Origin of the sequence: Comamonas sp. GCA5 (assembly GCF_036541385.1) — a bacterium.
GTDB lineage: Bacteria > Pseudomonadota > Gammaproteobacteria > Burkholderiales > Burkholderiaceae_C > Comamonas > Comamonas aquatica.
The window spans coordinates 1-57,671 of record NZ_JAZHFR010000013.1 but is presented as its reverse complement, the minus strand read 5'-3'; the positions used below and the strand labels follow the sequence as shown (position 1 = coordinate 57,671).

47 protein-coding genes and 2 pseudogenes (1 of these 49 running past the window's edge) are annotated in these 57,671 nt (G+C 64.6%); 27 read left to right on the top strand and 22 right to left on the bottom strand.

Features of this window, described 5'->3' with window-relative positions; translation table 11 throughout:
- Together SJH88_RS05335 and SJH88_RS05330 are read right to left on the bottom strand one after the other, a co-directional pair.
- Positions 1-2,349: the 5' portion of a PAS domain S-box protein gene (locus tag SJH88_RS05335; protein WP_274753809.1), read on the bottom strand. The gene continues 357 nt to the left of window position 1, outside the view; only the first 2,349 of its 2,706 coding nucleotides appear in the window; its start codon is at positions 2,347-2,349; its stop codon lies beyond the left edge, outside the window.
- Positions 2,346-3,542, bottom strand: coding sequence for an EAL domain-containing response regulator (locus SJH88_RS05330; protein WP_210930996.1), 1,197 nt, complete (start codon positions 3,540-3,542; stop codon positions 2,346-2,348). The genes SJH88_RS05335 and SJH88_RS05330 overlap by 4 nt, the downstream gene beginning before the upstream one ends.
- A 179-nt stretch (positions 3,543-3,721) precedes the next feature.
- On the opposite strand from SJH88_RS05330, the gene gloA reads away from it, so the two are divergent.
- Positions 3,722-4,174, top strand: coding sequence for a lactoylglutathione lyase (gene gloA / locus SJH88_RS05325; RefSeq protein ID WP_045266784.1), 453 nt, complete (start codon positions 3,722-3,724; stop codon positions 4,172-4,174).
- 162 nt (positions 4,175-4,336) lie between these two features.
- Here the strand turns inward: gloA and SJH88_RS05320 are convergent, their stop codons facing one another.
- Positions 4,337-5,935, bottom strand: a complete 1,599-nt coding sequence (locus tag SJH88_RS05320) for a sulfatase-like hydrolase/transferase (RefSeq protein WP_274753808.1) — start codon at positions 5,933-5,935, stop codon at positions 4,337-4,339.
- A 418-nt stretch (positions 5,936-6,353) separates the two neighbouring features.
- Positions 6,354-6,869 carry an OmpA family protein gene (locus SJH88_RS05315; RefSeq protein WP_274753807.1) on the bottom strand — a complete coding sequence of 172 codons (516 nt, stop codon included), beginning with the start codon at positions 6,867-6,869 and terminating at the stop codon, positions 6,354-6,356.
- Between the two features lie 151 nt (positions 6,870-7,020).
- On the opposite strand from SJH88_RS05315, the gene pdxH reads away from it, so the two are divergent.
- Positions 7,021-7,668: a pyridoxamine 5'-phosphate oxidase gene (gene pdxH, locus SJH88_RS05310; protein ID WP_274753806.1), complete on the top strand. Its 648-nt coding sequence runs from the start codon at positions 7,021-7,023 to the stop codon at positions 7,666-7,668.
- 216 nt (positions 7,669-7,884) lie between these two features.
- On the opposite strand, the gene SJH88_RS05305 is transcribed toward pdxH, so the two are convergent.
- The 6 genes from SJH88_RS05305 to msrA all read right to left on the bottom strand — a co-directional run bounded on the left by SJH88_RS05305 (position 7,885) and on the right by msrA (position 13,183).
- Entirely contained in the window at positions 7,885-8,829 is a 945-nt protein-coding gene (locus tag SJH88_RS05305; protein WP_274753805.1) for an AEC family transporter, read from the bottom strand.
- Between the two features lie 161 nt (positions 8,830-8,990).
- Complete coding sequence (locus tag SJH88_RS05300) at positions 8,991-11,069, bottom strand: TonB-dependent receptor (RefSeq protein ID WP_274753804.1); 2,079 nt, start codon at positions 11,067-11,069, stop codon at positions 8,991-8,993.
- A gap of 301 nt (positions 11,070-11,370) precedes the next feature.
- Positions 11,371-11,736, bottom strand: coding sequence for a hypothetical protein (locus SJH88_RS05295; protein WP_052662704.1), 366 nt, complete (start codon positions 11,734-11,736; stop codon positions 11,371-11,373).
- A 36-nt stretch (positions 11,737-11,772) separates the two neighbouring features.
- A complete protein-coding gene (locus SJH88_RS05290; protein WP_210930988.1) occupies positions 11,773-12,078 on the bottom strand; it encodes a hypothetical protein in 306 nt (101 codons plus the stop codon).
- A complete protein-coding gene (locus SJH88_RS05285; RefSeq protein ID WP_244983015.1) occupies positions 12,075-12,575 on the bottom strand; it encodes a transcriptional repressor in 501 nt (166 codons plus the stop codon). Before SJH88_RS05285 ends, SJH88_RS05290 begins: the two co-directional genes overlap by 4 nt.
- Positions 12,576-12,649: 74 nt before the next feature.
- Positions 12,650-13,183, bottom strand: a complete 534-nt coding sequence (gene msrA, locus SJH88_RS05280) for a peptide-methionine (S)-S-oxide reductase MsrA (protein WP_042419740.1) — start codon at positions 13,181-13,183, stop codon at positions 12,650-12,652.
- 154 nt (positions 13,184-13,337) lie between these two features.
- Between msrA and SJH88_RS05275 the strand changes: the two genes are divergently transcribed.
- The 6 genes and pseudogenes from SJH88_RS05275 (at position 13,338) to SJH88_RS05250 (ending at position 21,108) form a co-directional block, all read left to right on the top strand.
- On the top strand, positions 13,338-14,066 hold the full coding sequence (locus tag SJH88_RS05275; RefSeq protein ID WP_274753803.1) for a TetR/AcrR family transcriptional regulator: 729 nt from the start codon (positions 13,338-13,340) through the stop codon (positions 14,064-14,066).
- On the top strand, positions 14,059-15,273 hold the full coding sequence (locus SJH88_RS05270; RefSeq protein WP_274753802.1) for an efflux RND transporter periplasmic adaptor subunit: 1,215 nt from the start codon (positions 14,059-14,061) through the stop codon (positions 15,271-15,273). Before SJH88_RS05275 ends, SJH88_RS05270 begins: the two co-directional genes overlap by 8 nt.
- Positions 15,274-15,297: 24 nt before the next feature.
- Positions 15,298-18,497 (top strand): annotated as a pseudogene (locus SJH88_RS05265) (efflux RND transporter permease subunit).
- A 48-nt stretch (positions 18,498-18,545) separates the two neighbouring features.
- Positions 18,546-19,253 (top strand): protein-L-isoaspartate O-methyltransferase family protein, encoded by a 708-nt coding sequence (locus SJH88_RS05260; RefSeq protein WP_274753801.1) that lies wholly within the window; start codon positions 18,546-18,548, stop codon positions 19,251-19,253.
- Positions 19,254-19,287: 34 nt separating this feature from the next.
- Positions 19,288-19,635: a rhodanese-like domain-containing protein gene (locus tag SJH88_RS05255; RefSeq protein WP_042419755.1), complete on the top strand. Its 348-nt coding sequence runs from the start codon at positions 19,288-19,290 to the stop codon at positions 19,633-19,635.
- A 69-nt stretch (positions 19,636-19,704) separates the two neighbouring features.
- Positions 19,705-21,108, top strand: a complete 1,404-nt coding sequence (locus tag SJH88_RS05250; RefSeq protein ID WP_274753800.1) for a TolC family outer membrane protein — start codon at positions 19,705-19,707, stop codon at positions 21,106-21,108.
- Positions 21,109-21,441: 333 nt separating this feature from the next.
- Here the strand turns inward: SJH88_RS05250 and SJH88_RS05245 are convergent, their stop codons facing one another.
- On the bottom strand, positions 21,442-22,050 hold the full coding sequence (locus SJH88_RS05245) for an isochorismatase family protein (protein WP_045266775.1): 609 nt from the start codon (positions 22,048-22,050) through the stop codon (positions 21,442-21,444).
- A 196-nt stretch (positions 22,051-22,246) separates the two neighbouring features.
- On the opposite strand from SJH88_RS05245, the gene SJH88_RS05240 reads away from it, so the two are divergent.
- The 5 genes from SJH88_RS05240 to SJH88_RS05220 all read left to right on the top strand — a co-directional run bounded on the left by SJH88_RS05240 (position 22,247) and on the right by SJH88_RS05220 (position 26,979).
- Positions 22,247-22,822, top strand: a complete 576-nt coding sequence (locus SJH88_RS05240) for a C40 family peptidase (RefSeq protein WP_081889008.1) — start codon at positions 22,247-22,249, stop codon at positions 22,820-22,822.
- Between the two features lie 72 nt (positions 22,823-22,894).
- The gene (locus SJH88_RS05235) at positions 22,895-23,164 is read left to right on the top strand and encodes a hypothetical protein (RefSeq protein WP_154162835.1); all 270 of its coding nucleotides are present in this window, start codon (positions 22,895-22,897) and stop codon (positions 23,162-23,164) included.
- A 104-nt stretch (positions 23,165-23,268) separates the two neighbouring features.
- On the top strand, positions 23,269-24,282 hold the full coding sequence (dusA, locus tag SJH88_RS05230) for a tRNA dihydrouridine(20/20a) synthase DusA (RefSeq protein WP_274753799.1): 1,014 nt from the start codon (positions 23,269-23,271) through the stop codon (positions 24,280-24,282).
- A 628-nt stretch (positions 24,283-24,910) separates the two neighbouring features.
- The gene (locus tag SJH88_RS05225; RefSeq protein WP_274753798.1) at positions 24,911-26,326 is read left to right on the top strand and encodes a polyhydroxyalkanoate depolymerase; all 1,416 of its coding nucleotides are present in this window, start codon (positions 24,911-24,913) and stop codon (positions 26,324-26,326) included.
- Between the two features lie 5 nt (positions 26,327-26,331).
- Complete coding sequence (locus SJH88_RS05220) at positions 26,332-26,979, top strand: RnfABCDGE type electron transport complex subunit B (RefSeq protein ID WP_274753797.1); 648 nt, start codon at positions 26,332-26,334, stop codon at positions 26,977-26,979.
- A 229-nt stretch (positions 26,980-27,208) separates the two neighbouring features.
- Here the strand turns inward: SJH88_RS05220 and SJH88_RS05215 are convergent, their stop codons facing one another.
- On the bottom strand, positions 27,209-28,705 hold the full coding sequence (locus tag SJH88_RS05215; RefSeq protein WP_274753796.1) for a methyl-accepting chemotaxis protein: 1,497 nt from the start codon (positions 28,703-28,705) through the stop codon (positions 27,209-27,211).
- Positions 28,706-28,907: 202 nt separating this feature from the next.
- On the opposite strand from SJH88_RS05215, the gene dapC reads away from it, so the two are divergent.
- From dapC to SJH88_RS05185, 6 genes are all read left to right on the top strand, one after another.
- Positions 28,908-30,113 (top strand): succinyldiaminopimelate transaminase, encoded by a 1,206-nt coding sequence (gene dapC, locus SJH88_RS05210; RefSeq protein WP_274753795.1) that lies wholly within the window; start codon positions 28,908-28,910, stop codon positions 30,111-30,113.
- Between the two features lie 9 nt (positions 30,114-30,122).
- Positions 30,123-30,956, top strand: a complete 834-nt coding sequence (gene dapD / locus SJH88_RS05205; RefSeq protein ID WP_045266770.1) for a 2,3,4,5-tetrahydropyridine-2,6-dicarboxylate N-succinyltransferase — start codon at positions 30,123-30,125, stop codon at positions 30,954-30,956.
- Between the two features lie 104 nt (positions 30,957-31,060).
- Positions 31,061-32,236 (top strand): PilT/PilU family type 4a pilus ATPase, encoded by a 1,176-nt coding sequence (locus SJH88_RS05200; RefSeq protein ID WP_042418175.1) that lies wholly within the window; start codon positions 31,061-31,063, stop codon positions 32,234-32,236.
- 61 nt (positions 32,237-32,297) lie between these two features.
- Positions 32,298-33,485 (top strand): succinyl-diaminopimelate desuccinylase, encoded by a 1,188-nt coding sequence (dapE, locus tag SJH88_RS05195; protein ID WP_274753794.1) that lies wholly within the window; start codon positions 32,298-32,300, stop codon positions 33,483-33,485.
- Entirely contained in the window at positions 33,482-34,411 is a 930-nt protein-coding gene (gene prmB / locus SJH88_RS05190; RefSeq protein ID WP_274753793.1) for a 50S ribosomal protein L3 N(5)-glutamine methyltransferase, read from the top strand. The genes dapE and prmB overlap by 4 nt, the downstream gene beginning before the upstream one ends.
- Before the next feature lie 135 nt (positions 34,412-34,546).
- Complete coding sequence (locus SJH88_RS05185; protein WP_274753792.1) at positions 34,547-36,535, top strand: ABC-F family ATP-binding cassette domain-containing protein; 1,989 nt, start codon at positions 34,547-34,549, stop codon at positions 36,533-36,535.
- Positions 36,536-36,743: 208 nt separating this feature from the next.
- On the opposite strand, the gene SJH88_RS05180 is transcribed toward SJH88_RS05185, so the two are convergent.
- From SJH88_RS05180 to SJH88_RS05165, 4 genes are all read right to left on the bottom strand, one after another.
- A complete protein-coding gene (locus tag SJH88_RS05180) occupies positions 36,744-37,400 on the bottom strand; it encodes a LysE family translocator (protein ID WP_045266766.1) in 657 nt (218 codons plus the stop codon).
- Between the two features lie 805 nt (positions 37,401-38,205).
- On the bottom strand, positions 38,206-38,943 hold the full coding sequence (gene phbB / locus SJH88_RS05175) for an acetoacetyl-CoA reductase (RefSeq protein WP_042418188.1): 738 nt from the start codon (positions 38,941-38,943) through the stop codon (positions 38,206-38,208).
- Positions 38,944-39,083: 140 nt separating this feature from the next.
- Positions 39,084-40,262 carry an acetyl-CoA C-acetyltransferase gene (locus tag SJH88_RS05170; RefSeq protein ID WP_274753791.1) on the bottom strand — a complete coding sequence of 393 codons (1,179 nt, stop codon included), beginning with the start codon at positions 40,260-40,262 and terminating at the stop codon, positions 39,084-39,086.
- 111 nt (positions 40,263-40,373) lie between these two features.
- Positions 40,374-42,068: a PHA/PHB synthase family protein gene (locus tag SJH88_RS05165; protein WP_274753790.1), complete on the bottom strand. Its 1,695-nt coding sequence runs from the start codon at positions 42,066-42,068 to the stop codon at positions 40,374-40,376.
- A gap of 178 nt (positions 42,069-42,246) precedes the next feature.
- Between SJH88_RS05165 and SJH88_RS05160 the strand changes: the two genes are divergently transcribed.
- Complete coding sequence (locus tag SJH88_RS05160; protein ID WP_043377783.1) at positions 42,247-42,564, top strand: hypothetical protein; 318 nt, start codon at positions 42,247-42,249, stop codon at positions 42,562-42,564.
- On the opposite strand, the gene pgeF is transcribed toward SJH88_RS05160, so the two are convergent.
- Positions 42,481-43,320: a peptidoglycan editing factor PgeF gene (gene pgeF, locus SJH88_RS05155; protein ID WP_043377785.1), complete on the bottom strand. Its 840-nt coding sequence runs from the start codon at positions 43,318-43,320 to the stop codon at positions 42,481-42,483. The genes SJH88_RS05160 and pgeF overlap by 84 nt on opposite strands.
- 77 nt (positions 43,321-43,397) lie before the next feature.
- Here pgeF and SJH88_RS05150 point away from each other — a divergent pair, with 77 nt between their 5' ends.
- The 3 genes from SJH88_RS05150 to SJH88_RS05140 all read left to right on the top strand — a co-directional run bounded on the left by SJH88_RS05150 (position 43,398) and on the right by SJH88_RS05140 (position 47,536).
- The gene (locus SJH88_RS05150) at positions 43,398-44,096 is read left to right on the top strand and encodes a fumarylacetoacetate hydrolase family protein (RefSeq protein ID WP_043377787.1); all 699 of its coding nucleotides are present in this window, start codon (positions 43,398-43,400) and stop codon (positions 44,094-44,096) included.
- Positions 44,097-44,104: 8 nt separating this feature from the next.
- Entirely contained in the window at positions 44,105-44,656 is a 552-nt protein-coding gene (locus tag SJH88_RS05145; protein WP_043377789.1) for an NUDIX hydrolase, read from the top strand.
- Between the two features lie 306 nt (positions 44,657-44,962).
- The gene (locus tag SJH88_RS05140; RefSeq protein ID WP_274753789.1) at positions 44,963-47,536 is read left to right on the top strand and encodes a chemotaxis protein CheW; all 2,574 of its coding nucleotides are present in this window, start codon (positions 44,963-44,965) and stop codon (positions 47,534-47,536) included.
- 6 nt (positions 47,537-47,542) lie between these two features.
- On the opposite strand, the gene SJH88_RS05135 is transcribed toward SJH88_RS05140, so the two are convergent.
- A complete protein-coding gene (locus tag SJH88_RS05135) occupies positions 47,543-48,973 on the bottom strand; it encodes an MFS transporter (RefSeq protein ID WP_274753788.1) in 1,431 nt (476 codons plus the stop codon).
- Positions 48,974-49,075: 102 nt separating this feature from the next.
- The gene (gene icd / locus SJH88_RS05130; RefSeq protein ID WP_043377795.1) at positions 49,076-50,335 is read right to left on the bottom strand and encodes an NADP-dependent isocitrate dehydrogenase; all 1,260 of its coding nucleotides are present in this window, start codon (positions 50,333-50,335) and stop codon (positions 49,076-49,078) included.
- A gap of 111 nt (positions 50,336-50,446) precedes the next feature.
- Between icd and SJH88_RS05125 the strand changes: the two genes are divergently transcribed.
- Positions 50,447-50,938 (top strand): DUF192 domain-containing protein, encoded by a 492-nt coding sequence (locus tag SJH88_RS05125; protein WP_081889011.1) that lies wholly within the window; start codon positions 50,447-50,449, stop codon positions 50,936-50,938.
- Between the two features lie 107 nt (positions 50,939-51,045).
- Here the strand turns inward: SJH88_RS05125 and SJH88_RS05120 are convergent, their stop codons facing one another.
- The 3 genes from SJH88_RS05120 to xseA form a co-directional block, all read right to left on the bottom strand.
- Complete coding sequence (locus tag SJH88_RS05120) at positions 51,046-53,280, bottom strand: NADP-dependent isocitrate dehydrogenase (protein WP_274753787.1); 2,235 nt, start codon at positions 53,278-53,280, stop codon at positions 51,046-51,048.
- A gap of 343 nt (positions 53,281-53,623) precedes the next feature.
- Positions 53,624-54,208: a superoxide dismutase gene (locus tag SJH88_RS05115; protein ID WP_270152406.1), complete on the bottom strand. Its 585-nt coding sequence runs from the start codon at positions 54,206-54,208 to the stop codon at positions 53,624-53,626.
- A gap of 261 nt (positions 54,209-54,469) precedes the next feature.
- On the bottom strand, positions 54,470-55,795 hold the full coding sequence (gene xseA / locus SJH88_RS05110; RefSeq protein WP_274753786.1) for an exodeoxyribonuclease VII large subunit: 1,326 nt from the start codon (positions 55,793-55,795) through the stop codon (positions 54,470-54,472).
- Between the two features lie 171 nt (positions 55,796-55,966).
- On the opposite strand from xseA, the gene SJH88_RS05105 reads away from it, so the two are divergent.
- From SJH88_RS05105 to lpxK, 3 genes and pseudogenes are all read left to right on the top strand, one after another.
- A complete protein-coding gene (locus SJH88_RS05105) occupies positions 55,967-56,599 on the top strand; it encodes a MotA/TolQ/ExbB proton channel family protein (RefSeq protein ID WP_043377801.1) in 633 nt (210 codons plus the stop codon).
- 19 nt (positions 56,600-56,618) lie between these two features.
- Positions 56,619-57,041: an ExbD/TolR family protein gene (locus tag SJH88_RS05100; protein WP_042418270.1), complete on the top strand. Its 423-nt coding sequence runs from the start codon at positions 56,619-56,621 to the stop codon at positions 57,039-57,041.
- 14 nt (positions 57,042-57,055) lie between these two features.
- A pseudogene (gene lpxK, locus SJH88_RS05095) lies at positions 57,056-57,671 on the top strand (tetraacyldisaccharide 4'-kinase); the annotation flags it as partial.

Below are 57,671 nucleotides of genomic sequence, written 5' to 3'. Positions count from 1 at the left end.
TCGCACCTGTGCGTCATCTTCAACCAAGAGCACCAGGCGCCCCTGTCCATCGTGGTGCACTTCATGCATGGCCGAAGCTGGCGTATAGCGGTCATTTTCCAGGCAACGCGGCAGATAAATTTTCACCGTGGTCCCTTGGTTGATTTCGCTGTAAATCGCGACATGACCGCGTGACTGCTTGACAAAGCCATACACCGTCGGAAGCCCCAGACCTGTGCCTTTACCCTGCTCCTTGGTTGTGAAAAAAGGCTCAAACACACGCGCCAGGTTTTCTTTTGAAATACCCTGCCCGGTATCGGAGACCGCCAGCATCACATACGGTCCGGCCTGCAGATCCATGTGCTGTGCAGCATAGTCTTCATCCAAGACAGTGTTGCTGGTCTCAATCAGCAAACGCCCTCCATTCGGCATGGCATCCCGGGCATTGATGGCCAGATTCAGCAAAGCCATTTCCAGCTGCCCTGGATCCACCAACGTGGGCCACAGCCCGTCACAGTAAATGGTTTCGACCCAGATTTGCTGACCCAGCGAACGACGCAGCAAAGGGCTCATGTCCTTGACCAGGGTATTGAGCTCCAGCACCTGGGGCTCCAGGGATTGTTTGCTCGCGAACGTCAGCAAGCGCTGGGTCATCTCAGCCCCGCGCTGTGCGGCAGCGGAAATCATCTGGGTCAGCGCCTGCTCTTGTGTCGAGGGCGCGAATTGCTCTGCCAAGATTTCCGCGTTGCCCAATATCACGGTCAAAAGATTGTTGAAATCGTGTGCAACGCCGCCGGTCAACTTCCCGAGCGCGTCGATGCGCTGGGCTTGCTGCAATTGTTCGGCCAAACGTTTTTGCGTTGTCACATCCCGAAAATAGACAATCACCCCCCCTTGATGCGGATATGCACTGACTTCGAAATGCTTTTTCAGTAGCGCATATTCCGCATCAAAGCGAACAGTGGCATGCTCTTTCACGCATCGCTCATATTCCAGTTGAAATTTGGAATCCCTGGCTTGCGGAAACTCATCCCAGATGCAACGCGACAGCAATTCTTCACGCTTACGTTCCAGAACCGTCTCGCATTGGCGGTTCATGTAAGTGAAAATCCAGTCGTGGTCCAGCACAAAGATGGCATCTGCCACGCTTTCCATGGTTTCGACCAAACGGCTGGCAAGTTGTGAACCCGTTTCCTGGGCCTCCTTGAAGTCCTGGATGTCCATGGCGGTTCCATACCACTGTGCGCCTTGGGATGCATCCACCCGCACGGCACGCGCCAAATGCCAGCGCCATGTGCCATCGTGGCGCAGCACCCGGAATTCGGCGAGAAACGGTTGCACCGTCATCAGCGCATTTTTCCAGATTGCTTTGGCGTTGGGCTTGTCGTCAGGATGCACGTATTGCCACCAGCCTTCTTGGATCAATTGCCTGGCATTGCTTCCCATGTATCCGGCAGCAAACTGGTTCACGTAACTCATGCGTCCCAGAGAGTTCGTCGTCCAGACGATCATGGGCACCGACTCTGCAAGCAACTGCCACTCTTCGCGACTGCTTTCTATTTCTCTTTGTACAGCCTTGTGTTTGTCAATATCTTGTACAGCACCTTGCGCAGCTTCAATCTCCCCTTGATCGTTCCAAACAGCCTCTCCGACTAAACGCACCCAATGGGGCGTACCATCTGGATGAATCACCTGTATCTCAGTATCGAACGGGTGGCCATCGAAAACACATTTTTTAAATTTATCGCGAACATCGGCCTGATATTTTTCAGCGTACCACCCGATGATGGTGTCTATATCGGGAACCGTACCATGCGGGCGGCCCAATATTTTGAAAACCTCTGCGGACCAATACGATTCCATCTCTGGAAGCTTCACACGCCAGCCACCCAATCCACCAACAGTGCTCGCCACCTGTAACAAAGAGGCAGTATCTTCCAAGGCCACTTGGGAGACACGACGTTGACGTCGCAACCGCAAAAGAATCATGGCTGCCACAGCCGATGCAATAATAGTACCCCAACCTAATAATCGGTTGAGAAGAATATATTCATAGCCGACGTTGGGCAAAGTTCCGTTGCTATAAAAAATTCCCAATCCTGTCCCTAGCATCCCCAACGAACCGATCAACCAAATCGAAATCACTCTGTTCGCGAATAAGCCAAAAAAGGTTGCGGGCGCGTATAAAATTCCATGCGCAAACCCGAGGGGGGTCAGCATATCCCCACAAAAAACCAGCAACTGTGTCAGAGCACCGACCGCAGTCCAAAAAATAAAAATATGTTTATTGTCTAATTTTTTTTGATTATTGCTGCTCGGAAAAAATTTCGTATTAATCGATGCACCAAAATTTTCAAATGTTTTTATCATGATTCAGCATTTATTTTGAATGCCGCACGATACTCTTTCAGCCAAATATCAAATTGAGCCGCTGGCAGTGGACGTGAAATAAAATAGCCTTGCGCCAACGAGCAGCCCAGCGACTTCAAGGTATTCAGCACTTCTTCATTTTCAACGCCCTCTGCAACGCTGGTCAGACCCATGCCTTTGGCCATGCGGATGGTGGCATCGACAATCTTCAATGCATCCGCAGATGATTGCAGTTTCATGACAAAAGACTTGTCAATCTTGATTTCAGAAAGAGGCATACGCGCCAGCTGTGCCAAAGAAGAGTAGCCAGTTCCAAAATCATCCACACTGAGCCTGAAGCCTTTCAAGCGCAGTCTTGTCAGCGTGTCAAAACAATCGGCCGTTCGATCCATGGCGGTGGATTCTGTGACTTCCAATATCAGTTTTTGTGGCGCCACATCGAGGTTGAGACAGGCCGCCTCGATGCGGTCGGCCAAGTGGACATCCACCAGACAGCTGGTCGACAGGTTGATGGCAAAACTGCCATATGCAAAAAGCGGGCTGCTAACGAACCACTGCAGGGCTTGATCCAGTACGCAGGCGGTCAATGCCTGCATCAGACTATGCGACTCGGCCAGCGGGATAAATGTATCCGGGGGGATAATGCCCAACTCAGGATCATTCCAGCGCGACAACACTTCGGCGCAGACGATCCGCTGGCTGTGAATGTCCATTTTCGGTTGCAGCACGATCGATAGCTTCTTTTGTTCTATCGCAGTGGCCAGCAAGGCAACGGTTGGAGCTGTGGAAAAATGAACGGCGGGACGTTGCTTGGTTTGGTGCTGTGTGAGCAGTTCGCGCAGCGCCTGGGGCCTGAACGGTTTGGGCAGGACACCCACAATATTCAGTCCACGCTCAAACGCAGTAGCTTGGGCGGACTCCAGCACCTTCTGCCCCATGCCGCTGGTAAGAATCAAGCTGGCATTGCAGCCTGTCTGCGCCAATCGTCTCAGCACCTCAATCCCATCCATGCGGGGCATGATGAGATCCAGAGCAACGTGCGAAGGTTGCAGCATCAACAAAGCCTCGAAAAAAGGCTCTGGATCTTCAAAATGATGTACCGAAAAATCAAGACCTTTGGCAATAAAGCCAATCGTCTGAGCAACAGCCGCATCATCATCTAGGATTAATAGAGTGTTTTCAGCTTGGCTCATGGGGTGCACCAGTCTAGGCGCAAGTCAACTAGGGTGACACGGATGTACATAGTTTAAAAAGCTGCAGCCTACCGCAGGCGGTACCGCAGCCTATTGCTTACCCTTAGACAGACATGGCCCTTTGGGGTTTTCTAAGGCATGCGCCGGATCGCTACGGTGCTTTATGCACAATAGGCAACATGAGAATCCTTCACACCATGCTGCGCGTAGGCAACCTCCAGCGCTCGATCGACTTCTACACCAAGGTGCTGGGCATGCAATTGCTGCGCACGTCCGAGAACCCTGAGTACAAATACTCGCTGGCCTTCCTGGGCTATGAGGGTGGCAACCCGGGCCAGGCCGAGATCGAACTGACCTACAACTGGGGCACGGACAGCTACGACATGGGCACGGCCTATGGCCATATTGCGCTCGGGGTGGCCGACGCCTACGCGGCCTGCGACAAGATCCGCGCTGCGGGCGGCAACATCACGCGCGAAGCCGGTCCCGTCAAAGGTGGCTCGACCGTGATTGCCTTCGTGACCGATCCAGACGGCTACAAGATCGAATTGATCCAAATGAACTCCCGGGCGCACGCGAAGGAGCACCAGCAAGACGCCGGCGCCACCTTCGACCCGCTGCGCAACGCCTGAGCAGTTGCGCGGCCCTAAGACGCCGTCAATGCATAGCAGCCCCCTCTGGCCTCAGGCCGGAGGGGGCTTTTATTTACAGCTGCCGTGCATCCGGCATCGGACTTTGAATGCCTGGCGTGCCGCAGCCGAAGCTCCATGCCAACAGGGCATGCAATGCAGGCGTCAACGTTCAAAGGAGTCGACCACGATGGGCAACTGGGGCTTGCTCCATACGTATGCCTCACTCAGCACATCGTTGGACATGGTTTGACCGGGCCATGTCAAGCGCATCACGTTCGCCAAAGTCCAGGCGGCCCAGTCCGCGCGAAAAGGCCGGGTGGCTATGCCCTGGTCCTTTTGCCACGAAGGCTGGTTGCTCCATAGCAGCATGGGGATGCGATAGCCTGAAGCGCTGAGTGGACTGTGGCCTGCATGATTGCGGCCGTGGCCCACCTCCTGCCCGTGGTCTGACATATAGACCCAGGCGGCATAGCCGTCCGCAGAGCGGATATTCCGTGTCAGCGCCAACGTCTCTGACACGACGAAGTCGTGATACAGCAATGCCGCGTCGTAATCATGGCGGAACCGTCGCACCCAGCTCGGCCGCCCCTGGGTCTGCAGTTGCTGATCCACGGCATCGCTTTCATCGTCAAACGGGTTCTGCCCCGCAGGAAAGCGCAAGCGGTAGTGCGGATGAGCCCCCAAAAGATGGACCACGATCAACTTTTGGGGCGTCGCATCGGCCAGTGCGCGTTGCAGGTTATCCAGCAGCTCGCCGTCCAAGGAGCTGCTGGTACGCCCCGGCTGTCGATTCGCGAAATCCTGAATATCGGCAACACGTGCATGCTGCTGCTCTATGCCCAGGTCATCGTGGTTGCTAATCCACCAGACCTTGTAGCCTGCCGCGCGGGCCACCGCCAGCAAGTGCTGCGCATCCTGCGCATCGGGCTGCCCAAAACCAAAGATATTGCCCAACGCCGGCAGCGTGCTGGCATCCACCGACCACGCATTGCGCAGCATGAGCATTTCTCCGTCCAGCCCACGCAGTTGACTGGCCAGATGCGGGGTGGTCGCGCGCTTGTAGCCATAAATGGACATGTTGTCGCGGTTGATGCTGTCCGCAATCACCAGCACGACGGTGGAATGGCCGGCCACTTGCACTGTGGGCGCCAGTGCATGGGCACGTGCCAGCGCAGCCTCTCGCCTCGCTTGCTGATTGGCCAGGCCCTGTTGCAGCTGCTGGATGGAAAACATCCACTGCGTCCAGAAAGCGATAGGGTGGTGGCGTCGCCATGGCTTGCTGGCATAGCCAAGGCTGACCAGCAACAGCGCCACGCACAAAGCCATCACCACCGATTTTGGCCATCGTGCGCTGCTGGCCAGTCCTGCCCACCGGACCAGCCACCATGCAGCAGCACCACTGCCGATAAGGGCCAACACCCAGACCAGCACACTGCGCCAGACGGCATGCAGGTATTCGCCCGACTCGCGCGGGTTGCTGTTGGCAATGGCGCCCAGCACCAGTGAACTGTCGGGCGCGGCACCGTACAGATCCGCCAACAGCCCTCGCACGGCCCCATCCACCAGGAAGATGAGGGTCCAAACCCAGGCCAGCGCTTGGCGCAGTCGACGCCATAGCGTGCTCCGTACAGGCCATAGCAAGCCCAGAACAGCCGGCGCAAACAGCAGCAGCACCTGCCCTATGCGTCGTCCCTCATAGCCGTGCACGGTAAAGACAGCCACCAGCGCGACAAGGCCGGCAGCACCCAAGATTTGGTGCATACGCTCATCCGTCCAACCTGAGCATGTATGCCCATCAATTTTTTGGATTCTATGTGTGCAAAAGTAAGCCCTTCTGCGCGCAAGGGTGAGGTCTCAGGATGGGGCCATAAGGCGCCGTACAGGCCGCACGCCGAGCCCCGCATCGCCGCGGGCACATCCAACTCTGCGCACCGCGGCGCCCAGGCCCGCCATAGCTGGCGGCGCCCAAGCACGCCCGGTGGCGGCAGCTTGGGCCACGTCAAAAGGATGTTCTGGCGCTGGGCTGGTCAAGTCAGTAGGGATGCTGTGCACGATGCGGCTCAGCGCACAGCACGATATTTGCGCCCCCCTTCTGGTCAACGCCCTGGCTGTCCACCATGCAAAAAGCCTCGGACACATGGCCTGGAGCTTTGGGCATGGTGGCAGCGCTCAGGCGGCCTCATTCGATCAAAGTCACTTCCACCCGGCGTGCCTCGGCATAGCTGCCGAGGATGACGGTGACAGCAGGCTTTTGCAGCAGGATGCTGGCAGCGGGCACACCCAGTTCGAGCAGCTTCTTTTGCACCGCCAGGGCGCGCTGCTTGGCCAGCTCCGCATTCGAGGGCGCATCCCCCGTGGCATCGTGAAAACCTGAAATCTGCACGCGCCGGCCGGTCTGCACTGCGGCCACGATGTCTTGCAGGGCCTGGTCGGCCCCTTGCACCAGCTGGGACTTGCCAGATGCGAAGAAGAACTTCACCACGCCCTGGTCCACCCGGTAGGCCGCCACCTTGTTGAGCACCACCGCTGAAGCGGCCAGCGTGGGGGGCTCGTACGGCGCCTTGCCCGCGCCCTGCTCCACGCTGGCGGCGTCGGAAGAGCTGGCTTCGACGGCGTAGGACACGGTCAATGCCATCACGGCCGCCGAGAACACCAGGGTCAGCAGGGGGGGATGGGTGTGCGGCACGGGTGGCATGGAGGCTCCTCAACGTTGTTGTTCTCAGCGGTCAAGCGGCTGTTTTTAACATTTTCTAACGTTGGCAGCATCTATTTACGCTGCGCGAAATCAAAAAAACGGGCATCGCGCAGCATCGGCGGTGACAAACGGTGGGTGCACAATCGGGCCCATGAGCCAAATTTCCGCCCACATTGCCGATTTGCGCAAAAGTTACGAGCGCGCCGAACTCAACGAGGACGCGTCGCACGCGGCCCCGCTGCAGCAGTTTGACCAATGGCTGCAAGAAGCCGTGAATGCCCAGATGAACGAGCCCAACGCCATGACGGTGGCCACGGTGGGCAGCGACCTGCGCCCCAGCACGCGCGTGGTGCTGATCAAGGGGTATGACGAGCGTGGCATCGTCTGGTACACCAACTACGGCAGCCGCAAGGGCCAGGAGCTGGGGGGCAACCCGTTTGCGGCGCTGCAGTTCCACTGGGTGGAATTAGAGCGCGTGGTGCGCATCGAGGGCCGTGTCGAACGCGTCAGCGCCGAGGAAAGCGATGCCTACTTCCACAGCCGTCCACTCGACTCGCGCATCGGCGCCTGGGCCAGTCCGCAAAGCCAGGTCATCAGCGGCCGCAGCGTGCTGTTGGCGAACGCCGCCAAATACGGCGCGCAATTCCTGCTGAACCCGCCCCGCCCACCGCACTGGGGCGGCTTCCGCCTGGTGCCGGACCGCTGGGAATTCTGGCAGGGCCGCAAGAGCCGCTTGCATGATCGCCTGCGCTATGCACTGCACGATGGCCAGTGGCTGCGCGAGCGGCTGGCGCCCTGAGCGCGCGGCCGCTTCATCCAAAACAAGAGCGGCTTGCGCAGGCCAATATTGCCTTTGAAGGATAAAACCTTCCAATAGTCAATGCTGGCGCGCGCCAGCAGCTCACTTTTATACGACCACTGCCCCATCGACACGGGGTCGCAGGCCTTGCAGCGTGGTGGCTCTGCGTTCGCTCGCCACGCCCGCCGCCTGGCCGCACGGCGGCCTGCCATGCATTCAGCGCAGCCGCTCCAGCACCAGCAGCACCACGGGCAGAGTGAAGAGCGACAAGCCGGTCGACAGCGCAATGCAGGCCGTCACCTCTTCCTGGGCCACGCCATAGCGCTGGCTGAAGATGTAGACATTGGCGCCCACCGGCAGGCCGGCCGCCAGGGCCATGGCGGCCATGGGGATGCCGCGCAGGCCCAGCAACCACGCCACGACCAGGAACAGGATGGGGTGAACCACGGTCTTGACCACGGCAATGCGCATCGCCGGGCGGATCATGCTGCCCAGCTTGCTGTAGGCCAGGGTGATGCCCACCAGCAGCAAGGCCATCGGTCCCAGGGCACTGCCCAGCAGCTGCAGCGGTTTGTCGACCACGCCGGGGATGCCCCAGCTGGTCTGCGCGTACAGCAGGCCGGCAATGATGGGCAGGGGAATCGGGTGAATCACGCTGTTCTTGATCGCCTGCCCCAGGGTGCGGGCCAGGCCCTGGGGCCGGCCTTCGCTGCTGAACTGCCGGGCCTGGGCCAGCTCGAACACCACGGTGCCGCTGCCCAGCAGCACCAGGGCGTGCACGGAGATCAGCGTCAGCAGCGTGACCAGGCCTTCCTGGCCGTAGACCAGGCCGACCAGCGGGATGCCGATCATCACGTTGTTGCTGAAGGTGTGCGCCAGGGCGCGCGCGGCGGCCAGGGTGTTGAAGCCAAAGACCAGCATGGTCCCGACAAACACCAGGCCGACCGCCAGGAAATAGACCAGGATGGGGCTGAAATCCAGCTCGCCCAGCTTCACGCTCGCCATGGTGCGAAACAACAGCGCGGGCGTGAGGATGTAGAACACCAGGTTCGTCAGGTCCTTGACCGCGGCGGGCCGCACCCAGTCCAGCTTGGCGGTGATGAACCCCAGAACAATCAACAAGACCACCGGCAGCAAGGCCGTCAACGCAGGCGTATCCACAATCAATACCAATCTCGAGAAAGCGGCAGCCCGACCACGGCCCCCTGCCCGTCGCGGCTTGCAGGCACGGCGCACCCAGCTTGTGGCCGATGCGCCGTGCGGTGCCAGGGATCATATGCGCTACCGCGGGGCTGGCAGCGCACACCCGGGACGCCTGCGCGTCAGAACACCATGCGCAGTCCCACGCTCAGGTTGCGTCCCTTGAGCGGCGCCGCCTGCTTGATGGCCGAGGTGTGGGCGTAGCCCAGGCGGTCGGTCAGGTTCTCGGCCTTCAGCGTCAGCTCCAGCGGGCTGCCGCTGAAGCGGTAGCTGGCCATCAGGTTCAGCATGCCGTAGCCGCCGGTGGCGGTTTCATAGGCCGTGGTGCGGTCCTGGCGGGCCACCTGCACCCACTCGGCCAGGCCTTCCCAGCCGCGCCAGCTGGCGTCCACGCGCACGCCCAGGCGGGCAGCCGGGATGCGCGGCAGGTGGCCGCCTTCGGCCAGGCGCGCACGCACTAGGTCGCCGAACACGCCCACGCCGACAAAGCGGTTGATGCGCTGGCGCACCTGGCCTTCCACGCCGGTGAAGCGGGCGTCGGCCTGGGTGTAGTGCTGCAGCTGGAAGCCGTCGTGCGCATCCACGGTGCGGCCATAGATGTAGCCCTGCACCCGGTGGTGGAAGGCGTTCGCACTCCACGTGGTGTCCCCACGGGTTTTACGCAGGCCAAAATCCCAGGCTTGGCTGGTTTCGCGGCCCAGCTGGGCGTTGCCGACTTCCCAGCTGTTGGTGGCCAGGTGCGGGCCGTTGGCAAACAACTCTTCGGCCGTGGGCATGCGCTGCGCACGGCTGAACGAGGCGCTGGCCTGCCAGCCCGTGGCAAAGCGCCAGACCGTGCCCAGCGAGGCCGACAGGCCCTGGTGCGAGCGTTCCACCGCATCGTCCTGGGCCCGCACCGTCTGGCGGTCGTGGCGCAGCGCGGCCTGCCAGCTCCAGGCGCCGATCTGGTATTCCTCCAGCAGGAACAGCCCCAGCTTGTGCGTGCGCGTGGGCTGCACATAGGCCTCCTCGCCGTCGGCGCTGAAGCTGCGCTGGCCGTTGCTCAGCCCCACCACGCCGCGCCAGCCGGCAATCGGCGCGTGCTGCACCTCCAGCCGCAGGTCGTGGGCGCGGTTGCGGAACTGGGTGGCGGCCACGCCGTCTTCCAGCTCGTCGTGGGCATAGCGCGTGTGGCTGCCCTTGAGGCGCACGGCCTCCACCCCCGGCGCCAGGTTGCGCCATTCGCCACGCAGATCCCAGCGGTAGCTGTGCAGGTCGACCACCGGCACCTCCTCGTGCTCATCGTGGGCATGACCGTGTCCATGGCCGCCGCAGTGCAGGTGGTCGCCGTGCGGGTGGCAATCGCTGTGGACATGGCCCGGCAGGCCGTACTGCGCCGCCTGCTTGGTGTAGGCCGCGCCCAGGTAGGCATCGGTGCCCACCCAGGACAGGCCGACGGTGCCCGTGCTGCTCTGGCTGTCGCTGCCGGTCACGCGGCGCCCGCCCTCCTCATTGCGCCAGCCGCGGCCGGCGCGGTAGTCGCCCGCGTCGCGGGTGGCGGCCTCCACGCGCAGCACCAGGGGGCCGGTGCCGGCACTCAGGCCCACGGCGCCACTTTTTTCGCGCGCACTGCTGCCCCACTGCACTTCGGCACTGCCTTCCAGGCCGTTGGCCGGCAAGGCAGTGGGCACCTTGCTGTCCACCACGTTGACCACCCCGCCCACGGCACCGCCGTGCACCAGGGCAGCCGGGCCGCGCAGGATTTCCACGCGCTCGGCCAGCAGGGTTTCCGTGACCACGGCGTGGTCCGGGCTGATGGTGGAGGCATCGTGCAGCTCCATGCCATTGGCCAGCACCCCCACGCGCGGGCCATCCATGCCGCGGATGATGGGGCGGCTGGCCCCGGCGCCAAAGTGCGTGGCGTGGATGCCGGGCTCCCCCGTCAGGCTGTCGCCCAGCGTGGCGGCGCGGCGCAGTTGCCAGGCCTGGCCCTCCAGCACGCTGATGGGCGCCGCCATGTCCTGGGCGCTCAGGCCCAGGCCGGTGGCGGTCACGGTGATGCCGGGCAGTTGCGCCTCGGGCGCGTCGGTGGTCTGGGCCTGGGCCAACGACAGCGGGCCGGCGGACAGGGTGATGGCCAGGGCCACCGGGTGGTGGCGCAGGAACTGGCGGGGGGCACGCAGCGCCGAGCGGGCGGCGGGCAAAGGATTCAGAGGTTTCATGGTCGGTCACAGGCACAGACGCAGGCAGGCGCTGCCGCCCGGTCCCTCATCGGCCACCCGGCAGCACGCAGCACCCGGCCCACGGACAAGCCGCAGCTGTGCTTTTAAATAAATGGGAGTCAAATCAGCTGTCTACGCTGATGCAATCAGCGCTGGCAGCTCTGTTTTTTGAATCGACTGACGCCGTCGGACGTGCCAAGCCTGCGCGATGGGCAGCTGCCAAGCAGCGCGCGTGCGCAGCGGCGGGCACACCGGCGGTGGTCTAGGCGATTCGGTCGAAACGAAGAGAGCGGTGGCCGTGTCAGGCCAGGGGGCCGGCCGGCGGAGCGCGGGCCAGGAAGACGGTGCGCGGCGCGGGCAGCAGGTGGGCCGTGCTGGTCCAGGCCGGAGGGTGGGCGGGCAGGCTTTGGCTGGCCAGCACCAGGGGCGCGGGACTGGCGGCGCCATGTCCCAGTTGGTCCAGCACCAGACATTCGGCCTGGGTATGTTCCCCAAACCAGGCCGCCACCCCGTGGGCGTGCTGGTGGGCGTGCGGGACAGCCTGCGGCGCGTGGCGCTCAGGCAGAAGCGGTGCGTGCAGCACCTCGTGCATGCGTCCCAGGGCCGGTGCCAGCACCACGGCCAGGGCCAGCCACCACGCCATCCAGGGCGCGAGCAGGCGTTGCATGCGAAATTTCACCAACATTCGTGCGGTCGTTCGGGCTTAGTGGGCGTGGCGCATGCCGCAGTTCTTGCCCAGGGCCAGGCCCTTGCAGGCGGTCTGCAGCTGCTTTTGGCAGTCGTCGTACTTGCTGCCGCTGGCCAGGCACTGGGCGGCCTGCTCGTGCGCACGGGCCATGCCGCGGTGGCGTTCGATGTCCTCCTGGGTGTGGGCGTCCAGTTGGGGTGCTGGCGCCGTATGGCTGTGGGCCGGCGCAGGCTGGGCCTTGCCCGCAGGCGCGTGTTCGTGCGCCCAGACGGGGCTGGCCAGCAGGCAGGCTGCGGCCACGGTGGCAATCAAAGTTTTCATGGAGAGTTCCCTGAGGGTGGTGAAGAAACCGGGGGGCTGGTCTCGGCGGCGCACTGGGCGCATTCGCCCTGCACGGCCACATCCAGCGTGGGGTTGCGCACACCGCTGTGCGCCAGGGCCTGGCGCAGCGCCTGCAGCGCGGCCTGGACGGCGGCACTGCCCTCGCCCAGCTGGAACGGCTGGTGGCAGCCACTGCATTCCATGTGCGGGGCGGCATGGTCGTGCGCCACAGGGGCTGCCAGCCAATAGCGCGTGACACGCTGGCCATCGACGCTGCGCTGCAACAGGCCGGCCGCGCAAAAACGGTCCAGCGCGCGGTAGACCGTCACGCGGTTCACGGCCACGCCCTGCTGGTGCAGGGCGGCCTCCACAGCCCCTTCCGTCCAGCCCTGTGTCGGCTGGTCAGGCAGCAGCGACAGCAAAGCCTGCACGGCGCGCGTGGCGCGCAGGCCGGCCGGCAGGGTCAAGGGTGCAAGGGCGGGATGGGAAGTGGGCATGCCAGACAGTTAACGCAACTCGGTTGCATTATGCCTGCAATCCACCTCTTCAAAAACAATAGCTTTCAGCGCAATCAGCGCTTGGCGTACTGGGCAAAAGTCTGCAGAAACTTCTGTACCTTGGGGCCGACCACATAGGCGCAATAGCCCTGGTGCGGGTTGCGCGCAAAGTAATCCTGGTGGTAGGCCTCGGCCGGCCAGTAGTTGTCCAGCGGCTGCACCTCGGTGACCACAGGCACGCCGAACAGCAGGCGCTGGTTCAGCATGTCCACAAAATCGCGCGCCACCTGCAGCTGGGCCTCACTGGTGGTGTAGATGGCGCTGCGGTACTGCGTGCCCACATCGTTGCCCTGGCGATTGGGCGTGGTCGGGTCGTGCGTGCCGAAGAAAATCTCCAGCAGCAGGTCCAGCCCGATCTGGGCGGGGTCAAACACCAGCTTCAGCACTTCGGCATGGCCCGTCGTGCCTTCGCACACCTGTTCGTAGCTAGGATGGGGCACATGGCCGTTGGCGTAGCCGCTTTCAACGTCCAGCACGCCGTGAACACGGTCGAACACCGCCTCCGTGCACCAGAAGCACCCGCCGCCGAAATAAATCGTTTCTTGCATGCTGCATTTTTACACCCAGTGGCCGGTCGCAGAAAACCCGGGGCCCGGTGCAGGCCTGTAGGACAGTGCAGGTCTTCACCGGGCTTGACGCTGGTGGCACGGCTTTCTATAGTCTGCTACTGACCCATGGGTCATTGACCACGAAAGTCCAACCGTGACCGACCACCCCTCCTCCAGCACCCCTTCCGCGCGCGGCCGCAGCCGCCGCAAGGAGGCCCGCCCGGCCGAGTTGCTGGAGGCCGCCACGCGCCTGTTTGTCGAAAAAGGCTATGCCGCCACCAAGGTGGAGGAAGTCGCGGCGCTGGCCCAGGTGTCCAAGGGCACCCTTTTTCTGTACTACCCCAGCAAGCAGGCCCTGCTCAAGGCCGTGGTGCGCGAGAACATCGCCGTTTTTCTGTACTACCCCAGCAAGCAGGCCCTGCTCAAGGCCGTGGTGCGCGAGAACATCGCCGGGCGCTTTGCCGAATGGCAGGCCGAGCTAGAAGCCTTTGCCGGCACCACCCCCGAGCTGGTGCGCTACGCCTTCCAGGTCTGGCAGGAGCGCATCGGCGACACCTATGCTGGGGGCATCTGCAAGCTGATGGCCAGCGAGTGCTGCAATTTCCCGGAACTGGCCAGTTTCTACCTCGAGGAGGTGGTGGAACCCGGCAACGCCCTGGTGCGCCGCATCCTGGAGCGCGGCGTGGCGCGCGGCGAGCTGCGCCCCCTCGACCTGGACGCCGCCATCCACCTGATCACCACCCCCATGTTCGCCTACATCCACTGGCGCCATTCGATCGGCATGCTCTACCCGCAGTCCCTGGGCGTGAGTGCCCCGCTGTATTTCCAGACGCATGTCGACAACCTGCTGCGTGGCCTGTCCGCCACGGCGCCCGATGTCTGAGCCGCACACCACCACCGCAGCCTTCACGCGCCGCGCCCGGTGGTGGTGGCTGCTGGCCCTGTGCGCGGTGCTGGCCACCGTCTGGGGCATGTGGCGCGCCCTGGAACAACGCCAGGCGCGGCAGGCCGCCCTGCAGGCCAGCACCCAGCAAGCGCCGGCCATCCTGGCCATCCCGGCCCAGGAATGGCTGCAGGTCCAGACCCGCACGCTGACCGTGGGGGTGCCCATCACCGGCAGCCTGGCCGCTGTGGACCGCGCCGTGGTCAAGGCGCGTGTGCCGGGGGAACTGCGCGAATTGCACGTGCGCGAGGGTGATGCGGTCGTACAAGACCAGGTCATCGCCCGCGTGGACGCGACCGAGTCGGAGGCCCGCTTTCGCCAGGCCAAACTGCAGGCCGACGCCGCCCAGGCCCAGTTGGCGATTGCGCAGCGCCAATACGACAACAACCGCGCCCTGGTCGCGCGCGGTTTCATCTCCGATACGGCGCTGACCACCTCCCTGGCCAACCTGCAGGCCGCACAGGCCAGCCATGCGGCTGCGCGCGCCGCCCAGGACGGCGCCCGCAAGAACCTGGACGACACCGTGCTGCGCAGCCCGATCGCCGGTCAAATCGCACAGCGCATGGTGCAGAACGGCGAACGCGTGAATGTCGAGGCCGCCGTGGTCGAGGTGGTCAACCTGGCGGCGCTGGAGTTGCAGGCCCAGGTGGCCGCGAACGACACGGCCCAGGTGCAGGTCGGCCAGACAGCCCGGCTGCAGCTGAGTGGCCATTCGGCGGCCATGCCCCAGCCACTGCAGGCCCAGGTGGTGCGCATCAACCCCAGTGCCGCGGCCGGCAGCCGCACGGTGCCGGTGTACCTGCGCTTGCAGCCGCGCAGCGACCTGAACCTGCGGCCCGGCATGTATGTGGAAGGTTTCATCCAGACTGGCCAGCACCAGGCCCTGGCCGTGCCCCTGGACGCCGTCCGCACCGACCAGCCCCTGCCCTATGTGCACTCCGTGGCCCAGGGCCAGGTGCAGCACACGCCCGTCGTCCTGGGCGTGCAGAGCGTGGACATCGCCCGACCCTGGGTGGCCGTGGAAGGCCTGCCCGAGGGCACCATCGTGCTCGGCGGACGTGTGGGCGGTATCCCTGCAGGAACATCGGTGCAGCTGGAGGCCCAGCATCCCTCCACTGCCGCGGCCGCGGCCGCCGCCGCGCACTGACCAACCCCAGGAAGATCCCGCCCCATGTGGTTCACCAAGGTCAGTCTGCGCAACCCTGTCATGGCCACCATGGTCATGCTGGCGTTCGTGGTGCTGGGGCTGTTTTCCTACCAGCGTCTGGCCATTGACCAGTTCCCTAATGTGGATTTCCCGGTGGTGGTGGTGTCCGTGGCCTACCCCGGCGCCTCGCCCGAGGTGGTCGAGAGCGAAGTCACCAAGCCGCTGGAAGAGGCCATCAACTCGATTGCAGGCATCAACGCCCTGACCTCGCGCAGCTACGAGGGCAAGGCACTGATCATCATCGAGTTCCAGCTGCACATCGATGGCCGCAAGGCCGCCGACGACGTGCGCGAGAAGGTGGCCACCGTGCGCCCGCTGCTGCGCGACGAGGTCGAAGAACCCTGGGTGCTGCGCTTTGACCCGGCCAATGCCCCCATCTGGTCCGTCGCGGTGCTGCCGCGCCCGGCCGACGGCGCCCAGCCCCTGTCGCCCATCCAACTGACCACCTGGGCTGACCAGGTGCTGAAAAAGCGCCTGGAAAACGTGCGCGGCGTGGGCGCGGTGAACCTGGTGGGCGGCACCCCGCGCGAAATCAACATCTACCTGGATCCTGCGGCCCTGCAGGCCTACGGCATCAGCCCGGCCCAGGTGGTGCAGGCGGTGCGCAGCGAAAACCAGGACCTGCCGGTGGGCAGCATCCGTTCGCTGCAGCAGGAACGGGTGGTACAGATCCAGGCCCGCATTGCGCGCCCCGCACAATTTGCCGACATCGTCGTGGCACAGCGCGCCGGCGCGCCCGTGCGCCTGGGCCAGCTGGCGCGCATCCAGGACGGCGCCCCCGAAGTGGAGAACCTGGCCCTGTACAACGGACAGCGCACGCTGCTGCTGTCCGTGCAGAAAGCCCAGGACGAAAACACGATCGACGTGGTCCGCGGGCTGAACCAGGCCATCCAGAGCCTCGGGGCCGAGCTGCCCACCGGCATTGCCCTGGAGCCGATTGCCGATGCCGCCCGCCCGATCCAGGTGGCCGTGGACAACGTGCGTCAGACCCTGGTCGAGGGTGCCGTGCTGACCGTGCTGATCGTCTTTCTGTTCCTGAACTCCTGGCGCTCCACCATCATCACCGGCCTGACGCTGCCGATTGCGCTGATCGGCACCTTCTGGTTCATGTACATGTTCGGCTTCTCGATCAACATGGTGACCTTGATGGCGCTGTCCCTGTGCGTGGGGCTGCTGATCGACGATGCCATCGTGGTGCGCGAGAACATCGTGCGCCATGTGCAGATGGGCAAGCGTCCGTACGACGCAGCCATGGACGGCACGCAGGAAATCGGCCTGGCGGTGCTGGCCACCACCTTGTCCATCGTCGCGGTGTTCCTGCCCATCGGCTTCATGGGCGGCATCATCGGCAAGTTCTTCCACGAATTCGGCATCACCATCGTGGCGGCGGTGCTGATTTCCATGTTCGTCAGCTTCACGCTGGACCCCATGCTCTCCAGCGTGTGGCACGACCCCAGCATCCATGCCCCTGGGCAACCCGTCAGCACCCGACGGTCCCTCTACGATCGCACGCTGGGGCGGGTCACCCAGGCCTTCGACCACGCCAGCGCCGACATCTCGGCCCTGTACCAGCGTCTGCTGGGCTGGGCCCTGCTGCACAAGCTGGCCACCGTGCTGACCGCCGTGGGCATCTTTGTGGCCAGCGTGCTGATGCTGCCGCTGCTGGGCTCCGAATTTGTGCCCAGCGCCGACTTTTCTGAGACCCAGGTCAAGTTCAAGACCCCGCAGGGCGCGTCCATCGAAACCACGGAAGCCAAGGCCCGGCAGGTCGAAGCCCTGCTGCGCGCCATGCCCGAGGTGGACTACACCCTGACCACCATCAACACCGGCAATGCCGAAGGCAAGCATTCCGCCAGCATCTTCGTGCGCCTGGTGGACCGCAAGCACCGCACGCGCAGCCTGGAAGAGATGTCGCTGGTGCTGCGCAACGCCCTGCGCAGCGTGCCGGGCATCACCGTCACCACGTGGGGCTGCTGGAGCCGGTCGGCGGGCAAAAACAGATCGAGTTTTCCATCATGGGCCCGGATCTGGGAGAGCTGGGCCGCCTGAACCAGCAGGTGCAGGCCCAGCTGCTGCGCATTCCGGGGCTGGTGGACCTGGACACCAGCCTGCAGGCCCCCAAGCCCGTGGTCAATGTAGAGGTGCGCCGCGACGCGGCGGCCGACCTGGGCCTGTCCGTGGCCAGTGTGGCCGGCAACCTGCGCACCCTGGTGGCCGGCGACAAGGTGGGCAACTGGCGGGCCAGCGATGACCAGACCTACGACGTCAAGGTGCGCCTGGCGCCGGAAGCCCGCACCCAGCCGGCCGACCTGCTGCACCTGCCATTCAGCGTGACGGGGCCGGACGGCAACCCTCGCGTGGTCCAGCTCAACCAGGTGGCCCAGGTGGTGGAAGCGCACAGTCCCAGCCAGATCAACCGCCGGGCCCTGACGCGCGAGGTCCAGTTCACGGCCAATGTGGCGCTTCGCTCGGTGGGGGAGGTCTCGGCCGACATCACCCGGGTGCTGCAACAGATGCAGCTGCCGCCTGGCTACCGCTGGGAGTTTGGCGGCTCCACCAAGAACATGAATGAATCATTCGCTTATGCCGTGTCGGCCCTGGCCCTGGCCATCATCTTCATCTACATGATCCTGGCCAGCCAGTTCAAGAGCTTCATCCAGCCGCTGGCACTGATGACCGCGCTGCCCCTGACCCTGATCGGCGTGGTGCTGGCGCTCATGATGTTCAACTCCGCCATCAGCATGTTCTCCATCATCGGCATCGTGATGTTGATGGGCCTGGTCACGAAGAACGCCATCTTGCTGGTGGACTTTGCCATCCGTGCCCAGGGCGAACACACGGACGAACACGGCCAACTGCACCCCGGCCTGCCGCGCGAACAGGCCCTGCTGATGGCGGCCAAGGTGCGCCTGCGCCCGATCCTGATGACCACACTGGCGATGGTGTTTGGCATGGTGCCGCTGGCCTTTGCCGTCACCGAAGGATCGGAGCAGCGTGCCCCCATGGGCCAAGCCGTGATTGGCGGTGTCATCACCTCCTCCCTGCTGACGCTGGTGGTGGTGCCGGTCGTGTACTGCTATCTGGATGATTTTCAGCAATGGCTGCGCAAGCTTTGGAAGGGGCGTGAGCCCGATCACGCTGCCAAAGCATCCCCACCCTCGTAGAATCGTGAGTTTGTTTCAGACAAGCCATCCCCAGCGGAGGAGACCACAATGAATTTGCCCCTGAACAGCCTGCTAGATCGCAACGACGCCACCGAAAACGCCCGTTACAACATGGTGCAGCAACAAGTGCGCCCCTGGAATGTGAGCGGCGAGCGCCTGCTGGAAGCGCTCTACACCGTGCGCCGTGAAGATTTCACGCCCCCCGCACACTACAGCCTGGCCTTCATGGACGTGGAAGTGCCCCTGACCGACGATGCCGATGCCATCGCCCAGGGCCTGTGCATGTTCCAGCCCCGCGTGGAAGCGCGCATGATCAACGATCTGGACATCCAGCCCCATGAGCGCGTGCTGGAAATCGGTACCGGCTCGGGCTTCAGCGCGGCCCTGCTGTCGCGCCTGGCCAAGGACGTGCTGACCCTGGAAATCCACCCCGAGCTGGCGGAAATGGCTCGCGAGAACCTGACCGACGCTGGCTGCGCCAACGTCAGCGTGCGCGTGGCCGACGGCTCCAAGGACACCCTGCCCGAAGGTCCTTTCGATGTGATCTTGCTCAGCGGCTCGGTCGAGGTCCTGCCCGCCAACCTGCTGCCCCACCTCAAGGACGGCGGCCGCCTGGGCGCCATCGTTGGCACCCAGCCCGTGATGCAATTCACCGTGGTGACCAAGCAGGGCAGCCAGATCACGACGAAGTCGCCCTGGGACATCGTGGCACCGCGCCTGCAAGGCTTTGCCACCGCCCCCCGCTTCTCGTTCTAAGCCGCATCGCGCGAGCACCGCCGGAGACTGCTGCATGTTTTACCAAGTGCGCCCCGCCCTGCTGGATGCATGGCTGGGCCAATTCAACGGCGATGCCGCCAAGCCCGTGGTCTTGGATGTGCGTGAAAAGTGGGAGTGCCAGGTGGCCAGCGTGGCCCCCAGCGACCAGTTCGAGCTGTTGTGCATCCCCATGGGCGAAATCACATCACGCCTGAACGAGCTGGACCCGGACCGCCCCATCGCCTGCCTGTGCCACCACGGCGCACGCAGCATGAGCGTGGCGGCCTATCTGGCCCGCGAAGGCTTTGAATCGGTGGCCAACATCACCGGCGGCATTGCCGCCTGGGCGGTGGAACGCGACCCCAGCGTGCCTCAGTACTGAGGCGCCATCCAGCGTTTGGTGCAGTGGCCGGCAGCCTGCGCTGCCGGTGCGGTCTTGAAAAGGGTATCCATGGTGTCTTCCTCCGGGCTGTCTGTCGTCTCCTTTCGCCCTGCCCTGCGCTGCGTGGCAGCAGCCGTTCTGGCCAGTGGATGGCTGTCACTGGCCCAGGCCCAAAGCCTGGTGCAGCTGACCGAACAGGCACAGACTTATGACGCGGCCTGGCAAAGCGCCCGGGCCCAGCTTGACGCCACCATCAGCAAGGGCGCGCAGGCCCAGGCCGGCCTGCTGCCCCGTATTGGCATCCAGGCCGGCAGCCAGTACAGCGAAACACGGGTGCGCAGCGACCGCCCCATCCCCCCCCTGGATGCCCGCCAGGATTCGGCCAGCCTGCAGGCGCAACAACCGCTGTACAACCCAGCCAACCTGGTCACGTACCGCCAGGGCCAGCGCAGTGTCGACCTGGCCTATGCCCAGGTCGATGCCGCCGCACAGAACCTGCTGGTGCGGGCCGCCCAGGCCTATTTTCAGGTGCTGACCGCGCAGGACACTTTGCAGTTGGTGCAGGCCCAGAAGCGGGCCGTGTCCGAGCAACTGGCCTTTGCCCAGCGCAATTTCGAAATCGGCACGGCCACGGTGACCGATTCGCGCGAAGCCCAGGCCCGCTTCGATCTGGTCCGCGCCCAGGAAATCGCCGCCGACAATCAGCTGCGCGTCAGCCAGGCGGCCCTCGAACAATTGGTCGGCGTCGCGGGCGCAACCCCCTGGCCCTTGGCACAGCCCGTGCGCCTGCCCACCCTGGCACCAGCCGATCTGGCCAGTTGGCTTGCACTGGCGGCCGACCGCAGCCCCCTGGTGCGCCAGGCGCAGATCGCGCTGGACGTGGCCCAGCTGGAAACCGACAAGGCGCAGGCCGGTCACAAACCCACGGTGGACCTTCAGGCCAGCTATGGCACACAACGCAACCCCGATGGCACTGCTGCCATGCGCTACCCCAACAACGCCACCGTCGGGACGGTGGGCGTGGTGATGAACATCCCTCTGTTCGCCGGGTTTGCGGTGCAGAACCGGGTCAAGGAAACCCTGTCACTGGAAGAGAAAGCACGTGCCGACCTGGAAGATGCCCGCCGCCAGGTGGCCCAGGCCGTGCGCACCGCCTACTTTGGCGTGCAATCGGCCACCGGCCAGGTCCAGGCCCTGGAGGCGGCCGTGGCCTCCAGCCAGAGCGCCCTGGAAGCCAATAAGCTGGGCTACGAGGTGGGGGTGCGCATCAACATCGATGTGTTGAATGCGCAAAGCCAGCTGTACCAATCCCAAAAGGATCTGGCGCAGGCGCGCTATAACCTGCTGCTGGGACACCTGCAGCTGCGCCAGGCCGCCGGCAACTTGGACATGCAGGACGTGCACGCCATCAACCAGTTGCTGAGCCCTGCCCTACAGACGGCAGAGGCGACGGCAACGTCGTCCGCTCGCTGAGCATTCACTGCAGCGTGTGGGCTGTGGGTGTTGTGACTGCAGGGGCATCTGCGGTCATGGTCACGCACCAAGAACCTAGTGTTCATTGAAAAGTGAGCAGGCTGCCTTGGTTGTGCAAGGACTTCAATACTCCTTAGCACTGAAGCTATTGTTCTTGCTGCGATAGCAGCTCACTTTTTTAAGCCATTTCAGCGATCGTTGGAATGAGCGCAACACTCAACCAACGTCCCAAGTATGTGAAGATGCCGCCGGACATTTTAATGTAAGCTGCATTCAAGAGCTAAATAAAAAAACGCTGACCTCACGATCAGCGCAGGCTCGAATCTCCGTGACTTACTTGACCAGTTCCAGCATCTGCTTGAAGGCAGGGTGCTCGCAGCTGCGGATCCATTCGAAAGCTACCATCTCGGTCGTGACCAGCTCGGCCCCAGCGCCAGCCAGACGGTCGAACGCCGCATCACGGTTGCGCTCACTGCGTGAACTGCAGGCATCAGTCACCACCCACACTTCCATCTCCTCTTCCAGCAATTGCAAGGCGGTCTGCAGCAGGCAGACATGGGCCTCACAGCCGGCAATGATGATGGAAGGACGCTCGGGCTCTGCCGGTGCCGCTGGCTTTTGCAGGTGCTTGGGCAGGCTGCGCGCATTACCACCCTGCTGCTTGCGCACGGGCGGGCGCAGCAGATCGATCAGGCCATCCTCGGCCGCGCTGAAACTCATCTTGGACAAGGTCTGGTCGCACAGTGCGCGCAACTCGGACGCGTTCGGGCCCAGGCGGGAAGGGTTTTGCTCTGTGCCCCACACGGGCACCTGCATCAGGTTCGCCAGCTTGGCCAGCTTGACCGCATTGGCCAGGACCTGCGGTCCTTCAAAAATCGCGGGCATCAGCTTTTCTTGGTAGTCGATCAACACCAGTTGCGAGTCATCGGCGTCCAGCAGCATGTAATTCTTCCTTCAGAGGTTCTTCAAAGCCACATTGTCGCAGTGAAGCCTGCAAGCGGGCACACAAAATGCGTGCCCGGAAACTCTGTCATATATCAATTACGGCATAACCAACCCGTACAAATCGGCAATTAGATGCACTTTGTGCGCCAATTTCCGCCCACAACGTCAGACAAGCGTGATAACCTCCGTGCCCATGACTTGCAAATGGCTATTGTTTATCGCCCTCGGCTGTGGAAGCGTGCAAGCCGCTCCCACCAACAGCGAACCGTTGACCCAGGAACGTCTGGCAGACATCGTGCATGAGCGCGGCCTCGGCGCGAACCTGCAGAGCATGGGCCATTCCGTGGCCAGCAACACGTCCAGCCTGATCAACACGGCCATGGGCATGATCGGCATCCCCTACCGCTTTGGCGGTACCAGCGCTGAAACCGGCTTTGATTGCAGCGGTTTCGTGCGTGCCATCTACCAAGATACCGTCGGCCATCTGCTGCCACGCCGTGCCGACGAGCAGGCCAAGGCCACCCAGAAGATCGACAAGAAAGAACTGCGTCCCGGCGACCTGGTGTTCTTCAACACCATGCGCCGCACCTTCAGCCATGTGGGCATCTACGTGGGCGAAGGCAAGTTCATCCACTCCCCCCGCAAGGGCAAGAGCGTGCGCGTGGAAAGCATGAACGACAGCTACTGGGCCAAGCGCTTCAATGGCGCCCGTCGCGTGGATGTGGCGGATGCACAGCCCGCGTTGCTGGAAGCCTCCACCGCTCCTTGACACTGATCAACTCCCGCCAAGGCCTGCTTTCATGCAGGCCTTGTCTTTTGTCACTCACCCATTGGTTTTGCCATGACCGACCAAGCCACTCCCAAACCCAAACTGGTTCGCTGGATCATCGGCCTGCCGGTGGCGATGTTTGCCATCCTCATGCTGATCAGCCAGCTGTTGTTCAACGCCTCGCCCGACAAGGAAACGCAATGGGTGGAGCGCGAAACCATCCGCCTGTGCTGGAAGGAACGCGAAAAGGGTCCAAAGGAAGGCACGCCGGCGCAATTCACCGAAGGGCAGTGCGAGAAGCTGGAATTCGACTTCAAGACCCGCTGGGGAATGAACCCCTGAGCCGGCTGCGCAAAGCCTTGCGCCTGAAGCGATTGCACAGGCTGGGCACAATAGCGCCCCGGATTGGCCTGCACGCTGGCAGGCACCGTGCCTGCATTGTTTGAATGAATACTTCGCCCCCTACCTCGCCTGCCACGTTCAGCCCCTGGCGCATGTCCGTGGCCCCGATGCTCGACTGGACGGACCGGCACTGCCGCTACCTGCACCGCCTGCTGAGCCGCCACACCCTGCTCTACACCGAGATGATCACCACCGGTGCCTTGCTGCACGGGGATGTGCCGCGCCACCTGCGCTTCAACGCCGAGGAACACCCCGTGGCCCTGCAGCTGGGCGGCAGCGAACCGGGTGATCTGGCCAAGGCCGCCAAGATTGGCCAGGACTGGGGCTATGACGAGATCAACCTCAATTGCGGCTGCCCCAGCGAGCGGGTGCAGCGCGGTGCCTTTGGTGCCTGTCTGATGAACGAGGCCAGTCTGGTGGCCGAGGGCGTCAAGGCCATGCGCGATGTGGTGGACATTCCCGTCACCGTCAAGCACCGCATCGGCATCGACAAGATCGAGAGCTATGACTTTGTGCGCGACTTTGTCGGCACCGTGGCCGAGGCCGGCTGCGAGGTCTTCATCGTCCATGCCCGCAACGCCTGGCTGCAGGGCCTGTCGCCCAAGGAAAACCGCGACATTCCACCGCTGCGCTACGAGATCGTGGCCCAGCTCAAGCGCGAGTTCCCGCACCTGACGATTGCCATCAACGGTGGCATCAAGACCGACGCGGTGGTGCAGGAGCAGCTGCAGCAGGTCGATGGCGTGATGGTGGGCCGCGAGGCCTACCACAACCCCTGGTGGATGGCCCGCTGGGATGAGCTGTACTTCGGTGCGCCGGCGTCCACGTTGACCCACCTGGACATCGAGCAGGCCATGGTCGCCTATATGGAACGCGAAGCGCGCGAGCACGACACCCACTGGTACGCGATTGCCCGCCACATGCTGGGTCTGCGCCACGGCCTACCGGGCGCACGCCGCTGGCGCCAGGTGTGGAGCGACCACCGCCTCAAGCACCTGCCGGCCCGCGAAGTCTCGGCGATTGCCAACACCCGGCCGGACGGTTCCCAGCCCGACTAAGCCCCTCGCGCGAGGGGGCTGCCATGCAGGAACTGTTATGCGACGAGCATGCCAGCCTGCATAGCAGGCATCTGGCTGCTCCACTGCCCCCCATATCTACAAGCCTTGCACTGGTGGGCTGGAGGGATGTGCCGTTCTGCCATCCCGCGCCATAAATCTAGGCCCAACCTCACCTACTCCCGGGCCGAACCTGCAGCATGCCGGCGCCGTGACCACAGCCCTGGGCCCCCATCGCCACGGGCTGCAGTCCGCAGGTTTCTGCAGGTGCCAGCGCAGCATTGGAGTTAGGCTGCAGACCAGCAGACCAGCAGACCAGCAGACCTGTGGCTGTGGCTGGATGACAATCAAAAAACATAGCTACTGGCGCTTGCGCAGCTTGATTTTGAATGATTTATCCTTTCAAACCAGGATTCCACAAACGCTGAGCGCTATGCTTTCCTGCAAGGCCCTTTCGCCGTCCAGGGCTTGCGCAAGGCCGCCGGGGATACCACCTATTTCAATTCTTGCAGCACGCGGACGCGCTGGCGCACGCTTGTCGCCTGCGCGACGCCCTCCCCTGGATAGTGCCATTCCGCGCCAGCGCCGCATGCTGTTATATTGCACTGCAACATAACCAGGTATGCACGCCATGCTCTACCAGCTCTACGAAACCCAACGCGCCCTGCTGGCACCCTTTGCCGACTTTGCGCAAGCCACCTCCAAGCTGTACACCAATCCGCTGCTGCCCATGGCGCAGTGGCCCTTCGCCCAACGCATCTCGGCCGGTTTTGACCTGTTCTACCGCTTGGGCAAGGGCTATGAAAAACCCGAATTTGGCATCCAGTCCGTGCCCGTGCATGGCGTCAAGGTCACCATTCTGGAGCGTGTCGAGATCGACAAGCCGTTTTGCGAGCTGCGCCGCTTCAAGCGTTTCTCGGACGATCCCGAGACGCTGGACACCCTGCTCACCCAGCCCCCGGTACTGGTCGTCGCCCCGCTGTCGGGCCACTACGCCACCTTGCTGCGCGACACGGTCAAAAGCCTGCTGAGCGACCACAAGGTCTTCATCACTGACTGGAAAAATGCCCGCCTGGTGCCCCTGGAAGACGGTGAATTCCACCTGGACGACTACATCAACTACGTGCAGGAATTCATCCGCTACCTGCAACAGCAGTACGGCAACTGCCATGTCATCAGCGTCTGCCAGCCCACGGTGCCGGTGCTGGCCGCCGTGTCGCTGATGGCCAGCCGCGGCGAGACCACGCCGTTGACCATGACCATGATGGGCGGCCCGATTGATGCGCGCCGCACCCCCACGGCCGTCAACAACCTGGCTGTGCAGCGCAGCTTCGAGTGGTTCGAGAACAATGTCATCTACCGCGTGCCGGACAACTACCCGGGCGCCGGCCGCCGCGTCTACCCTGGCTTCTTGCAGTACTCCGGCTTTGTGGCCATGAACCCCGACCGCCACGCCAACAGCCATTACGACTACTTCAAGAACCTGGTCAAGGGCGATGACGCCAGCGTCGAGCAGCACCGCAAGTTCTACGACGAGTACAACGCCGTGCTGGACATGGACGCCGATTACTACCTGGAAACCATCCAGACCGTGTTCCAGGACTTCAAGCTGGTCAACGGCAGCTGGGACGTGCGCGCGCCGGACGGCACGCTGGAGCGCGTGAAGCCCCAGGACATCACCAGCACCGCGCTGTTCACCATCGAAGGCGAGCTGGACGACATCTCCGGCTCCGGCCAGACCCGCGCCGCGCAGGAGCTGTGCGCCAACATTCCTGCCACCATGCGCCTGCACTACGACGTCATGGGGGCCGGCCACTACGGCATCTTCAGCGGCCGCCGCTGGCGCGACATGGTCTATCCCAAGGTACGGGGCTTCATCTACGCCCACCAACCCGCCCCGGCCGCCGACAGCGCACCGGTCAATGACGGGGAATTGGTGCACGCCGAAGACGCCGCCTCCCAAGTTGCGCCACACTCTGCCCCCAGGACACCGACCACCGCCAAGCCGGCCCCCGCGTCCAGGGTGCGCCGGCGCGGCACCCGCTAGACTGCATGCCTGAAATTCAGCCCAAGCCAGTCCTCACCGGACTGGCTTTTTCCATTGATGCCGCCCTGCCGCAGACGCAATGCACCCGTTGCGGCTACCCCGACTGCGCCCGCTATGCCCAGGCGATTGCCGAGGAAGGCGCGCCCATCAACCAATGCCCACCCGGGGGCACGGAAGGCATTGCGCGGCTGGCGGCCCTGACCGGCCAGCCCGCGCAGCCGCTGAACCCGCAGTTCGGCATCGAAGGACCGCTGACGCTGGCGCGTATTGACGAAGACTGGTGCATTGGCTGCACCCTGTGCCTGAAAGCCTGTCCCACCGACGCCATCCTGGGCGCCAACAAGCAAATGCACACGGTGATGCCGGCGCACTGCACCGGCTGCGAGCTGTGCATCCCCGTCTGCCCGGTGGACTGTATCGAGCTGGAGGTCGTCAGCGGCGCGCGCACCGGCTGGGAGGCCTGGACGCCGGCACAGGCGCAGCACGCCAAGCAGCGCTACCACGCGCGCCAGCAGCGGCTGCAGGCCCAGGGGCTGACGGACAGCATCAACGCCAATGCCCAGGCCACGGCCCCCGTGCCCGAGGTGGTGCCCGACAAGAAAGCGGCGGTTGCCGCCGCCCTGGCCAAAGCCCGCGGCCTGCGCGGTCACTGAGCCCGTCAGACCGCACCGATTACCGAAGTTCCTGTATTGATAGCTACAGGCGCTGGTTTAATCAGCGCTGCAGGCCATTTTGATGCCCTGTGCAGCATGCCTGCACACCCGGCATGAAAAGTGCCCGTGTGCCGTGCCACACCCGCTGCCTGCAACAGCGGCATGCCCACAGCCCGTGCGCCCCTGCCACCAGGGCTACGCCAAGGGCATCAAGGGCCATCAAGGGCACTCAGCCGGCAAAGCTCTTGTAGACGCCGCAGCCCAGGTATACGCCGTCCTGCTTGCAGACATAGGACATCTTGGCCTGCACCTTGCCCGACACCGGGTTGGTGAAGTCGTACTCAACCCAGCCCGGACCCTGCTCGGCCTGCGCAATGATGGCGCGCAGCAGGGCATCGCCATCCACCCCCTTGACATCCTGCACCCGGGTACCGCGCTTGCCCGGGTTGCCACCGAACGCCAGGTACTGCCCGCCGGCATCCAGCACAAAGACATACATGTCGCGGTCGTGAAAGGGTTGCTGCGGGTCCGTCAGCGCTTGCCAGTACTGCTGCTGCGCCATGCCCATGCGGCGCAGCGCCACCGCCCGCTCCACCAGGGCCACGGCCTCGACCGCCGTGCCCTGCTGCAGCCGAAAACGCTCCACCGCCTCCGACAGCGTGGCCGCGCGCTGCTCCAGCGCCTGCGCCTCCTGCACCACATGGCGCACCATCAGCGCGTTCTCCTGGGTGACCTGGTCGATCTGGTGCACCGCCTGGTGGATCTGCTGCAGGCCCGTGCCCTGGCTGTTGCCGGACTCCGAGATCGCCTCCACATGCCCGGCCACGCTGCGCACGCCCTGCGCCACCTGGTGCATGCCCTGGCCCGCCTGGCGGATCAGTTGCGTGCTGCTGGCCACCTGCCGCACCGAATCCTCGATCAGCAGGCGGATCTCCTTGGAGGCCTCGGCGGAGCGCTGCGCCAGGCTGCGCACCTCGGAGGCCACCACGGCAAAGCCTCGCCCCTGCTCACCCGCACGCGCCGCCTCGACGGCGGCATTCAGCGCCAGGATGTTGGTCTGGAAGGCAATCCCGTCAATCACGGCGATGATCTCGGACATGCGCCCGGCGCTGCGCTCAATCGCCTCGACCGACTGCACGGCCTGCTCCATCACGCCGCTGCCCTGCTCCACCGCCTGGCGCACCTGGGCCGTGTAGCGGTCGGCGGCCACGGCCGTCTCGGCATTGTTTTGCACCACGGCCGTGACCTGTTCCACGCTGACCACGGTCTGCGCCACGTTCGAGGCCTGCAGTTCGGTGCGCGCCGCCAAGGCCTGGTTGTCCTGGGTGAGCGTGTGCCCCGCCTGCGTGACCAAGGCCGCGTTGCTGCGGATTTCAGCCACCATGCTGGACAGGGCCACCACCATGCTGTCCAGCAGGCGGGCCATCTGCGCCAGCTCATCGGCCCCGTGGGCCGTGATGCGGTGGGCCAGATTGCCCTGGGCTGCGTGCTCCATGGCCGTCAGCAGCCGCGCCACCTCATGCGCCAAGCTGCTGTAGACGCTGTACAGCACATACAAGAACCACAGGCCCGCCGCCGCCGGCAGGCCCACCTGCAGCCCTGGCGCCCAGCCCTGGCCCGCAGCCAGCCATGCGGCCAGCATGGCCAACCCGCCGCTGACACCGATCAGCGCCAGCTTTCCGCCCAGCTTGCAGTGCCTGAGCACCCAACGCATTGGCTTGTGCATGCTCCCCCTCCCCGCGTTCGCACACGATGAAATTCGTTACAAAGGGTTGTAACTCCGGGAAGCGGCGCCAGCCTTGGGGGTTTTCCCAGCTAGCCTTGTTCGTTTTTCGCCGCCCCACCCAGGATGCCTGCGGTCTGCAGACCCCCGGCATCACGCATCAAGCACAAAGCGGGCGACATTCTGACCCCATAATATTTGGACCATGAATCCCCTGCTCCAACACCTTCAGCCCTATCCCTTCGAGCGGCTGCGCCAACTTTTTGCGGGGGTGACGCCACCCGCCGATCTGCGCCCCATCAGCCTGGGGATTGGCGAGCCACGGCACGACACGCCGGAATTCATCAAGACCAGCCTGTGCGACAACCTGGCGGGTCTGGCCAACTACCCTGCCACCGCCGGCGACCTGCGCCTGCGCCAGGCCTGCAGCGACTGGATGCAGCGCCGCTATGGCATCGCAGTGGACGCTGCCACACAGATCCTGCCCGTCAACGGCTCGCGCGAAGCCCTGTTTTCTTTCGCCCAGACCATCATCGACCCCACGCAGTCCGGCGCCACGGTGCTGTGCCCCAATCCCTTCTACCAAATCTACGAAGGCGCCACGCTGCTGGCCGGCGCGCAGCCCTACTTCGTGCCCAGCGATCCCGCGCGCAACTTCGCCGTGGACTGGGACAGCGTGCCGGACGAGGTCTGGACCCGGACCCAGTTGATCTACGTCTGCTCGCCCGGCAACCCGACGGGCGCGGTCATGCCCTTGTCGGAATGGGAAAAGCTGTTCGCGCTGTCGGACCGCCACGGCTTCGTGATTGCCTCGGACGAGTGCTACAGCGAAATCTATTTCCGCGCAGAAGCGCCCCTGGGCGGCCTGGAAGCCGCCGTGGAACTGGGCCGCAGCGACTACCGCAACCTGGTGGCCTTCACCAGCCTGTCCAAGCGCAGCAATGTGCCCGGTCTGCGCAGCGGCTTTGTGGCCGGCGACGCCAAGCTGCTCAAATCCTTCCTGCTGTACCGCACCTACCACGGTGGCGCCATGGGCCTGCCGATCCAGCACGCCAGCATCGCCGCCTGGTCGGACGAGGCCCATGTGGAGCACAACCGCCAGCTCTACCGCGACAAGTTCGCCGCCGTCATGCCGATTCTGGAGCCCGTGATGGACGTGCGCCTGCCGGATGCCGGTTTTTACCTCTGGCCCCGCATCCCCGATGCTTTGGGCATGACGGACACCGAGTTTGCACAGGCCTTGTACGCGCAAAACCATGTTACTGTCCTGCCCGGCAGCTACCTGGCCCGCGATGCGCGTGGCCACAACCCGGGGGCCCAGCGTGTGCGCCTGGCCCTGGTGGCAGAAACCTCCGAATGCGTGGAAGCCGCTCAGCGCATCGCCGATTTCATCCAAAAACATTTGAAGTAATTTGCTCCTATGACACAGCAACTCCAACAGATCATCGAAACCGCTTGGGACAACCGCGCCGAGCTGTCCGCAGCCTCTGCCCCCAAGGAAGTCGTAGAAGCCGTCGAATTCGCCCTGCAGCAACTGGACAACGGCACGCTGCGCGTGGCCAGCCGTGAAGGCGTGGGCCAGTGGACCGTGCACCAGTGGCTGAAGAAGGCCGTGCTGCTGTCCTTCCGCCTGAACGACAACAAGCTGATGTCCGCCGGCGCCCTGAACTTCTTCGACAAGGTGCCCACCAAGTACGAAGGCCTGAGCGAAGCCGACATCGCCGCCACCGGCGTGCGCGTGGTGCCGCCTGCCGTGGCGCGCCGCGGCTCCTTCATCGCCAAGGGCGCCATCCTGATGCCTTCCTACGTGAACATCGGCGCCTACGTGGACTCCGGCACCATGGTCGACACCTGGGCCACCGTCGGCTCCTGCGCCCAAGTGGGCAAGAACGTCCACCTGTCGGGCGGCGTAGGCCTGGGCGGCGTGCTGGAACCCCTGCAGGCCAACCCCACCATCATTGAAGACAACTGCTTCATCGGCGCACGCTCCGAGGTGGTCGAAGGCGTGATCGTGGAAGAGAACTCCGTGATCTCCATGGGCGTGTACATCGGCCAGTCCACCCCCATCTTCAACCGCGAAACCGGTGAAATCACTTACGGCCGCGTGCCCGCTGGCTCCGTGGTGGTCTCGGGCAACCTGCCCAAGAAGACCAAGGACGGCAAGGACTACTCCATGTACGCCGCCATCATCGTGAAGACCGTGGACGCCAAGACCCGCTCTACCACCAGCCTGAACGACCTGTTGCGCGATTGATGCGCATCAAGCATTTAGACAAGCTCTAAATCGCAAGCTGGGGGTTTTGCTGCAGACTACAGGCCTGCAACAAAGCCCCCAGTTTTTTAATCAGAGATTTCGGCATGAGCATGATGGAACGCATCCTGCGCCTGATGGCGGAAAAGCACGCCTCGGACGTTTACCTGTCCGCCAATTCCCCCGCGCTCATCAAGATCGACGGGGTCTGCGTGCCCATCAATAACCAGCTCCTGCCGCCGGACGCGCCGCGCGCCCTGCTGGCCGAAGTGGTATCTCCGCACGACATGGAGGTGCTGCAGGACACGGGCGAGCTCAACATGGCCGTCCCCCTCAAGGGCGTGGGCCGCTTTCGCGTCAGCGCCATGCGCCAGCGGGGTTCGGTGGCCGTCGTGGTGCGCTTCATCGCCCAGCAGATCCCCAAGCTGGAAGAACTCAAGCTGCCGCCCATCCTGAACCAGCTGATTCTGGAAAAACGCGGCCTGCTGCTGGTGGTCGGTGCCACCGGCTCCGGCAAGAGCACCACCCTGGCGGCCATGATCGACAGCCGCAACGAGCAGCGCTCGGGCCACATCCTGACCATCGAGGACCCGATCGAATTCCAGTTCCGCAACAAGCGCTCTATCGTCAACCAGCGCGAAGTGGGTTCTGACACCCAGTCGCTGCAGGTGGCACTGAAAAACGCGCTGCGCCAGGCGCCGGATGTGATCCTGATCGGCGAGATCCGCGACCGCGAAACCATGTCCGCCGCGATCGCCTACGCGCAATCGGGCCACCTGGTGCTGGCCACGCTGCACGGTAACAACAGCTACCACGCCCTGAACCGCATCCTGAGCTTCTACCCCGTGGAGGTGCGCGCCACCATGCTGGGCGACCTGTCCTCGTCGCTCAAGGCCGTGGTCACCCAGCGCCTGCTGCGCACGCCGGCGGGCAAGCGCGTACCGGCCGTGGAAGTGCTGCTCAACACCAAGCTGGTGTCCGAGCTGATCGAAAAGGGCGACTTTTCCGGCGTGCGCGACAACATGGAGCAGTCCATGGCCGAAGGTTCGCAAACCTTCGAAGAAGACCTGGCGCGCCTCATCACCAGTGGCACAATTGACCGCAGTGAAGGCTTGGCCAATGCCGACTCGCCCACCAACTTGATGTGGCGCCTGCAAAATGCGCCCCAAAAAGCCGCTCCGGCCAGCAGTCCCCTGGAAGCGCTGGCCCCTGCGGTGGAGCAGAACGTCCCGGCCCTGCCCGAGTTTGGCGACTTGTTGCTGAACACCGGTCTTAAAACATAAGCCCCCGTGCAGACTGGGGGCCAGGTTGCCCGCAAGGTGCAGCCCATTTTGGATTTCTCTCATGTCACGCACCCTGCAACTGGCTGAGCAACTGATCAGCCGCCCCTCCATCACCCCCGAAGATGCCGGCTGCCTGGAAATGCTGGCCGAGCGCCTGGCCCCCCTGGGCTTTGCGTGCGAGCGCATGGACGGCGGCCCCGACAGCTTCCGCGTGCACAACCTCTGGGCCGTGCGCCGCAGCGGCCACCCCGCGGCCAAGACGCTGATCTTCGCTGGCCATACCGACGTGGTGCCCACCGGCCCGGTGGAGCAGTGGGGCAGCCCGCCGTTCACCCCTTCCTACCGCGACGGCAAGCTGTTCGGCCGCGGTGCCAGCGACATGAAGACCTCCATCGCCGCCTTTGTCGTGGCCGTCGAGGAATTCCTGGCCCAGCAGACCGACACGCCCCTGGACATCGCCTTCCTGCTGACCAGCGACGAGGAAGGCCCCGGCCATGACGGCACCAAGATCGTCTGCCAGGCCCTGCACGCGCGCGGCGAGCCCATGGACTGGTGCATCGTGGGCGAGCCCACGGCCGTGCAGCAGACCGGCGACATGATCAAGAACGGCCGCCGCGGCTCGCTCAGCGGTCGCCTGACCGTGGAAGGCATCCAGGGCCACATCGCCTACCCGCAACTGGCGCGCAACCCCATCCACCAGGCCCTGCCGGCGCTGGCAGAGCTGGCCAGCATCGAATGGGACCAGGGCAACGCCTTCTTCCCCGCCACCAGCTGGCAGATCAGCAACATGCATGGCGGCACGGGCGCGTCCAACGTGATCCCCGGTGAGGTCGTGATCGACTTCAACTTCCGCTACAGCACCGAGAACACGGCCGAAAGCCTGAAGCAGCGCGTCAAGTCCGTGCTGGACCGCCACGCGCTGGAGTACGACCTGACCTGGAGCCTGTCGGGCGAGCCCTTCCTGACCACGCCCGGCGATCTGGTCCACGCCACGCAGCAGGCCATCCGCGCCGAAACCGGGCTGGAGACCGAGCTGTCCACCAGCGGTGGCACCAGCGACGGCCGCTTCATCGCCAAGGTCTGCCCCCAGGTGATCGAGCTGGGCCCGCCCAACGCCACCATCCACAAGATCGACGAGCACATCGTCGTGACCGATGTGGAACCGCTGAAGAACATCTACCGCCGCGTGCTGGAAAACCTGCATGCGCAGCTGCAGTCCGCCGCCGCCGTGCAAGGGGCCGCCGCATGAGCCACGCGTACACCCTGCCCCACGGCGCCACCGTCGGCGCCCTGATCGACACCGGCGCGCAATGCCTGACCCAGGCCGGCGTGGGCTTTGGCCACGGCACGGCGAACGCCGAGGAAGAAGCTATCTGGCTGGTGCTGTGGCAGCTGGGGCTGCCGATTGACGTCCCGTTGGGCGACGACGAAGATTCGGTGGAAAATCAGCCCGTCACACCCGAGCAGCAAGCGCTGGTAGCTACACTTTTCAAAGAACGCATCGCCAGCCGCAAACCCGCCGCCTACCTGACGCGCGAGGCCTGGCTGATGGGCGTGCCCTTCTACGTGGACGAGCGCGCCATCGTACCGCGCAGCTTCATTGCCGAGCTGCTGGCCGACGGCAGCATCGACCATTTCCTCTCGGACAAGACCCGCCAGGTGCTGGACCTGTGCACCGGCAATGGCTCGCTGGCCTGCCTGGCCGCCATGGCCTGGCCCGAGGTGGCGGTGACCGGAGCCGACATCAGCACCGACGCCCTGGCCGTGGCCCGCATCAACGTCGACAAGCACGGCCTGCAGGAGCGCGTGACCCTGGTCGAGACCGATGGCCTGCGCCAGGTGCCCGGCCCTTGGGACCTGATCCTGTGCAACCCGCCCTACGTCAACGCCGACAGCATGGCCAAGCTGCCCGCCGAATACCTGGCCGAGCCCGAGCTGGCCTTGGCCGGCGGCACGGACGGCATGGACTTCATCCGACAGTTGTTGGCCGATGCGCCCGCCTGCATGACCGACGACGCCGTGCTGGTGCTGGAGATCGGCAACGAGCGACCCTTCTTCGAGGCCGCCTTCCCCGAGCTGCTGGTCTACTGGCTGGACACCAGCGTGGGCGAAGACGCCGTGCTGCTGGTCACCCGCCAGGAACTCGTCGCCCAGGCCCAGCGCACGGCACAATAAGTGCCGTGCCACCGGGCTTGAAGTTTCAAGCCTTTTTGGCCTCTAGCGCTTATCCGGACTGCGCCAAGCGCTATCTATTTTCTCAACACCCGCACGATGGACCCCGTCTGCGGGTGCGCTTTTTTCTCGCTGCAGATGATTACCCTGAAAAACGTCACCCTGCGCCGCGGCACCAAAGTGGTGCTCGACAGCGTCAACGCCACCATCAACCCCGGTGAACACGTGGGTCTGGTCGGCCGCAACGGTGCCGGCAAATCCTCGCTGTTTGCCCTGCTCAACGGAACGCTGCACGAAGACGGCGGCGACTTCTTCATCCCGACGCAGTGGCGCATGGGCCAGGTGGCCCAGCACATGCCCGAGACGGAGGACTCCGCCACCCAGTTCGTGCTGGACGGCGACACCCGCCTGATGGAAGTGCAGGCGCGCCTGCAGGCCGCCGAACAGGCGGGCGACGGCATGGCCATCGCCCAGGCCCATGCCGACCTGCAGGACGCCGGCGCCCACGACGCCACGGCGCGCGCCCAGGCGCTGATCCTGGGCCTGGGTTTCAAGACCGGCGAGCTGAACCAGCCCGTCAACAGCTTCTCCGGCGGCTGGCGCATGCGCCTGCAGCTGGCGCGCGCGCTGATGTGCCCGTCCGACCTGCTGCTGCTGGACGAACCCACCAACCACTTGGACCTGGACGCCCTGGTCTGGCTGGAAGCCTGGCTCAAACGCTATCCCGGCACCATGATCGTCATCTCGCACGACCGGGAGTTCCTGGACGCGGTGACCACCGTCACCCTGGAGCTGGCCAGCGGCCAGATCACGCGCTACGGCGGCAACTACAGCAAGTACGAAGAGCTGCGTGCCCAGCAGCTGGAGCTGCAGCAGTCGGCGTTCGAGAAGCAGCAGGACAAGATCGCCCACCTGCAGAAGTTCATCGACCGCTTCAAGGCCCAGGCCACCAAGGCCAAGCAGGCCCAAAGCCGCGTGAAGATGATCGAGCGCATGGAAAAAGTGGCGCCGGTACTGGCCGATGCGGAATTCACCTTTGAATTCAAAGCCCCGGCCAGCCTGCCCAACCCCATGCTGGCGATTACCGATGCCAGCTTTGGCTACACGGACGGGTCTGGCCAGGTCACCACCATCCTGCGCGGCGTAAACCGCTCGGTGCTGGCGGGCCAGCGCATCGGCATCCTGGGCGCCAACGGCCAGGGCAAGTCCACCCTGGTCAAGACCATCGCACGCACCATGCAGGCCCTGGGCGGCAAGATCACCGAAGGCAAGGGCCTGAACATCGGCTACTTCGCCCAGCAGGAGCTGGACGTGCTGCGCCCGGACGAAGACCCGCTGCAGCACATGACGCGCCTGACCAAGGACCTGGGCGCCGACGCCCCCGCCGCCAGCCGCGAGCAGGACCTGCGCAACTGGCTGGGCACCTTCAACTTCACCGGCGACATGGTCAAGCAGACCGTGGGCAGCATGAGCGGCGGCGAAAAAGCCCGCCTGGTGCTGGCCATGATCGTCTGGCAGCGCCCCAACCTGCTGCTGCTGGACGAACCCACCAACCACCTGGACCTGGCCACGCGCGAGGCGCTGGCCATGGCCATCAACGACTTCGATGGCACCGTCATGCTGGTCTCGCACGACCGCCACCTGCTGCGCGCCGTGTGCGAGGACTTCTGGATGGTGGGCCGCGGCGTGGTCGGCCCGTTCGACGGCGATCTGGACGACTACCAGCGCTACCTGCTGGACGAGTCCAAGCGCCTGCGCGAGGAAGCCAAGCTGGCCGAACAGGCCACCGCCGCGCCCACCGGCAGCGCCAGCGACGCCAGCACAGCCCCGCCGGTCGACCAGCGCGAGGCACGCAAACTGGCTGCGGTGGCCCGCCAGCAGCTGGGCGAGAAAACCAAACCCTTGAAGAAAGAGCTGGAGCAGGTCGACAAGCAAATGGCCACCCTGTCGGCCGAAAAGGCCGCGCTGGAGGACAAGCTGGCCACGCCGCTTGCGCCGGCCGACATCGCCGAAGCCGGCAAGCGCCTGAAAACCGTGGGCGACGCCCTGGATACGCTGGAAGAGCGCTGGCTGGAGCTGAGCGAACAGATCGAGCAGCTGACGCAGGAAGCCGGCCTGGCCGGCTAAACCCGGTAGCCCCGTGTGCCTGCGGCCCCGGCCCTGGATGCACACAGTGCAGAACGAAAAAAAATAGCTGCTTGCGCGCACCCTGACTTGCTTTCAGAAGATTTCCACTTTGAAAACAAGGCAGAACAAGCGCCAGCAGCTATATTTTTATCCAGGCTTCCACCCAGGCAGCCCACGCATGCTGCGCGGTACCACCAGTACGCAGGTCTTAACGGTTGGTGGCCGCCAGCAGTCCGCCCGCCGCGATGAAGGCACCACCCGTCACGCGGTGGAACCAGCGCCCGGGGCCACTGCGGCCCAGGCGGGCCGCCACCTTGGCGCCGCCGACGGCATAGGCAGACATGATGCTGCCATCCAGCACCATCCAGGTCACCGCCAGGATGGCCAGCTGCCCGGCCACCGGCTCGGCCGGGTTCATGAATTGCGGAAACAGGGCGCTGAAGAACAGCAAGTCCTTGGGGTTACCAATCCCCACCATGAAGCCCTTGCGGTACAGCTGGCCCCAGGTGGCCGAGGGCAAGGAGGTGGCGGGCACGGCCACCTCGGCAGACTGCGCCGCTGGCGGTGCGGGGACGGCTTGGGGCCGGCTGCGCCAGGTGCTGATGCCCAGATAGACCAGGTAGGCGGCGCCGGCCCACTTGATGGCGTGGAACAGGGTATCGGAAGCCGCAATCACCGCTCCCAGACCCAGGGCCGACAGCAGCATCAGCGTCATCGAGGCGGTAATCCCCCCCAGCACCGTACCCAGGGTGCGGCGCACACCGTGGCTCACGCCGTGTGAGACACACAGCAGGGCCGACGGCCCGGGCGACACGATCAGCGCCCCCGCCAAAGAGACATACAGCAACCAGAGATTCCAGGACATCGCACCCACCCGTCTTCAGACAGCAAAGCCTTCGATTCTAGGCAATCCGCACGCGCTGCGGCCCCCTGAACGCGCCGCAAACCCATCGCACAAACAGGCGGCCGAACACCCCACATTTTTTTACGTCAACGTGTCAACGCGGGCGATTCACCCCACGTTGTTGGTCATACATAAGGAGTACATCCCCCATGACCGCAACCACCATCCTGTCTGTCTGGCCCGAAGACGAACGCGACCGCAAGCGCAGCCCGGCTCGCCTCTGATGGCGTTGCGGCCACTCCTGCACCAGGTACCGGCCATCCCATTCAAAAAATGATTGTTGCTGTCAACCGCAGAAATTTGACAGCGTTGAATCTCTAAAGGACACCACCATGAACACCATTGCCTCGATCTGGCCCGAAGACGAACGTGACCGCAAGCGCGCTCCCCTGCGCGGTTGAAGCCCCTTGCTGCAGGCGGCCCCACGCCGCCTGCTCCCACAGCCCGCTCTGCCAGCGGGCTTTGTTTTGGGCCCAGGCTTGTTACAAACAGGGACGCTTCATGCAAACGCTTGCGTCCCCATCGTCAACCCGAACGCCCCGCAACACGTTGAACAGGTACAAAGGAGTGAAACGATGACACAACCCCAAATTCTGTCTGCCTGGCCCGAAGACGAACGCGACCGCAAGCGCGCCCCTGCCCGCCTGTAAGGCTGCGGCCCGTGCCAACCGGCGCCGCCGGTGACTTGGCAGGCACTTCACAAGTTTCCTGTTCTCCATGAAAAAAGCCCGCATTGCGCGGGCTTTTTGCTGGGCACCAGAAGCGCTCAGTGCATGTGCAGACCACCGTTGACCGAGAAATCGGCACCGGTCGAGTAGCTGCCATCTTCCGAGGCCAGCCACGAGACGATGGATGCAATTTCCCGGGGCTCGCCCAAGCGCTTGACGGGGATGGTGCCCACAATCTTGTCCAGCACATCCTGGCGGATCGCCTTGACCATGTCGGTGCCAATGTAGCCTGGGCTGACGGTGTTCACCGTGACGCCCTTGCTGGCCAGCTCCTGCGCCAGGGCCATGGTGAAGCCATGCATGCCCGCCTTGGCCGCCGAGTAGTTGGTCTGTCCGGCCTGGCCCTTGGCGCCGTTGACCGAGCTGATGTTGATCACCCGGCCCCAGCCCTTTTCCACCATGTCGCCCACGACCTGCTTGGTCACGTTGAACATGGAGTTCAGGTTGGTCTCGATCACGGCCTGCCAGTCGTCCGGGGTCATCTTCAGGAACATGCGGTCCCGCGTGATGCCGGCGTTGTTCACCAGCACATCGATGCTGCCATGCTCCTGCTTGGCCTGGCCGAAGGCCTCGACGGTGGAAGCCCAGTCTCCGACGTTGCCGACGGAGGCGTAGAAGGTGTAGCCCAGGGCCTTTTGCTCGTCCAGCCACTTCTGGAAGTCGCGGGTGGGGCCGCAGCCCGCAATCACTTTGAAACCATCGTCATGCAGACGCTGGCAAATGGCAGTGCCAATGCCGCCCATCCCTCCGGTGACATACGCGACTTTCTGACTCATTGCTGATCTCCTTGTACTTGCTGTACTTGCGTTGCTCAAATCCGTATCAATGACTGTAGCGGGCCCGCCCCTCCAGACGCGTTGCGGTTAACCCGCTGGCCACTGTCGTGCGGCGGCCACGCCACAGTCCTTGCACATGCTTAGCGCTCCACCGCCAGGGCCACGCCCATGCCGCCGCCGATGCACAGTGCCGCGACGCCCTTCTTGGCATCCCGGCGCTGCATTTCGTGCAGCAGGGTCACCAGCACGCGGCAGCCCGAGGCCCCGATGGGGTGGCCAATCGCGATGGCACCACCATTGACATTGACCTTGCCCGCATCAATGCCCAGCACCTTGTTCACGGCGCAGGCCTGGGCGGCGAAGGCTTCGTTCAACTCAAACAGGTCCACATCGCCGACCTGCCAACCCGCGCGCTGCAGCGCCTTGCGCGTGGCGGACACCGGCCCCATGCCCATGGTGGCGGGGTTCAGGCCGCTGGTGGCATAGGCCTTGATCGTAGCCAGGGGCTTCAGGCCGAGGGCGGCCGCCTTGCTGGCCGACATCACCACCACGGCTGCCGCGCCGTCGTTGATACCCGAGGCGTTGCCTGCGGTCACCGTGCCGGCCTTGTCAAAGGCCGGCTTCAGGCTGGCCAGCGCCTCGGCGTTGGTCTTGCGGTTGATGTACTCGTCCGCCTCGAACACCAGCGGGTCGCCCTTGCGCTGGGGAATGAGCACGGGCACGATTTCATTCTTGAACTTGCCCGCGTCCTGCGCCGCGGCGGCCTTGTGCTGGCTGCCGATCGCCAGCTCATCCTGCTGGCCGCGCGAAATGTCGTTTTCCTTGGCCACGTTCTCGGCGGTGATGCCCATGTGGTACTGGTTGTACACGTCCCACAGGCCGTCCACGATCATCGTGTCCTGCATCTTCCAGTCACCCATGCGCTGGCCTTCGCGCGAACCCTGCAGCACGTGGGGCGACAGGCTCATGTTTTCCTGGCCGCCCGCCACCACGATTTCGCTGTCACCGGTCGCCACGGCCTGGGCCGCCAGCATCACGGCCTTCAGGCCCGAGCCGCACACGGCGTTGATGGTCAGCGCCGGCGTTTCCTGCGCCACGCCGGCCTTCATCATGGCCTGGCGCGCAGGGTTCTGGCCAACACCGGCCGTGAGCACCTGGCCCATGATGACTTCCCCCACCTGGTCCAGCGGCACCTGGGCGCGCTGCAAGGCGGCCTTGATCACGGTGGCGCCCAGATCGACGGCCGGCACTTTGGCCAGGCCACCCCCAAACTTGCCCACGGCAGTGCGCACGGCGGAAACGATGACGATGTCTTCCATGTGATGGGTCCCTTGTCGTTGATTGATTCTGCGCCGCGGCCCGTGTTGCTCTGCGTACAGCACACCCCCTGGGCCGGCGGCAATTCACATTTTGCAGGGGTTCTGTGTCAGTCAGGCCTTTTGCAGCACATAACGGCCGGGTGCCGGCTCGATGGCCTTGTACTGGTTGCCCTTGCCATAGCGCTTGGGGGCGGCCACCAGCTTGCCAGCATGCCCCTTGAGCCATGCGGACCAGTCCGTCCACCAGCTGCCCGGATGCTCTTGCGCTCCCTGCAGCCATTCGGCATGCGTGGCGGGCAAGGCGCCATCGGCGCGAATCCAGTGGCTGCGCCTGTTCTTGGCGGGTGGGTTGATGACGCCGGCAATATGCCCGGACGCGCCCATCACGAAACGCTTCTCGCCCGGGAACACCTGGGTGGATGCGTAGGAACCGCCAATCGGCACAATGTGGTCCTCGCGCGAGCCGTAGATGTACAGGGGCACGTCCACACGGCCCAGATCCAGAGCCTGGCCGCACACCGTCAGATGCCCGGGTTTGACCAGGTTGTTCTCCAGGTACATGTTGCGCAGGTACCAGGCATACCAGGGCCCGGGCAGGTTGGTAGCGTCGCTGTTCCAGTACAGCAGGTCAAAAGGCGGCGGGGTTTCGCCCTTCAGGTAATTGCCGACCACGTAGTTCCAGACCAAGTCGTTGGGGCGCAGAAAGCTGAAGGTAGAGGCCAGCTCCTGGCCTTGCAACAGGCCGCCCTTGCCCATTTGCAGCTCGCGCATCTGGACAAAGGCTTCGTCGATGAAGACATCCAGCACGCCGGTGTCGGTGAAGTCCACCAGGGTGGTCAGCAAGGTGGCGCTGGCCACCGGCGCCTGCTGGCGCGCCGCCAGCACGGCCAGGGCCGCCGACAGCATGGTGCCGCCGACGCAAAAGCCCAGGGCGTTGATCTGGTCGGCCCCACCGATCTCCTGCGTGACGGCAATCGCCTGGAGCACGGCATGCTCGATGTAGTCGTCCCAGGTCAGATGGCCCAGCGATTCGTCCGGGTTGCGCCAGCTGACGACAAAAGTGCGGTGGCCCTGGCTGACCGCATAGCGGATCAGCGAATTCTCCGGTTGCAAGTCCAGGATGTAGTACTTGTTGATGCACGGCGGTACCAGCAGGAAGGGCCGCTCATGCACCTTGGCCGTGAGCGGCTTGTATTCGATCAGCTGGAAGATGTCGTTCTCGTAGACCACCGCACCTTCGCTGGTGGCCACGTTCTTGCCCACCTCGAACACGCTCTCGTCGGTCATCGAGACATGGCCCTGGCCCATGTCGTGCAACAGGTTCTGTATGCCCTGGGCCAGGCTTTGGCCCTTCGTGGCAATCGCTTTTTGCTGGGCCTCGGGGTTCAAGGCCAGGAAGTTGCTGGGCGACATGGCTGCCACCCATTGTTCTACGGCAAAGCGGATGCGTTCGCGCGTCTTGGCGTCGGCCTGCACGGCCTCGGCCATGCCGGTCAGGGCCTGGGCGTTGAGCAGGTAGGCATTCGCCGTCCACGCGGACAAGGGGTTCTCGGCCCAGGCGGCCGCGCCGAAGCGCTTGTCTTTGAGGGCCGAAGGCTGGGCCACGCCCTGGCTCCAGAGAGCGGTGGCTTCGCGCACGTAGTGCTGTTGCAGTTCCTGCAGCTTGGCCGCATCCAGCTGCACTGCGGCAGGACCCGCAGCGCCAGCCGGAACTGTCGGAAAGGCCGCCACGGCCTTGGCCCACTGGTCGGCAAAGAATTGCTGGAACTGTTGCGCGCTCTGATCCCAAGAAGCTTCCGAAGCCATGTTGTCTCCTGTGTGTGCAGGCCAGCACGGTGCGTGCTGTGCCGCTGGATTGATTGTTGCGCAGCAGCATGTGTCTGGCAATCCAGCGCCGCCCCTGCCCCAAGCAAAAACCGGGCTCATTGACGCGAATCAAGCCCACTATCTCCAAGGAAGGTGCTGCATCAGGCACATTTCAGCCATGTACCTGATTGTCATTGCTTGGTTCTATGTGACGCTGATGATGGCGCTGGCCGAGGCGGCCAGCCCACAAGGCAGCATCCTGGGAGCCGTCATCACTTTTGTGCTGTATGGGCTGCTGCCCATGTCCATCCTGGTTTACATCCTGGGCACGCCCGCGCGCAAGCGCCGCCTCAAGGCCCGGCGGGAGGCCGAGCAACGCGCCTGGGATGCAGCCCAGGCGGCCGCCGCCCCGTCAGCGAGTCTTCCAGATGCAGGCGGCCATGCGCCCGGTGCTGCCGAGGACGCCGGCATCGCGGCGGTGCGAAAAGAACCTTGAGGCGTCGCTGAACGTGCACCAGGCCGCCGTGCCATCGTTGCCATACAGCTGCGTCAGACCCAGTTGCGCCAACCGCCGCCGGGCCAGGCCCGACAGGTCGGCCATCCACTTGCCCGGAGCCCCGGCACGCGCCTGAAAGCATGGGTCGGCACCCGCGTCACGGCCGGTGAACGCAGCCCGCACGTCCTCCCCCACCTCGAAGGCTTGCGGACCGATGCACGGCCCCAGCCAGACCTGGGTCTGCGCAGCCAGGGCAGCATCGGCAGGCATACCCAGCTGGCGGGCATAAGCCAGCCACAGGGCCTCCAGCACACCATGCCCGTCCTGGCCCGCCAGCCCGCGCCAGCCGGCATGCGCCGCCGCCACGACCCGGCCCGAGCGATGGGCCATCAGCACGGGCAGGCAATCGGCCACCATGATGGTGCAGACCATGCCGACCTGGTCGGTGACACAGGCATCGAAGGCCTGCGCCTGCGGCACGCCCGCCTCCAGCACCTGCACCCCGCAGCCGTGCACCTGCTGCATGAAGACCGGCTGCACCCACCGGTCGGCGGCGTCCTGGATCACGCGGCCCAGCAACCGGCGGTTGGCTGCCACCGCCTGCGGAGCATCGCCCACATGGTCGCCCAGGTTCATCGTGTCCCATGGCGGCGCGCTCATGCCCCCCTGGCGCGTGGTGAACAAGGCCTGCACACCGGGGATGGCAGGCCAGTCGGGCTGCAGCCATTGCTGCAAAAGATGCTTGGTATCAGTCACGCAGGCAGCATACCCTGCCCAATCGGCGCCAGAACTCATGGCACACTTTCGGCTTCCATCGCTTTGTCTGTTTTGCCATGCAGTTTGCGTTCCCCCCCGCCCCCCAGGCCTCGTTGCCGATTGTTGACAGCACTGACCGTTTCCCCGTGCACCGCATCTACTGCGTGGGCCGCAACTACGCCGAACATGCCAAGGAGATGGGCTTTACCGGCCGTGAAGCCCCCTTCTTCTTCATGAAGCCCGCCGACGCGGTCGTGGCCCCCACAGGCGACGCCCCCGTGCAGATGCCCTACCCCAGCCTGACCAGCAACCTGCACCACGAAATCGAGCTGGTGGTGGCGATTGGCAAGGGCGGCAAGAACATTCCGGCCAGCGAGGCTTTCGCACACATCTGGGGCTACGCCGTGGGCCTGGACATGACCCGCCGTGACCTGCAAAACGAGATGAAGAAGCAAGGCCGCCCCTGGTGCATTGGCAAGGCCTTCGAGTACAGCGCGCCCATCGGCCCGGTCACCCCAGCCGCCCAGGCCGGCGACATCGAACAGGCTGACATCTGGCTGCAGGTCAATAGCCAGGACCGCCAGCGCAGCCAGATCGGCCAACTGATCTGGAACATTGCCGAAACCATCGAACACCTGTCCCAGGCCTGGGAGCTGCAACCGGGCGACCTGATCATGACCGGCACCCCCGAAGGCGTGGGTGCCGTGCAGGTGGGCGACCTGCTGGAAGGCGGCGTCACCGGGCTGACCGCGCTGCGCGTGTCCATCACGGCTTGACCCCCGGCATGTACCAGCGCCCCGCCATCCAGTTCTGCAGCCTCTGCGGCCACGCCACGCGCCACGCCATCCCCGACGATGGCGACACGCGCGTGCGCGCCATCTGCACTGGCTGTGGCACCGTGCACTACCAGAACCCGCTGAACGTGGTGGGGGCGATTCCCGCGGCCGACGATGGCCGCATCCTGCTGTGCAAGCGCAACATCGAGCCCCGCTGGGGCAAGTGGACCTTGCCCGCCGGCTTCATGGAACTGGGCGAAACCGCCAGCCAGGGCGCCGCGCGCGAGACGGACGAGGAAGCCGGCGCCGACATCGAGATGGGCCGGCTGTTTTCCGTCATCAGCGTGCCCCGCGTCGGCCAGGTGCACCTGTTCTACTGCGCGCGCCTGCGCAGCGACATCCTCGACCCCGGGCATGAAACGATTGAAGCGCGCCTGTTCCATGCCGACGAGATCCCCTGGGACGAGCTGGCATTTCGCACCGTCAGCGTCACCCTGCAGCGCTACCTGGAAGACCGCCAGGCCGGCCTGACCCAGGTGCACAGCATCGACCTCGACTGAGCCCACCCCAGGTGTTGCTCCCCCTGAGGGTCGCACGCCTGGACGCTGTGCGCACTACGCCTTTATCCCCCACAGCCCTGACAGTGGGCACGGCATGCCGGCAGCTAGGCAGCACCCTGTACAAGCCCTGGCACACCGGTAGCCAGGCGTGCGCTCGGCGTCCCGTTGCTTTGGCCGCTGTCGAACAGGTGACGCCCAGCCCCTGTGCGCAGGGCTTGCGTGGCCCGACTTTTGCTTATGTTTCAAAAAGTAGACGCGAGACTGACTTCATGAACGTTCCGCGCATTGCACGCTAGGAGGGCTGACATGGCACGAGACAACGACATCCATATCGACACTTTCATCCCCTACATGCGGGATGTCGCACGCTGCGAACGCTCCTTGCACGAGCTCAACCTGCTGTGGCGCCTGATCGAATCCTCCGCGAAGATGAACTGCGCCGAAGAAGCCCACAGCATGCTGCCCATGATGGCCGCCACCCGCGAAGGCTTCCAGCGGCTGGAGCTGGACCTGGTGCACTCTATGGTCTCCGAATCGGTCCACGAGGTCATGTCGGAGATCGCCACCTGCGCCCACCACGTCATCGACATCGTGGTGCGCAATCTGTACGAACGCACCGCCGATGTCGGCTTCCTGGCCACGGACCGCACGTTGTGCAACTACGTCGCTGGCATCAGCGATGGCCGCGGCATCATGGAACGGCTGGGCGAATACCGCAGCAAGTACACGGTCTACGACGAGATCATGCTCATCAACACCGAGGGCACGGTGCTGGCGCAGATCGACGAATCCTCGCCCGTGGAAGGCAGCCTGGACCCGCTGCTGGCGCAGACGCTGGCCAGCGACAGCTACCTGGAAACCTTCCGCGCCTGTGACCTGCGCCCGCACAAGCAGCAGGCCCTGCTGTACACCCAGCGCATGCTGCACCCCAGCACGGGCGAACCCTGCGGGGTGCTGTGCCTGTCCTTCGACTTCGAGGGCGAAATGGCCGGCATCTTTGCCGGCAGCAGTGCCGCCCAGGGGCGCAGCGTGGCCCTGCTGCTGAACGCCCAGAACCGGGTCATCGCCAGCAGCGACAGCGACTGGATCGCGCTGGGAGTGAAGCTGCCCACCAACCAGGATGGTGCACCGCATCTGTATACACACTCCGGCCGCACCTACCTGGTGCAAACCGTCTTTGCCACAGATTACCAGGGCTACCCGGGGCCAGAGGGCTGGAAGGGCCAGGTCATGATCCCGATCGAACAGGCCTTCGGCACCAAAATCATGCGCTGCATCGACAACCTGCCCCAAGATGTGGCACAAGGTCTGCTGGGGCACGCCAAGAGCTTTTGCCCACCGCTGTACGACATCATCAAGGCGGCCGATGCCATCCGCCGCGTGGTCTGGAACGGCCAGGTCATGACGGCAGGGCAGCGCGGTGGCTCCAGCCGGCTCAAGTCGGTGCTGGAGCAGATCGGGGAAACCGGGGCGCGCACGAACGTGGTGTTCACCCAGTCCATCCGCGACCTGTACGACACCGTGCTCAGCGCCGGCCTGCGCGACAGCCAGTCGCTGACCCAGCTGCTGGTCGACCTGCTGGACCGCAACCTGTACGAGCGCGCCAACGACTGCCGCTGGTGGGCGCTGTCACCGGTGCTGCGCCAGCTGCTCTCGCACACCGCGGTGCAGGGCGCCCCCAGTGCGGAGCTGCTGGAGCAGGCCACGCGCGTGCTGGAGCACATCAACAGCCTCTACACCGTCTACACCCGGCTGATGGTCTATGACCGCCAGGGCCGCATCCTCTGCGCCAGCCGCCCCGACATGGCCAGTGGCCACAGTGTGCTGGAGCAGCACATCGACCCGGCGACGCTGGCGGCCGTGCTGCAGCTCAAGGACAGCCAGCACTACCACGTCAGCCCCTGGAGCGACGCCCAGGCCGGCGCGGAAGGCGCCACCTACGTCTACCACGCCCCCATCCGCCAGGAGGGTGACAGCAGCGTGACCGTGGGCGGCATCGCCATCGTCTTCAACGCCATCCCGGAAATGCAGGCCATGCTGACCAATGCCCTGGTGGGCAAACCCAAGCACCAGGCGCTGTACGTCAATCGCCAGGGCTTGGTGCTGGCCAGCACCGACCCCGCCTCGCCACCCGGCAGCACCGTGCAACTGCCCGCGCCCCAGTTGCTGCAGGTGCAGGCCGGCCAGAGCGAGGCCGTGATCGCGGTCCACCAACAGCAGTACAGCATCGTCGGGGCCAGCGTGTCACGTGGCTACCGCGAGTTCAAGACCACGGACGGCTACGGCGACGATGTGCTGGCCCTGTCCATCGAGACCTTCGGCCAGGTCGAAACCGACACCCATGGCTTGGTGCAGGCCGCGCACGCGGTGGATGGCACGGGCAGCGGCATCGGCGGGGTGGAAATGGCCACCTTCTATGTGGGCGCCCAGCTGTTTGCCCTGCGCGCCGAGTCCGTGCTGGAAGCCCTGCCCGCCGCGGCCATCAGCCCGGTTTCCGCCGGCCGCCTGCCCTATTGCCTGGGCACGCTGGCGCGCCACGCCCAGGGCCAGGTCACGGGCTACGTCTGGGTGTTCGACCTGGGCGAGTTGCTCACGGGCCAGCGCACCCGGTTGACGGAACAAAGCCAGGTCGTGGTGCTGGAGCACGGTGCGCGCAAGCTGGGCGTGCTGGTCAGCGCCCTGCATGGCGTGCACCACTTCGAGCACGCCAGCATCATCCCCGCCCCCAGCATGACCGGCGGGGGCGACATGCTGGTCAGCGAATTGATCAAGGCCAACCAGGGCGCGCTGCTGGTGCAGTGCATCAACCCGCACAGCCTGCTCAACACCCTGCAGCGCAAACCCGGCGAAGTGGCCGTCGCCGCACCGGCCGTGGAGTGAGGCGGCTCAGCGCGGCAGCGGCGGTGCCACCGGCGTGTGGCGCAGTCCGCTGAAGCAGGCCGCCAGCACGGCAAAACCGCCGGCCAGCCACATCGCGCGCTGCTCGGCCAGCCCCTCGGTGCCGGGCCACAGCACAAAGCAGGCGGCTAGGCAGACCGCACCCAGGCCCTGGCCGGTGTGGCGGGCCGACCCCAGCATGCCGCTGGCCGCGCCGCTGCGGTGCACCGGGGCCGAGGTCACGATGGTGTGGTTGTTCGGCGACTGGAACATGGCAAAACCGGCGCCACACAAGGCCATGCGCCAAGCCACATCCCAGACCGCCGCGCCGATGGGCAGCAGCGCCAGCGCCCACAGACCGCTGGCAAACAGCGCCATGCCCAGGGCCCCCAGGCGCCCGGCCGGAATGCGCCCAATGCGCCGCCCCACCAGCGGCGCCACCACCGCCAGCGCCACCGGCCAGGCGCTGATCAGCAAGCCCGCACGCCCGGTGCTCAGGCCATGGGTTTCGATCAGCAGGAATGGCAGGGCCAGAAAGGCCATGGTCTGTGCGCTGAAGGCGCTGATGGAGGCCCCCATCGACAAGGCAAACACGGGAATGCGCAGCAGGTCCAGCGGCAACATGGGTTGCGCCTGCCGCTTTTGCCGGCGCGCATACCAGCAGCCTGCGGCCAGGCCCAGCGCCAGCCACACCCCCGCCCAGGTCAGGCTGGCCGTGCCGGGCTGGTAATGGCTGATGCGGTCCAGCGCCAGAAAGATGGCACCGAACATCAGCACGTTCAAAACCACATCCAGCCAGGACAGCCCCGCCTGCGCGGCCCGGCCCGCGTGCGGCGGGGGCAAGGCCTTGCGGCCCAGCCAGCACACCCACAGCGACAGCGGCAGGTGCAGGCTGAACAACCAGCGCCAGTCGAACTGGGTCAGCACCGCCGCGGCCAGCACCGGCCCGGTGACCGTGCTCAGCGCCACCACCATGGAATTCAGCGCCATGCCCTGGCCCAACAGACCGCGTGGGTAGATCTGCCGCACCAGGGCGCCGTTGACGCACAGCGCCCCGGCCATGCCCATGCCCTGCAGGGCACGGGCCACGATCAGCCAGGGCAAGGAAGGTGCCAGCGCCGCCAGCACGCTGGCCAGCCCGAACACCAGCATGCCCCACAGGTACACGCGCTTGTAGCCCAGGCGGTCGCCCAGGGCCGCCAGCGGCAGCAGCAGCACCAGGGATGCGATCTGGTTGGCATTCACCACCCACAGGGTGTAGGCCGGGTCGATCTGCCACTGGCGCGCCATCTGCGGCAGCGCCAAATTCAGCATGGTGCTGTCCAGCACACAGAGCATCAGGCCGCACACGATCACCGCCATGGCCAGCTGGCGGGCACGCCCCTGCATGCCATCGGGCGCTTCAGGCGCGGGCGTTGCGGACACAGTAGAAAGACTCATATTGCATAGCTGTCCGCGCTGATGGAATCAGCGTTTCCAGCCAATTGGGTAATAAAAAAACCCCGCACGACTGGCGGGGTGGCAGCAGCCCCGAAAGCGGGCTCAGAGCTGCTGGATCACGACCTGGCCGAAGCCCGAGCACGAGACCTGCGTGGCGCCGTCCATCAGGCGCGCGAAGTCGTAAGTCACCTTCTTGCTCTGGATGGCCTTTTCCATGGCCTGGATGATCAGGTCCGCAGCCTCGGTCCAGCCCAGGTGGCGCAGCATCATCTCGGCGCACAGGATCATGGAGCCCGGGTTCACATAGTCCTTGCCGGCGTACTTGGGCGCCGTGCCGTGCGTGGCCTCGAACACCGCCACCGCACCCGACATGTTGGCGCCGGGGGCAATCCCGATGCCGCCCACCTGCGCAGCCACTGCGTCCGAGATGTAGTCGCCATTCAGGTTCAGGGTGGCGATCACGCTGTACTCGGCCGGGCGCAGCAGCACCTGCTGCAGGAAGGCGTCGGTGATGCTGTCCTTGATCAGGATGTGCTTGCCGGTCTTGGGGTTGGGCACCTGCACCCAGGGGCCACCGTCGATCAGCTCGCCGCCGAACTCCTGCAGCGCCAGCTCGTAGCCCCAGTCCCGGAAGCTGCCCTCCGTGAACTTCATGATGTTGCCCTTGTGCACCAGCGTGACCGAGGGCTTGTCGTGGTCGATGGCGTACTGGATGGCCTGGCGCACCAGGCGCTGCGAGCCTTCCTTGGACACGGGCTTGATGCCCAGGCCCGAGGTCTCGGGGAAACGGATCTTGTCGATGCCCAGCTCGTCGCGCAGGAAGTCGATCAGCTTGCGCGCCTTGTCGGTGCCGGCGGCAAATTCGATGCCGGCGTAGATGTCTTCCGAGTTCTCGCGGAAGATGACCATGTCGGTCTTCTCGGGCTCGCGCACGGGCGAAGGCACGCCCTTGAAGTAGCGCACCGGGCGCAGGCAGACGTACAGGTCCAGCGCCTGGCGCAGCGCCACGTTCAGCGAACGGATGCCGCCGCCCACGGGCGTGTTCAGCGGGCCCTTGATGGACACCACGTACTCGCGCACGGCATCCAGCGTCTCCTCGGGCAGCCACACGTCGGGGCCGTAGACGCGGGTGGATTTCTGGCCGGCATAGACCTCCATCCACTGGATCTGGCGCGCGCCGCCATAGGCCTTGGCCACGGCCGCGTCCACCACCTTGCGCATCACCGGCGTGACATCCACCCCCACGCCATCGCCTTCGATGAATGGAATGATGGGCTGCAGCGGCACGTTCAGCGACATGTCCGCATTGACCGTGATCTTCTGGCCGTGCGCAGGGATCTGGATGTGGGTGGTGGTGCTCATAAAAAGGCGGTCTCCGGGCTCTGATTCCAAGGCCCATGCAGGGCTTGCATGGTGTGGCGGGTTTATTCTAGGGGAGCTTGCGCCGCGCTCCAGGCTTGCGCAGGCGCCTGCATGACACTGCACAATAGCCGCATGAACGCATTGCCCCATCGACGCATCCTTGGCTGGGCCCTGATGGCCTGGCTGTCCGCCACGCTGAGCGCCCACGCCCAGTCCTCGAACGAACCCCAGATGCACCTGCCGCGCACCGAGTTGCGCGCCGGCATGTACCGCATCGATGCCCAGGTGGCCCAGCGCTTTGCCGATCGCCAGCACGGCCTGATGTTCCGCCAGAGCATGCCGGCGCACGAAGGCATGCTGTTCGTGTTCGAGCAACCTGCCGTGCAGTGCTTCTGGATGAAGAACACGCTGATCCCGCTGACCGCGGCATTCGTTGCCGACGATGGCACGATTGTCAACTTGGCAGACATGCAGCCGCACGACGAGAACTCGCACTGCTCGGCCAAGCCCGTGCGCTTCGTGCTGGAGATGAACCAGGGCTGGTTCAAATCCAAGCACATCCAGGCCGGCGCCAAGCTGACCGGCGCGCCTTTCAAGCCCTGAGGCACACCGCCCCAGCATTCCACAAAAAAAGAGCTGCCAGCCCACACAGGCGCTGGCAGCTCTTTTTTCATGGCCCGCCGAACAGTTTCAGCGGGCCGGCCTCACCCTCAGGCCAACGCAGCGATTGCGGCGTTGAAGGTGGCGCTGGGGCGCATCACGGCGTCCAGCTTGGACAGGTCGGGCTGGTAGTAGCCGCCGATGTCGGCCGCCTTGCCTTGCACGGCGCCCAGTTCGGCCACGATCTTGGCTTCGTTCTCGGCCAGGGCCTGGGCCAGGGGCGCGAACTTGGCCGCCAGGCCTGCGTCTTCGGTCTGCGACGCCAGGGCCTGGGCCCAGTACAGCGACAGATAGAACTGCGAGCCGCGGTTGTCGATCTGGCCGACCTTGCGCGATGGCGACTTGTTCTCGTCCAGCAGCTTGCCGGTGGCCTGGTCCAGGGTCTTGGCCAGCAGCTTGGCCTGGGCGTTGCCGGTCTTGATGCCCAGGTCTTCCAGCGACACGGCCAGCGCCAGGAATTCACCCAGCGAGTCCCAGCGCAGGAAGTTCTCTTCCACCAGCTGCTGCACGTGCTTGGGCGCGGAGCCACCGGCACCGGTTTCGTACATGCCACCACCGGCCATCAGCGGCACGATGGACAGCATCTTGGCCGAGGTGCCCAGTTCCATGATGGGGAACAGGTCGGTCAGGTAGTCGCGCAGGATGTTGCCAGTCACCGAGATGGTGTCCAGGCCACGGGCCACGCGCTCCAGGGTGTAACGCATGGCGCGCACCTGGCTCATGATCTGGATGTCCAGACCCGTGGTGTCGTGGTCCTTCAGGTACTTCTGCACCTTCTTGATCAGCTCGGCTTCGTGCGGACGATAGGCGTCCAGCCAGAACACGGCGGGCATGCCGGAGTTGCGGGCGCGGGTCACGGCCAGCTTCACCCAGTCGCGGATCGGCGCGTCCTTGACCTGGCACATGCGCCAGATGTCGCCGGCTTCCACGTTCTGCGACAGCAGCACTTCACCGGTGGCCAGATCGACGATGTTGGCCATGCCGTCTTCCTGGATCTCGAAGGTCTTGTCGTGCGAGCCGTACTCTTCGGCCTTTTGCGCCATCAGACCCACGTTGGGCACGGTGCCCATGGTGCGGGGGTCGAAGTTGCCGTGCCACTTGCAGAAGTTGATCATCTCCTGGTAGATGCGGGCAAAGGTCGACTCGGGCATCACGGCCTTGCAGTCGTAAGGCTTGCCGTCGGCACCCCACATCTTGCCGCCCTGGCGGATCATGGCGGGCATGGAGGCGTCCACGATGATGTCGTTGGGCGAGTGGAAGTTGGTGATGCCCTTGGCGGAATCCACCATGGCCAGCGCAGGACGGTGTTCCTGGCAGGCGTGCAGGTCACGGATGATCTCTTCGCGCTTGGAGGCGGGCAGCGTCTCGATCTTCTCGTAGAGCGTAGACATGCCGTTGTTCACGTTGATGCCCAGTTCGTCGAACAGCTTGCCGTGCTTCTCGAAGGCTTCCTTGTAATAGATCTTCACGCAGTGGCCGAACACGATGGGGTGAGAGACCTTCATCATCGTGGCCTTGACGTGCAGCGAGAACAGGATGCCGGCTTCCTTGCAGTCGTCCAGCTGCTTTTCGTAGAAGTCGCACAGCGCCTTCTTGCTCATGAACATCGAGTCGATGATCTCGCCGTCCTTGAGCGCCACTTTTTCCTTCAGCACGATGGACTGGCCGGACTTGGTCTCCAGCACCATCTTCACGTCACGGGCCTTGTCCAGGGTCATGGACTTTTCGCCGTGGTAGAAGTCGCCTTCGTGCATGTGCGAGACGTGGGTCTGCGACCACTGCTTCCACTCGGCCATCGAGTGGGGGTGCTTCTTGGCGTAGTTCTTCACGGCAGCAGGTGCGCGGCGGTCGGAGTTGCCTTCACGCAGCACGGGGTTCACGGCCGAACCCAGGCACTTGCCATAACGGGCCTTGATGGCCTTTTCTGCGTCATTGGCAGGGTTCTCGGGGTAATCGGGGATGGCGTAGCCTTTGCCCTGCAGCTCCTTGATGGCGGCTTGCAGCTGCGCCACGGAGGCCGAGATGTTGGGCAGCTTGATGATGTTGGCTTCTGGTGTCAGCGTCAGCTGGCCCAGTTCGGCCAGGGTGTTAGGCACACGCTGGTTCTCGGGCAGCAGGTCGCCGAACTCGCCCAGGATACGCGCCGCCACGGAAATGTCGCTGGTCTCGACATTCACGCCAGCAGTGGAAGCGAAAGCTTGCACGACGGGCAGGAATGCGCTGGTGGCCAGACGGGGCGCTTCATCCGTCAGGGTGTAGATGATGGTGGATTGCTGTGTTGTCATCTCTTGCTTTTGGCTCAATGGATTGCTGGGATGTGGATAGGCCTTCGTCGCCTGCTCCCGACCGGGTTGCCCACTGCGCGCAGCGGTCTTGCCTGTGCCTGAAGCCACAGTTAATTTCGCATGACTGAAGCGGACTCCCACTATGCAAAATTCTAACCGTTGATCCACAGTTTTTCGCAAGTCTTGTAGAAGAGTTAGCGAAAAAGTCTTCTATAAGACCTGATGGACGCACACAGGGTTTTGTGCTTGCCCCTGTGCAATCTACCAGGGCGGTAAAAGAAAAGCCCGCGGGCTTTCACCAGCGGGCTTGACCGACCTCACGGTCTGCGATGACAGGCTAACGTCAGGCAGCGAAGTTGGCTTCGGCAAACTTCCAGTTCACCAGGTTGTTCAGGAAGGTTTCCACGAACTTGGGACGCAGGTTGCGGTAGTCGATGTAGTACGCGTGCTCCCACACGTCCACGGTCAGCAGGGCCTTGTCGGCGGTGGTCAGGGGGGTGCCTGCGGCGCCGGTGTTGACGATGTCCACGGAACCGTCGGCCTTCTTCACCAGCCAGGTCCAGCCCGAACCGAAGTTGCCCACGGCCGACTTCACAAAGGCTTCCTTGAAGGCATCAAAGCTGCCCCACTTGGCGTTGATGGCATCGGCCAGCGCGCCGGTGGGTGCACCGCCACCGTTGGGGGCCATGCAGTTCCAGAAGAAGGTGTGGTTCCAGATCTGGGCTGCGTTGTTGTAGATGCCGCCGGAAGACTTCTTGACGATTTCTTCCAGGGACATGGATTCAAACTCTGTGCCCTTTTGCAGGTTGTTCAGGTTCACCACGTAGGCATTGTGGTGCTTGCCGTGGTGGTACTCCAGAGTTTCCTGGCTGTAGTGGGGGGCCAGGGCATCGATCGCATAAGGCAATGGGGGCAGGGTGTGTTCCATGCTGAATCCTCGTCGTGGTTCAAATAGTTAGAAGAAAAGCTGCACTGCACATTGCGCGCAGCGTGGAGAAGGGGCGCGTGTATTTTGACGTGGCGCAAACTACCTGCGGTGTCAGCCATTGTAGGAAGAAGATCGGCGGCGTGCAGCTAAAACTTAAATCCCTTCGCTATCAAAGCCAAAGCAGGCCACAGCCTGGCACCAAGCCCGGCCAGCCCCTGCCGCCCGGCACACGGGTGACACGGACCCAGCCTGCGGTGGCGCTCACAGCAGCTTGGGTTGCGTCACTGTCACGTCCAGGCTGCCATCGGCCAGCAGGGCCTTCAAGGCCGCCCCCACCGGGGCCTGGCCGACGCGCGACACCACCTGCCCGCTGGGCGTGGTCAGCACGCTGTAGCCGCGCTCCAGCACGCGCTGCGGATTCAGCAGCTCCAGCCGCAAGCCCAGTTGTTCCAGGCGCTGGCGATGGCGCTGCAGCTGGCGATGGGTTTTTTGAGAAAAATCAGCCTCCAGCGCTTGATAGACCTGCGCCTGCCGCTGCACTTTCATGAGCATCCCATAGCGTATGCGCTGGCCCAGTTGCGACAGCCGCAGGCGTTGCTGGGCCATGTGCTGGCTGGGCCGACCCAGGCGCTGGGTGGCCGCATCCAGCCTCTGTCCCTGCCGGTCGATGTGGCGCAGCACGGCATCCTGCAGGCGCTGCTGCACCAGGGCCAAGCCCTCCAGCCAGACCTGGCGCGGCTGCGCCACCAGCTCGGCCGCGGCCGTGGGTGTGGGCGCGCGCAGGTCGGCGCAGAAGTCGGCAATCGTGAAATCGGTTTCGTGCCCCACCCCGCTGATCACGGGCACCGGGCTTTGCACGATGGCGCGGGCCACGCGCTCGTCGTTGAAGGCCCACAGGTCTTCCATAGAGCCGCCGCCGCGCACCAGCAGGATCACATCGATGGGCGGCACCCCGGGCTCGCCCTGGCGCCGTGCCAGGCCGTACAGCTGCTGCAGGGCCCGGCTGATCGATGCGGGCGCCTCCGCCCCCTGCACCAGCGAGGGCACCAGCAGCACCGGAATGTGCGGCACCCGACGGCGCAGCGCCGTCACCACATCGTGCAGCGCGGCCGCGCCGGCCGAAGTCACCAGGCCGATGCCACGCGGCATGACCGGCAGGCGCCGCTTGCGCGCGGCGTCGAATAGGCCCTCGGCCTCCAGCTGGGCCTTGACGCGCAGGAACTGCTCGAACAGCGCGCCCTGGCCGGCACGCTGCAGGCTGTCCACGATCAGTTGCAGCTCGCCGCGCTGCTCGTACACACCCAGCTTGCCGCGCACCTCCACCAGTTCGCCATCGCGCGGCAGAAAGTCCAGCGCCGAGGCGGCACGGCGGAACATGGCGCAGCGCAACTGCCCGGCCACGTCCTTGATGCTGAAGTAGCAGTGCCCGCTGCCCGCGCGGGAAAAACCCGTGATCTCACCGCGCACGCTCACGGGGTTGAAACGCGCTTCCAGGCTGTCGGCAATCGCGCGGCACAGAGCACCCACCTCCCAGACACGGGATGTGGCGGTGGCGGTGGCAACGGAGGGACGGTCAAAGAGGGACATGGGCACAAACATCCGGCGGATGCAGAAAACTAACAGCCCGCCGCGGTAATCCGGTGCAGACTGGGCGGCGCAGCGAATTGCACGGAATCCACCGCTGCGACCACTGCGCGACGCAGGGGCTGCGCGATAATGCGCGGCTGCACGCACACCACATACGCACGGGAGAAAAAGTTGCTGTCGATCATACAGGCCGCTGGCTGGCCCATCTGGCCTCTTATTGCATGTTCTATCTTCGCCCTGGCCCTGGTTTTTGAGCGTTTCATATCCCTCAAGACCGCGCGCGTGGCACCACCCCAACTACTGGACGAAGCGATTGCCGTGTCCAAGGACCGCCTGCCGTCCAAAGACACCGTGCAGCAACTGGCCCAGAACAGCGCCCTGGGCGAGGTGCTGGCCAGCGGCCTGCAGCAACTGCACGCCCACCCCCAAAGCACAGAAGACGAGTTGCGCGCCCACATGGAATCCAGCGGCCGCGCCGTGGCCCACCGCCTGGAAAAATACCTCAGCGCGCTGGCCACCATCGCCTCGGCCGCCCCGTTGCTGGGCCTGCTGGGCACGGTGATCGGCATGATCGAGATTTTTGGCTCGCAGTCGGGCGCGGGCGCCATGGGCACGGGCAACCCCGGCCAACTGGCACACGGCATTTCGATCGCGCTGTACAACACCGCCTTCGGCCTGATCGTGGCCATTCCCGCCCTGATCTTCTGGCGCTACTTCCGCAGCCGCGTCGATGGCTACGTGTTGCAGTTGGAGCTGTCCAGCGAGCAGTTCGTGCGCCACCTCAACCGCCTGCGCAGCAAATAAGGCAGGGCTGGCCATGGCACTGAACTTTCGCCCCCGACGCACGGAAGAGCCGGAGATCAACCTGATCCCCTTCATCGACGTGCTGCTGGTGGTGCTGATCTTCCTGATGCTGAGCACCACGTTCAGCAAGTTCACCGAAATGCAGCTGACCCTGCCCACTGCCGACGCCGAGCAGATGCGCAACCGCCCCAAGGAAGTGATCATCACCATCGCCGCCGATGGCCGCTACGCGGTCGACAAGACCGCGCTGGAGGACCGCTCGGTGGATGCCATCGCCAGTGCGCTGGCCGGTGCCTCTCCGGCGGGTGGCGAGAGCATCGTCATCATCAGCGCCGATGCGGCCGCCCCCCACCAGTCGGTGATTTCCGCCATGGAAGCCGCGCGCCGCGCGGGACTGACCCAGATCACCTTCGCCACCCAGTCCGCCGCAGCGGGCAAATAAGCCAGGCCCGCCGCATGCCCGCCCCCGCCCACCAGGGCACCCGCTCGGACCGGCTGCGCGCCATCTGGCGCCACCGCGGGCTGGCCGCCTGGGCCCTGCGGCCACTGGCCAGCCTGTACGGCGTCCTGTCCGGCCTGCAGCGTGCGCTGTATGCCTGGGGCCTGCGCCGGCCCCAGCACCCCGGCGTGCCCGTGGTCGTGATCGGCAACGTGATTGCCGGTGGCGCGGGCAAGACCCCGGTCACCCTGGCTACCGTGGCCCACCTGCAGGCCCGCGGGCGGCGCCCCGGCATCATCTCGCGCGGCTATGGCCGCAGCACCCAGGATGTGCGCCAGGCCACGCCCGACGCGCGTCCGCAGGAGGTGGGCGATGAACCCCTGCTGATGGCCCGCGCCAGCGGCGTGCCGGTGTTTGTGGCGCGCCAGCGCATCGATGCGGCCCGCGCCCTGCTGGCCGCCTACCCCGACACCGACATCCTGGTCTGCGACGACGGCCTGCAACACCATGCCCTGGCGCGCGACCTGGAGGTGTGCGTGTTCAACAGCGATGGCGTGGGCAACGGCTGGCTGCTGCCGGCCGCCGCTGCGCGAGCCCTGGCCGCGTCCGGTCAGCGCCGTGCTGCACGCGGCG

Bases quoted from the DNA above. Each gene is read 5' to 3' on its own strand.
- SJH88_RS05200 (WP_042418175.1), top strand. From the start codon at position 31,061: ATGAGCATGATGGAACGCATCCTGCGCCTGATGGCGGAAAAGCACGCC.
- SJH88_RS05240 (WP_081889008.1), top strand. From the start codon at position 22,247: ATGACTTGCAAATGGCTATTGTTTATCGCCCTCGGCTGTGGAAGCGTG.
- SJH88_RS05300 (WP_274753804.1), bottom strand. From the start codon at position 11,069: ATGAAACCTCTGAATCCTTTGCCCGCCGCCCGCTCGGCGCTGCGTGCC.
- SJH88_RS05285 (WP_244983015.1), bottom strand. From the start codon at position 12,575: ATGCCCACTTCCCATCCCGCCCTTGCACCCTTGACCCTGCCGGCCGGC.
- SJH88_RS05120 (WP_274753787.1), bottom strand. From the start codon at position 53,280: ATGACAACACAGCAATCCACCATCATCTACACCCTGACGGATGAAGCG.
- dapC (WP_274753795.1), top strand. From the start codon at position 28,908: ATGAATCCCCTGCTCCAACACCTTCAGCCCTATCCCTTCGAGCGGCTG.
- SJH88_RS05145 (WP_043377789.1), top strand. From the start codon at position 44,105: ATGTACCAGCGCCCCGCCATCCAGTTCTGCAGCCTCTGCGGCCACGCC.
- SJH88_RS05330 (WP_210930996.1), bottom strand. From the start codon at position 3,542: ATGAGCCAAGCTGAAAACACTCTATTAATCCTAGATGATGATGCGGCT.
- dapD (WP_045266770.1), top strand. From the start codon at position 30,123: ATGACACAGCAACTCCAACAGATCATCGAAACCGCTTGGGACAACCGC.
- gloA (WP_045266784.1), top strand. From the start codon at position 3,722: ATGAGAATCCTTCACACCATGCTGCGCGTAGGCAACCTCCAGCGCTCG.
- SJH88_RS05180 (WP_045266766.1), bottom strand. From the start codon at position 37,400: ATGTCCTGGAATCTCTGGTTGCTGTATGTCTCTTTGGCGGGGGCGCTG.
- SJH88_RS05220 (WP_274753797.1), top strand. From the start codon at position 26,332: ATGCCTGAAATTCAGCCCAAGCCAGTCCTCACCGGACTGGCTTTTTCC.
- SJH88_RS05165 (WP_274753790.1), bottom strand. From the start codon at position 42,068: ATGGCTTCGGAAGCTTCTTGGGATCAGAGCGCGCAACAGTTCCAGCAA.
- SJH88_RS05255 (WP_042419755.1), top strand. From the start codon at position 19,288: ATGTTTTACCAAGTGCGCCCCGCCCTGCTGGATGCATGGCTGGGCCAA.
- SJH88_RS05215 (WP_274753796.1), bottom strand. From the start codon at position 28,705: ATGCACAAGCCAATGCGTTGGGTGCTCAGGCACTGCAAGCTGGGCGGA.
- SJH88_RS05245 (WP_045266775.1), bottom strand. From the start codon at position 22,050: ATGCTGCTGGACGCCGATGACTCGCAACTGGTGTTGATCGACTACCAA.
- icd (WP_043377795.1), bottom strand. From the start codon at position 50,335: ATGAGCACCACCACCCACATCCAGATCCCTGCGCACGGCCAGAAGATC.
- msrA (WP_042419740.1), bottom strand. From the start codon at position 13,183: ATGCAAGAAACGATTTATTTCGGCGGCGGGTGCTTCTGGTGCACGGAG.
- SJH88_RS05320 (WP_274753808.1), bottom strand. From the start codon at position 5,935: ATGCACCAAATCTTGGGTGCTGCCGGCCTTGTCGCGCTGGTGGCTGTC.
- pdxH (WP_274753806.1), top strand. From the start codon at position 7,021: ATGAGCCAAATTTCCGCCCACATTGCCGATTTGCGCAAAAGTTACGAG.
- SJH88_RS05140 (WP_274753789.1), top strand. From the start codon at position 44,963: ATGGCACGAGACAACGACATCCATATCGACACTTTCATCCCCTACATG.
- dapE (WP_274753794.1), top strand. From the start codon at position 32,298: ATGTCACGCACCCTGCAACTGGCTGAGCAACTGATCAGCCGCCCCTCC.
- SJH88_RS05290 (WP_210930988.1), bottom strand. From the start codon at position 12,078: ATGAAAACTTTGATTGCCACCGTGGCCGCAGCCTGCCTGCTGGCCAGC.
- SJH88_RS05315 (WP_274753807.1), bottom strand. From the start codon at position 6,869: ATGCCACCCGTGCCGCACACCCATCCCCCCCTGCTGACCCTGGTGTTC.
- SJH88_RS05170 (WP_274753791.1), bottom strand. From the start codon at position 40,262: ATGGAAGACATCGTCATCGTTTCCGCCGTGCGCACTGCCGTGGGCAAG.
- SJH88_RS05295 (WP_052662704.1), bottom strand. From the start codon at position 11,736: ATGCAACGCCTGCTCGCGCCCTGGATGGCGTGGTGGCTGGCCCTGGCC.
- SJH88_RS05225 (WP_274753798.1), top strand. From the start codon at position 24,911: ATGCTCTACCAGCTCTACGAAACCCAACGCGCCCTGCTGGCACCCTTT.
- xseA (WP_274753786.1), bottom strand. From the start codon at position 55,795: ATGTCCCTCTTTGACCGTCCCTCCGTTGCCACCGCCACCGCCACATCC.
- SJH88_RS05185 (WP_274753792.1), top strand. From the start codon at position 34,547: ATGATTACCCTGAAAAACGTCACCCTGCGCCGCGGCACCAAAGTGGTG.
- SJH88_RS05235 (WP_154162835.1), top strand. From the start codon at position 22,895: ATGACCGACCAAGCCACTCCCAAACCCAAACTGGTTCGCTGGATCATC.
- prmB (WP_274753793.1), top strand. From the start codon at position 33,482: ATGAGCCACGCGTACACCCTGCCCCACGGCGCCACCGTCGGCGCCCTG.
- SJH88_RS05125 (WP_081889011.1), top strand. From the start codon at position 50,447: ATGACACTGCACAATAGCCGCATGAACGCATTGCCCCATCGACGCATC.
- SJH88_RS05270 (WP_274753802.1), top strand. From the start codon at position 14,059: ATGTCTGAGCCGCACACCACCACCGCAGCCTTCACGCGCCGCGCCCGG.
- SJH88_RS05260 (WP_274753801.1), top strand. From the start codon at position 18,546: ATGAATTTGCCCCTGAACAGCCTGCTAGATCGCAACGACGCCACCGAA.
- dusA (WP_274753799.1), top strand. From the start codon at position 23,269: ATGAATACTTCGCCCCCTACCTCGCCTGCCACGTTCAGCCCCTGGCGC.
- SJH88_RS05115 (WP_270152406.1), bottom strand. From the start codon at position 54,208: ATGGAACACACCCTGCCCCCATTGCCTTATGCGATCGATGCCCTGGCC.
- SJH88_RS05250 (WP_274753800.1), top strand. From the start codon at position 19,705: ATGGTGTCTTCCTCCGGGCTGTCTGTCGTCTCCTTTCGCCCTGCCCTG.
- phbB (WP_042418188.1), bottom strand. From the start codon at position 38,943: ATGAGTCAGAAAGTCGCGTATGTCACCGGAGGGATGGGCGGCATTGGC.
- SJH88_RS05150 (WP_043377787.1), top strand. From the start codon at position 43,398: ATGCAGTTTGCGTTCCCCCCCGCCCCCCAGGCCTCGTTGCCGATTGTT.
- SJH88_RS05135 (WP_274753788.1), bottom strand. From the start codon at position 48,973: ATGAGTCTTTCTACTGTGTCCGCAACGCCCGCGCCTGAAGCGCCCGAT.
- SJH88_RS05160 (WP_043377783.1), top strand. From the start codon at position 42,247: ATGTACCTGATTGTCATTGCTTGGTTCTATGTGACGCTGATGATGGCG.